This window comes from Streptomyces sp. NBC_00554 (assembly GCF_041431135.1).
Lineage (GTDB): Bacteria > Actinomycetota > Actinomycetes > Streptomycetales > Streptomycetaceae > Streptomyces.
Genome location: NZ_CP107799.1, coordinates 9935299 through 9992154, shown reverse-complemented (window position 1 = coordinate 9992154; position 56856 = coordinate 9935299). Strand labels below are relative to the sequence as shown.

Genomic DNA, 56856 nt, shown 5'->3' with positions numbered 1-56856 from the left:
GGAGAAGCCGCTCGCGCTGGACCTGCCGTCGGCGCAACGCCTCGTGGATGCCGTCGACGCGGCCGGCGTCGTCTCCCAGCTGGTCCTGACAAGCCGTTACAACCCGGCCACCCGGCGGTTCCTGGCAGCCGCCCAAGGCGTCGACGCCGTAGGAGCGCGGGCCTGCTGGCTGCACGGCGCTTTCCTGGGCGGCGACTTCGCGACCGCCTGGCGTCTCGAACACGGCGCGCTGCTGGACCTCGGGCCGCACGTTCTCGATCTGCTGGACGCGGCCCTGGGTCCCATCGTGCGGGTACGGGGCACCGGAGACCCCCGCCGTTGGATCGGGCTCACCTGCACCGCCCGAAGCCGCGCGAGCGGCGCTGTGACCAGGCGTCTCGCTGTCCAGTTCAGTCCAATGTCGAGCGCGGCATCACCCGGATCGAGCTGTTCGGCCCGCACGCCGAGCTCGTGTACGACGGCGCCGCACTCGACCACGAGGAGAGCTGGCCCGTGCTGCGCCGGGAGTTCGCCACCGCCGTCCGCTCCGGAAAGTCCGGCGAGCTCGATGTCCACCGCGGGCTGCGTCTGCAGACCCTGATGGCCCAGGCTCTGGAGGCGTAGGGCGCGGCCCGCGGGTTCGCCGGGCAGCGCCGTTCAGGCGAAAGGGCCGTCAAGGGTGAGTGGGTGCCCGCAGCCCTGTCGACTACACACCTGTGACACTGCCGCGGATCGCTCCCATGCTCGCCACCGCCGGCGCCCTGCCGCCCGCAGGGCAGGACGCGCACTGGGCGTACGAGACCAAGCACGACGGCCAGCGTGCCGTGATCTATCTGCCCGGGGACGGCGGCATCGTGCTGCGCGCCCGGTCGGGGGAGGACATCACGGCGGCCTACCCGGAATTGCGTGCGCTGGGCGGAGCGCTCGGCAGGACTCCCGCCGTTCTGGACGGTGAAGTCCTGGTCCTGGACGAGCAGGGGCGGGGTGACTTCCAGCTTCTACAGTCCCGTATGGGGCTGGCGGATTCTCCGGGCAAGGCGGCTCGTCGGGCAGTGGAGGCCCCCGCGCATCTCGTCCTGTTCGACGTCATGTACCTGCGGCGGCGTGACCTGACCGCTCTCTCCTATGTCCGGCGGCGACAGGAGCTGGAGGATCTGGCCCTCGCCGGGCCGTACTGGTCGACGCCGTCGGCGATCGTCGGGCACGGGGAGGCGGCCCTGCGGGCGACGCGGGAGAACGGTCTGGAGGGGCTGGTCTGCAAGCGCTTGGACTCCGTGTACGAGCCGGGGGTGCGCTCACGAGCCTGGGTCAAGATCCGCAACGTACAGACCCTCGACGTGATCGTCGGTGGCTGGGTTCCCGGCAAGGGGCGGCTGTCGGGGCTACCGGGTGCCCTTCTCCTGGGACAGCGCGAGGCGGGGCGGCTGCGCTACGTCGGAGGCGTGGGGACCGGCTGGAGCGAGGCCGAACGGGCGGTACTCGCCCGGCTCCTGCGGGCCGCCGAGACCGAGGACTGCCCCTTCGACACCGTCCCGCCGGTGGCCGGGGCCCACTGGGTAGTGCCGCGGCTGGTGGGCGAAGTCCGGTACAGCACCCGAACCAGAGCCGGGCTGCTGCGTCAGCCGTCGTGGCTCCGTCTCCGGCCCGACCTGGCTCCGGAGGACTCCGCGGCCGATCTCCCTTAGCGCCTGATCCGACGGACGGGCCCGACCCGCTGCCAAGCGGTCCGGGTCACGTCCTGCCCAGACCGCCGCCGCCGAAGGAGCCGCTGGATCCGGGTTCCCAGCGCCGCCGCTTCTGGTCCTCGCGCCGCTTGGTCCCGGCAGCGTGCATGTTGTACGGCATCAGCCGCTCACTCTCATCCGCCGCGTGCGGAACCTCGTCGGCGTCCCGCATCTCCCGGATTTCGTGGACCGCCCCGGATTCGGGGAGATGGGTCTGCTCGTCGAGGCTGGGTGGCCGCGGTTCTTCCCGCCGCACCTTGATGCCCATCCGGACGGCCCAGACCAGGGCACCGGCGATGATGAGGCCACCGATGAATGCGGCGACCGCGTTCATCGTGCTGCTCGCTGCAATTACTTCGTAGCTCGCCGTGTTCATTTTGCTCGAGCACCCCCAATACCAGGGGAAGAGTGCAAAGCGCTCCGTCGGCGACGGACAATCAAGTGTATTCCGACAAACGCCTTTATTCACTCAATGCGCCAGCCCTACGACGGGCGGTGCGCGACCGCTCCGAACATCGTCACGGACATGTGCAGCGCACCCTGCTCGGCGGCCTCCGTGATATCCGCGTACAGACGGTCGCGCTGCGCCTCGGTGATCAGTTCACGGCGTACCGCGGAATCGCCCAGCATGCGGATCAGCGGCCATGCCACCGAGGTGTGGTCCTGGAGGAGCGCCTGCGATCCGCGGTCGTCGATGACCAGCCCGGCCGCCGTCAGCCGGCCGACCAGCTTGCGACCCGAGTAGGGGTCGGCCGCCGCGGCCAGCGCGCCGGAGGTGATCGCCGCGACGGTCTCGGGGTCACCGGGGTGCAGGATCGTGGTCGCCCAGTCGGTGTCCAGCAGGGCTACGCGCCCACCGGGGCGCAGCACTCGCGCCATTTCCGCGACGGCCTTCTCGGGCTCCAGGAGGTGCTGGAGTACGCGCTCGCACCACACGACGTCGACCGAGGAGTCGGGCAGGTGCAGGGTGAGCGCGTCGCCGTCCACGAAGCGAGCCAAGGTGCTCCCGGCGGCGGCCGCGCGCTGCTCGGCCACCATACGGAGCCCCGGGTTCGGCTCGATGCCCAGTACCTCGCCGTGGGGAGCGACGGCGGCCGCCAGCGCCTGGGACTGCGATCCCGTACCGGAGCCGATGTCGATCACCCGCTCGCCGGGCCGCGGGCCGACCGCGGTGTGCGCCCACGTACGCAGCCGTCGTACGCCGTCATTGGTGTCCTGGGCGTCCAGAGCCGCCACCAGCCGGGCAACGCTCTCGACGCTGATGTTCTGCGCGTGGAATTCCGAGGTAGGTCGCGTTTCCCCCATGGCGGTAACTCTATGACCGACTCGGGCGGCCGCGCATTCAGATCGTGTAACGCCTCAGAGCCGGTGTCGCGGTGGCCAGGACCAGCGTGGCGGCCATCACCAGCAGGCCGCCGCCCACGACGGCGGTGCGTGCGCCGAAGGCCGCACCGGCCGTTCCGTGCAGGACGTCGGCGAGGCGGGGGCCGCCCGCGACGACGACGGTGAACACGCCCTGCATGCGGCCGCGCATGTCGTCCGTGGCGGCGGACAGCAGGATCGCGCCGCGGAAGACCATGGAGACCATGTCGGCGACTCCGGCCGCGGCGAGGAAGGCCACCGCCACCCACAGGCTGCTGCTCAGCCCGAACCCGGTGATGGCCGCTCCCCAGGCCGCCACCGCGACGATGACCATGAGGCCGTGCCGGCGCAGACGGGAGAAAGTGCCCGACGCCAGCCCGCCGAGCACCGCGCCGATGGGGATCGCCGCGAAGAGGAGACCGAGCGCGAGTCCTTCGCCGTAGGGCGCGTAGGTCTGCGCCGCGAGTTGTGGGAACAGGGCACGGGGCATGCCGAAGACCATGGCGATGATGTCGGCGAGGAAGGACAGGAGCAGCACCTTGTGCAGCGGATGTACCGGAAGCCGGCGGCGACCTCGCGCCAGCCCGCCCGCGCCCTGCGGACGCCGCTGCCGTCGAGGGGCGGCAGCGCGGGAAGCCGTTGCGAGCCGCCCGCACGGTGACGCACAGGGCCACGGCGTCGATCAGGTAGAGCTCGGCCAGGCCGATGACGGGGATGAGGGCGCCGGCGAGCAGCGGTCCGGCGACCAGGCCCGTCTGCATGACGGTCGAGCCGAGCGCGTTCGCGGCGGGCAGTTCGTCCTTGGGGACCAGCCGGGCGATGGAGGCTTGGCGGGCCGGTGAGTTCAGGCCGAAGAACGCCTGCTGGAGGGCGAGCAGCACCATCAGGACGAGCACCGAGCCGAGTCCGGTGGCGGCCTGTATCCAGAAGAGGACCGAGGTGACGGCCATGCCGGTGTTGGTGATGAGGAGCAGTTTGCGCCGGTCCATGCTGTCGGCGATCGCGCCGCCCCACAGGGCGAAGAGTACGAGGGGCAGCAGGCCGGCGAGGCTCGCGTAGCCGACCCATGCCGAGGAGCCGGTGATGTCGTAGATCTGCTTGGGCACGGCGACGGCGGTGAGCTGGCTGCCGACGGCGGTGACGATGGTCGAGGACCACAGCCGGCGGAACGCCGGGCGCCGCAATGGGCGGGTGTCCATCGCCCAGCGGCGCCATCCGCGCCTGTTCGCCCGTACCGGTTCCGGTGTGTCGTCGTCCGCCGTGGGATCGCTGTCCGTACCGCTCTTGCTCGTGTCCACGCTCGTCCTGGTTGCTCGCTACATCTTTCGCTTGCAGGGATCACTATGTCCGAGCGGGAGTTGTGTGTGACGGCGGGGTTCGGACTCATCGGCCCATGCCGGGCGTACGGCTGTCAGGCTCCCGCGATCAGCATGGCGCCCATCGCGGTCATCGTCGCGGCGACGAGACCGTCCAGCACGCGCCAGGACGACGGCCGGGCCAGGAAGCGGCTGAGCAGCCGGGCGCCGAAGCCCAGCGCCGCGAACCAGCACACGCTCGCCAGGACGGCCCCGAGCCCGAAGGTCCAGCGCAGCGGGCCGCGGTCGGCCGCGATGGAGCCGAGCAGGAACACGGTGTCGAGGTAGACGTGCGGGTTGAGCCAGGTCAGCGCCAGGCAGGTGAGCACGGCGCGGCGCGGCGAGTGCGCCGGCACGGCCGCCGCCTTGAGAGCCGAGGGTCGCAGCACCCGCCGCGCGGCGAGGAATCCGTAGACGAGCAGGAATGTGCCGCCGACCAGTCCGACCGCCGTGAGCGCCGCGGGCCAGGCCACGACGACCGTGCCGACACCGCCGACGCCCAGGGCTATGAGCGCCGCGTCGGAGAGTGCGCAGATGCCCACCACGGCGAGTACCGCCTCGCGGCGGATGCCCTGGCGCAGGACGAAGGCGTTCTGAGCGCCGATGGCGACGATGAGTGTGAGGCCGGTGCCGAATCCGGCGGCCGCGGCGGTCAGGGCGTCTGTCATGACATCGACGCTAGGAAGGCAGCCGTCAAGAGTACAGCTAAAGATTCTTACGTATCATTAGCACGTGTGATGACTGAACTGCCGTTCGACCAGGTCCGCACGCTCCTCGCCGTCGTCGACGAGGGCACCTTCGACGCGGCGGCCGGCGCGCTCCATGTGACGCCGTCGGCGGTCAGCCAGCGCGTCAAGGCACTGGAGCAGCGCACGGGCCGGGTCCTGCTGATGCGGACGAAGCCGGTGCGCCCGACCGAGTCCGGCGAGGTCGTGGTGCGTTTCGCGCGCCAGCTGGCCCAGTTGGAGCGCGACGCGCACGCCGAGCTGGGCATGACCGGCTCCGGGGAACCGTCGCGGCTGTCGATCGCGGTGAACTCCGACTCGCTGGCCACCTGGTTCCTCCCGGCGCTCACCCGTGTGCCTCAGGAGCTGCGGCTCTGCTTCGAGCTGCGCCGCGAGGACCAGGACCACACGGCGACGCTGCTGCGCGAGGGGCAGGTGCTGGCGGCGGTGACCTCGTCACCCGACCCGGTGACGGGCTGCTCCGTCCGTGCTCTCGGCCGGATGCGGTACCTGCCGGTGGCGAGTCCCGGCTTCCGCGACAGATGGCTCGGCGGCCTCTCGGACGTGCCGCTGCGCGAGGTGATCGGTGACGCGCCACTGATCGTCTTCGACCGCAACGACGGACTCCAGGACGGTTTCGTCCGCACTCTGACGGGTGGCCGCGGCGCGAGTCCGCTGCGGCACTTCATGCCCACCTCGGAGGGGTTCCTGGCCGCCGTGGTGGCCGGAATGGGCTGGGGCATGGTGCCCGAGGTACAGGCCGAACCGCTGCTGCGCGCAGGGCGGTTGGTGAATCTCGCGCCGGACCGGGCCATCGACGTCCCGCTGTTCTGGCAGCAGTGGAAACTCGACTCCCCCGCGCTCGCGGCGGTGGCCGAGGCCGTGGCGGCCACCGCCGCCGAGACACTCGCCCCCGGGCCCCGCGCCGGTGGCTGACGTGTCAGCGGTGGTGTGGGACGAGTTGGGCGAGGTACTCGAGCAAACCGGGTATCTTTCGCGCTGGACATGACTGAACATGGCTGAGCGCGGCCGGACACGGTTGGACTCGGCCATGCGCAGCCTCGGGCAGCCCCGGGCTGCTGCTGAGAGCGTCGAGGTGCGGTCAGGGGCCTGTCAGGCGCATTCTTGCTGTGATACCTCCCTGGCGGCGGCGGGCGGACGAGGGCAGACCGATGACTGGGAGCGCCGAGCGTGAGGTGCAGGCGCTGGAAAGCCTGCCCGCCCTGCTCAGCGGGGCCGTGGCGGACGCGGTCCGCGCGGCCCGCGGCTTCGCGGGAGGCATCTATCTGCGTTCGAGCACACCCGGACTACTCCGGATGGCGGTCCTCGCGGGCCTGCCCAATCAGCTGTTCCGCCCCTGGTGGCGCATGTATGTGGACCGGCCGTTCCCCGTCGCCGACGTCCATCGGCTCGGCGAGGAGGTGCTGCTCACCGATGCCACGGAGACGATGCGCCGGTACCCGCAGCTGGCGGCCGGGCTGCCGTTCCCGTTCGGTTCCCTGTACGTCCCCGTCGTGGGCGCCTCGACGTCCTTCGGCGTCCTGACGGTACTGCGCCCTTCGGCCTCGGACGCCACCGAGGTACTGCCGGACCGCGACCGGATGACAGCCGTGGCGGACGAGCTGGGTGCCGCTCTGGCGGCGCTCGACAAGAACGGACCCGGGACCGTCACGTGGGACGACGAGCCGATGAACGTGCCGGCTCCGGCCGACGGTCCCTCCGCGCAATGCGTCGGAGCGTTCACCTGGGATCCGTACGACGGCGCGGTCACCGCGGACGACGCGCTGGCGGCGCTGCTCGGCACCGCGCCGGGTGGCTTCGCCGGCACACCGGACGCGCTGGCCGACACGCTGTCCCGGGAGGATCCGAGCCTGCTCCTTGCCGCGCTGCGCGAGACGGCCGCCGGGCGCCCGCCCGCGCACGCACTGCCGGTGCGCAACGCGGACGGCGGGCTGCGTCTGCTGACGCTGTGGCCCTCGGACGCGACGCCCGGACCGCCGTACCGGGTGAGCGGTGTGGTCGTCGATCCGAGCACCGGCCCGGCCGCGGACCGGGCGGCGGATCTCCTCCGGAGGGTGTGTTCGCACTCGACCGGCTCGGGCTGATCACCTATGCCAACCCGCGCGCCACCGAGCTGCTCGGCCGGCCCCGGACGGAGCTGCTGGGGCGGCCGCTGTGGGAGGCCGTGCCCTGGCTGGCCCGGCCGTCGTACGAGGATCACCTGCGCGGCGTCCCTGCTGTCGCCGGATCCGGTGCACTTCCAGGTCAGACGCCCGCACGGGAACAGCCCCGGGCAGACACCGGGGCGTCACGGCGGTGAGTGGCTCACGATGTCCATCTACGCGGGACCGGGCAGCCTGACCTGCAAGCTCGTGCCGAGGGGGCGGGTCGCGGACTCCGCGGAGGCCGATCCGTTCGAGGCGCCGACGGCCGAGGGCGACGAGCCGGCGGAGGGCGTACCCACGACGGCACCGCTGTACCGGCCCATCGTTCTCGCCATCGCGCTGACCGAGGCCGTGACGGCGCGCCAGGTGTCCGAGGTGGTGATGCGGGAGCTGCTGCCTGCGTTCGGCGGACGCCGGCTCGCCATCTACCTGCTCCAGGACCGGCGGCTGTATCTGGCCTGGGAGACCGGCTTCCCGCAGGGCTTCCTCGCCCCCTACGACGGAGTGGCCCTCGATGTCCGGCTACCAGGAGTCGAAACGCTCACCAGTGGCCGGCCGCTCTTCTACGAGTCGATGCAACAGCTGACAACCGCCTATCCCGGCATCGCACTGGACGCCAAGGAGGGAGCCCGGGCCTTCCTGCCGCTGATCGCCTCCGGGCGCCCGGTCGGCTCCTGCATCCTGGGCTTCGACCGTTCCCGTACCTTCAGCACCGAGGAGCGTACGGTCCTGACCGCGCTGGCCGGACTGATCGCCCAGGCCCTGGAACGGGCCCGGCGCTACGACAACGAGGCCGCCCTCGCCCGCGGTCTCCAGGAGGCACTGCTTCCGCACCGCCTCTCCGCGCACCCGCTGGTGACCACCGCCGGGCGGTATCTGCCCGGCACCCTGGGCATGGACGTGGGCGGCGACTGGTACGACGTCGTCGAGGCGGGCGACGGACTCGCCCTGGTCATCGGCGACGTCCAGGGCCACGGCGTCCAGGCCGCGGCCACCATGGGCCAACTGCGCAGCGCGGTAAGGGCGTTCGCGCTCAGCGACCGGTCCCCGGACGAGGTGATGAGCGGCACCAACCGGCTGCTCATCGACCTCGACCCGGGCCAGTTCGCCAGCTGCTGCTACGTCCGCCTCGACCCGGTCACGGGCGTCGCGCGGGCCGCTCGGGCCGGACATCCGCAGCCCCTGCTGCGCCACCCCGACGGCCGTACCGAGGTCCTGGACCTGCCCGGCGGGGTGGTGCTCGGAGTGGACCCGCAGGCCCACTACCCGGTGACGGAGCTGCTGCTCGAACCCGGCGCCGTGCTGGCCCTCTACACGGACGGGATGGTCGAGCGGCCCGGCACCGACATAGACGAGGGCGTCGAAGCCCTGCGCGCGACCCTGTCCCGAGCGGCCATGCGGCGCGGCCGGACGGGCGGCCCGTCCGTGTCCGCCGCGGCCGACCTGCTCACCGCGGAGGCCCGGCAGGCCACCGAGCGCCCCGACGACATCGCCCTCCTGCTCACCACTCGCCGGGCCCCACGCGACGAGGACAAGTAGCCGGGACCCGCTGCCCATCAGCCGGCCGCGGATTCCGTCCGTCAGTGGGCCGCGTCCAGGCGGGCCCGCTGGTCCGCCGTCAGTTCCAGCTCCACCGCGCCCAGGTTCTCCTCCAGCTGTGCCACTGAGGACGCCCCCGCCAGCGGGATGACCGGCAGGGGTCCGCCGATCTGCCAGGCCAGCACCACTTGGTTCACACTCGCTCGGGTCTCCCGTGCGACGTCCCGGAGCGCGGCGAGCCGGACCGGCGTTCCCGGGTGGTCGTAGTCGGCGGGCAGCGGCTTGTCCTGCCGTACGTATGCGCCGGTCAGCAGGGGTGAGTACGCGACCAGCGTGAGGCCGGGCTCGGCCCGCAAGTAGCCGAGCAGTTCGGCGCCCGCTCCGCCGAGGCTGCCGTCCGGGAAGAGCCCGGAGGGTACGTCGGTACGCGGTCGCAGGTGGCTGTGGTGATACTGCAGAACCTCGTAACCGGGCAGGCCCGCCGCCACGGCGAGGGAACGGGCCCGTTCCACCCGCCAGATGGCGTGATTGCTGACCCCGAGCAGCCCGACGCTTCCCTCCGCGACGAGCTCGCCGAACCCCTCCACGGTCTCCCGCGGGTCGACGGTCCGGTCCTCGATGTGCGCGTACAGCAGGTCGATCTTGTCGACGCCGAGGCGTTCCCGGCTGCGCTCGGCCGCCTCGCGGATCACCTTCGCCGACAGGCCCTCCGGGTTGTCGATGTATCCGGTGCCGGGGGCCAGCGGCCGGGCGCCCAGCTTGGTCGCGATGACGATCTCGTCGCCGATGCCGCGGCTGCGGCGCCAGCGACCGAGCAGGGTCTCGCTCTGGCCGCCCTGGCTGTCGTCGGTCCAGAACGCGTAGTTGTCGGACGTGTCGATGAAGTTCCCACCGGCCTCGACATAGCGGTCCAGCACGGCGAAGGAGGTCTTCTCGTCCGTCAGTGAGCCGAACAGCATCGCGCCGAGCGCGAGCACGCTCACCTCACGGCGGGTCTTCGGGTCGGTGCCGATCGTGCGGTACTTCATGGTGTCGCCTCCCGTTCGGGCCCGGAACCCCGGGGCCTGAACGGGAGTCTGGAACTTGAAGAGCACTCCAAGTCAAGGGCGGGTTTCGCTGAACGGGCCCTCCAGAACCGCCCATTGCAACAGCATGATGGTCTTCGCGTCGGCGATCTCGCCGGTGCGGATCATCTCCAGGGCCCGCCGGAAGGGCAGTTCGACGATCTCGATGTCCTCACCCTCCTCGTCCAGCCCCCCGCCCTCGTGCGTACGGGTCGAGGGACCGTAGGAGGCGGCGTAGAAGCTGACCCGCTCGGTGACCGAGCCCGGGCTCATATAGACGTCGAAGACGTGGTGGACCTCGCCGACCGTGTGCCCGGTCTCCTCGATGACCTCGCGCCGTACGGCGACCTCGGGATGTTCGTCGTCCTCGTCGAGCAGTCCGCCCGGTGTCTCGACCAGCATCCCGTCGGGGTGTCCGTTGACGTACACGGGGTAGCGGAACTGCCTGGTCAGCAGCACGGTTCCGCGCTCGGTGTCGTAGAGCAGGAGGGTGGCGCCGTTGCCGCGGTCGTGCGTTTCGCGTTCCTGGGTGCTCCAGGTGCCGTCGGCGTGCTGGAAGTCGAAGGTCGTGGTGCGCTCCACGTACCAGTGGCTGGACAGGAGTGTCACGTCCCGGACCTTGATCCGCGGGTTGCCGGTCAGATCGCGGCCGACCCGGTCGAGTCCGGTGCGGCCCCGGCGGTCCGGAGTGTCGACGCCGCTGGTCATCGGGCGTGCTCCGGGCAGGAGCTGGAGAGATTGTTCACGCCCACTGTCTATCATCACGACCCGAACACCGAGGCCACAGTCGGGCATCACCCGTCTAGGCTCACGGCATGGAACAGACGGAGATCATCCTGCGAGCCATCGGCGTCCTCACCGAGACCAACGCCATGGTCCGCAGGATCGCCCAATCCGATGACGACGCTGCTGATGACGCCGAGGTCGAGTCGACCGAAACCCAGCTCGGCGCGCTCGTGACGGAGGTTTTCCCCAGGGTCGAAGTACCCTCCGACGCAGGACCCGCCGAGGCCGGCCAGGCCGTCGCGGACGCCTACCTGCCCGCCACCATCTCGCTCGTGGGCGCCTTCGCCTTCCTCTTCTCCGAACTCGCCGACCTCCACGACTCCGGACGCACCGACGTCAAGACGGCCGACCTGCTCCAGGATCTCGCCCTGCGCATGTCCAGGGCCGACAACGCGTAGGAGTCATTCACCCGTGGTCAGGCGGACCACGTTCGACAACTCTCCGTACGTGAAGGCCCGTACGCGGTAGGACGCTTGTTTCTCCTCGGGCAGGGTGATCAGTCCCGTGGAGTTGACATCGGGATCGAGGACCACGAGGGGCTCGTATTCCGAGCTTCCCCGTCTGCGGGCCTCCAGCAGGAATCCCGCTTCGTCGGACGCGCAGTCCGTCCAGGTGAAGAGGATGCCGTTCGCATGCTTGACCACGGCGTTGAAATCGGAGGGAGCGCCCGCACCGGATTTCCCGAGGGGCCGGCCCGGGACGACGCGTCCCGGGTCCTTGCGGGCGGGGAGCCAGTCATGGCTGGACTCCTCGTCCGCTTGTGTCAGTTCGCCCTCCGGCAGCGAGACGGTCAGCGGGGCCGAGACCGGGCCGTGGAAGGGTCGGAGTCGGTAGAAGAAGGTCGTGTTCGGGATCAGATCGGGGTGCCGGTAGGTCGTCGTGCTCGGCGGCAGGTATTGGAGAACGGTGTACGGGCCCGACCTCTCGGTCGCGAACTCCAGCGCCTGGCCGGATACTCCCGAGTCGTCCCCCTGCCAGTTCAGATCGATGTCCGTGGGTGAGGTGAGGCGGGCTCGCAGTTCGCCGCTCTCGTCCGCCGTCTGTGGCGCGGGGCAGGCCGACAGCGCCAGGAGAAGCACTGTCGGCGCTGCGACGCGTACGGGTATCCGCATACGGTGCCTGCTACTTGCGCCAGAACTGGACGTTGCTCCATACGACGGTCGCCGGTCCGGCGCCGCTGGCGGTGCGGTAGGCGCCGAACTTGTCGTAGAAGCTTCCGGACGGGCTCGCATAGGTGTGCTGGAGCGAGCCGTTGATGTAGGTGCGGTGCGAAGTCCCCACCTGGTGAACCGTGTTGACGCGGACCGTCGCCCCGACCGTGCCCGCGCTGGAGAGCGTGGTGCCGCCGTGGACCGCGTAGAGCCTGCCACCGCGCTCGACCGCGAGCATGAAGTACGGGCCCGCCGCCGACTCGTTGAACGTCTGCTTGAGGCTGATCCGGGTGCCGCTGAGGCTGGCCACCCTGAAGTAGCCCTCGAACTGCCGTGTGCCGCCGGTGTACGTGGCGTACCGCCGCTCGGCCCGCTGGTCTCCGCTTGCGGTGGAGCAGGTGAGCGTGAACGTCAGGCCGGAGACCGTGCCGCAACCCCGCTCCTGCACCGTGTACGTGGGCGAGACGGATGTCCAGCCGCCGGGTTCCACTTCGGCGAATGCGGTCGGCGCGGCCAGTAGCGATGAGGCGCACACCGCGCCGGCCACACCGAGTGTTCGAAGACGTGTGAGCATCCGGGCTCCTCGAGTGGGGGGTGCTGACGTTCAGGTGAGTGAACTTCAGCCCTGTCTTTGAACGGTTGACTGGAAGGTAGGACTGGACCAACCGTTCGTCAAGAGGCCCGGCGCGCACCCGTCTTCACCGCCTTGCGGCGGTCCGGGTCACCTCTTCTGCTCGACGCGCACCCAGTCGATCTCGGCCTGCACTCCCCCGGCCGCGACCTTGTCGACGCTCGACTGCGGCAGACCCCAGTACGGCGTGGTGACCTGGTTCCAGCCCGCCGGATAGGCGCCGCCGAGGGCGAGGTTGAGGATGACGTACTGGTTGTGGTTGAAGACCCACTGGCCGCGGGTCGACTCCAGCTTGTTGCGCGTCGTCTCCTGAACGAGCACGTCGTCGACGTAGAAGCGCATGCCCGTCGGGGTCCACTCCACCGCGTAGTTGTGCCACGCGTCCACGCGGCCTCCGGCGGGGAAGACCTGGCGGGCGCCGATGTTGCCGTCCGCCGAGTAGCCCGGGCCGTGCAGGGCGGTGCTGGTCCAGTCCGCGTAGCCGACGTTCTCCATGATGTCGGTCTCTCCGGACGCGGGCCACGACACGGACGGATCGTCGACGTTGCTGCCGAGCAGCCAGAAGGCGGGCCAGAAGCCGTCGCCGACCGGCAGCTTGATACGGGCGCTGACCTTCCCGTAGGTGAAGTCGAACTTGGTGTTGGTGTCGACGCGGCCGGAGGTGAAGTCGTAGGTTCCGGCCGGGGTCGGGGTGCAGTCGTTGCAGTACTTGGACTTCAGCAGGAGGCTGCCGTTCTGGGTGGCGATGTTGTTGGTGGAGTCGACGTAGGCCTGCGACTCCCCGTTGACCGGGCCCATCTCGTAGCCGGTTCGCACGACCCGCCATTTGGAGCGGTCCAGGCTCGCCCCTGTGAAGTCGTCGAAGAACGTCGTCTGGTAGGTCCCCGACTGCTCCCCGGGCAGGGCGGGGTACGCGGCGGCGGCGCTGCCGCCCGTGCCCCAGACCTGGAACTCGTAGAGCGAGTAGCCAAATTGGGCGGTCGCGGGCGCCGGGTTGTAGAAGGAGCGGCGCTCCTTGCCGAGCATCCGCACATACCGTCCGGTCGTGGGCGTCGGCAGCGTGACCGTGTCGTGGCGGCCCACCGCGTCCGCCGGGGACTTCACGTCGGCGCGGCGGGCGGCGACCTCCGAGGCGGAGGGCTGGTAGACGGTGCGCCAATTCACGTTGTCGTCGGAGACCTGGAGCTGGTAGTCGACCGCGTAGGCCGCCTCCCAGTACAGGTCGACGGTGTTGATGGTCGAGGTGGCGCCCAGGTCGACGGAGACCCAGCGGTTGGCGTTCCAGTCGCTGGACCAGCGGGTCTGGTCGGCCTTGAGGTCGGCGGGCCAGCCGCCGTCGGTGACGAAGGCGGGTGAATTGCCCGCGTGCTGGTAGAGGTTGGAGTAGGCGGGGTGGTTGAGGGCGAGGTTCGTACGGGTCGTGGAGGCCGGGGCGGGTTCGCCGCCGTAGACCTTGAAGGCGAACAGCGAGTACCCGTAGGGCGTGGCGCGCTCGACGCCGCGCAGCCGCACATAGCGGCCCGTGACTTCCTGCGGGTAGGTGTGCGCGGTGACCGATCCTCCGGTGCCGGCGGTCTCGGTGTAGAAGGGCGTCCAGTCGGTGCCGTTCTTGGACGCCTCAAGGACGTATCTCTTGCCGTAGGCGGCCTCCCAGTCGAGGACGACCCGGTCGATGCGGAGGGTGGAGCCGAGGTCGACGCGGATCCACGCGTCGTCCGCGAACTGGCTCGACCAGCGGCGGCGCCGTTGCCGTCGAAGGCGAGGCCCGGGGCGGTGCCGGCGTTCTCGCTTCCCGAGGCGGTGACCGCGGCGGGGTTCGCGGTGTAGGCGGCAGCGGCCTGGTCGGCGTCCCAGGCCGCGACGGCCGCGACGGAGGTTTCGGCCGCCGGGCCGGCGAAGGCCTGTCCTGCCGCCAGCAGCGACAGGGTGGACAGGGTGGCTAGAGCGGTCATGAGCGTGCGTGGGGTACGGGATGGCATGCGGCTCTCCTAAGGGAGTTGGGGGTGCCAGTGCTCCGTGCGGGTGTGCGTGGTTCGCCGAAGTCGGCTTCCTGCGGTGCCGGAAGCTCGGACGTCGACGTGCTCTGGTGCTGCCGGTGGTCTCCGCCCGGCAGTGCGTGGGGTGCTCGGCGGCGGGCTAGGCCGCCGGCGCCGACCGGCGCGTGATCATTTCCGTCGGCAGGACGACGGGAGCGGTCGAGATCTCCTCGCCCGCGAGGCGCGTGAGGAGCATGCGTGCGGCCGTCTCCCCCATCTCCCGCATGGGCTGACGGACCGTGCTCAGTGACGGCTCGGTGTGCGGGGCCATCGGGATGTCGTCGAAGCCGATCACGGCGACGTCCTCCGGCACGCGGATCCCGGCGTCCCGCAGGGCGCCCATCACGCCCACCGCAGCGAGGTCGTTGTGCGCGAAGACCGCATCGAACTCCCGTCCCTCGGCGAGCAGTCGGCGCACGGTCGCGCGGCCGTCGGTCTCGGTGAAGTCGCCCTCGACGACCAGGTCGAGCGCGATGCCGCGCTCGGCGAAGGTGGCGCGGAACCCGGCGAGCCGGTCGCGTACGCAGCCGAACCGTGCGGGCCCGGTGAGCACCATCGGCTTGCGCCGGCCATCGGCCAGGAGGTGGCGGGCCGCCGAGGCCCCGCCTTCGAAGTTGGTGGCTGTGACGGACGGGAACTCCGGGTGGTGTCCCCGGTCGTCGATGAGGACGACGGGCAGGCCCTCGCGATGCAGCGCCGTCAGCATGTCGAGAGTGTTCTCCGGTTCCACCACGAGCAGCCCGTCGAACGCGCGCGCCGACACCTGGCTGGTGAAGCGCGCCACGGACTCGGTGCCCCGGTTGCAGGTGAACAGCAGCAGGCCGAAGTCGGCCGCCTCCACGGTGTCGACGACGCCCTGCAGCACCTCGCCCATCCACGGCCAGGTCAGCGAGGGCACCAGCATGCCCACGGTCCGGCTGTTGCCCCGGGCAAGACCGACCGCGCCCGAGCTGGGCACGTAGCCCATGCGGTCGATGACCTCGCGGACCCGGGCTGCCGTCGACGCGTCGACCTCACCCCGGGTGTTCAGCACCCGGGACACGGTCGTCTTGCTCACGCCGGCCGCGTGAGCCACATCGGCGATGGTCACAGCCATGACTTGCCTCCCGGAACACGGGGATCGCGCCTTCGCGCCCAGGACCGGTACCGGTTCCGGAACCGGTTCCGGCGCTGGGCGGCGAGTCAACCGGACTGACATGTTGCCGTCAATAGTTCACGCCGAAACTGCCGTGGTTCGAGCCCAACACAGCCATTGCCTACGGGACTTGAACGCGGTCGGAGGCCGCCGGGCACCGGGCAGGACAGTCCGCCGGGGACCGAAACACCCCTGGTCGAAGCGCCCCTCGACGAGTTCCACCGCCCGGCGCCGATAATCGTGCGCATGACCGGACCACAGCGAAGAGCCGACTTCTTCACCGCGCCGCACCAGGAGCGCCGCCACCTCAACGCCCGTACCACCGGCGACGAACGCGGCATGCTGGTCTCCGTGCTGGCGGCCCAGCGCGCGACGCTGGAACTCAAGTGCGCGGGCCTGGGTGCGGAGTTGGCGCGGCGGTCCGTGGAGCCCTCGACGCTTTCACTCCTCGGACTCGTCCGGCACCTCGCCGATGTGGAACGCCGCTGGTTCCGGAAGGTGCTGGCCGGGCAGGACGCGTCGCCCCGGTTCTCCACCGAGGCCGAACCCGACGAGGACTTCGACGGCGCGATGCCCGATCCCGCGCTCGTCACCGCGGCCTGGGAGGCCTGGCGCACCGACGTGGCATTCGCCGAACGCTTCGTCACCGAAGCGCCCGGCCTGGACATCGAGGGCCACGACTCCTGGCTCGGGGCGGTGTCACTGCGCTGGGTGCTGATCCACATGATCGAGGAGTACGCCCGCCACAACGGCCACGCCGACCTGCTCCGCGAACGCATCGACGGAGCGGTCGGCCTGTGAGCCGCGGCCGGCACTCAGGTGTTACCGCCCTGAGGCCGCCTCCCGCAGTTGCTCAGGAGTGCGGGACAACCGCCACGGGGCACGGCGCGTGGTGCATCACCGCGTGGGCCACCGATCCGATCCGTGATCCCACGGCCGAGCGTTCGGCGCGGCGCTGGACGACCATCAGCTGGGCCCGCGCGGCCAGCGAGAGCAAGACCTGTCCTGCGCTGCCCATCTCGACGTACTCGGTGACGGGCACCTCGGGAAACTGCTCTCGCCAGGGCTGCACCGCCTCGGTGAGAGCCTTCTTCTCGAAGGGTTCCATTCCCCCGGCCTCGTCGAGCAGCTTCAACGAGCCGGGGCTGTAGGTGAACAGCGGCGGCAGGCTCCACGCACGTACGACGCGCACCGAGGCGCCGCGGGCCGCCGCCGTCTCGAAGGCGAACCGAAGGCCGGCGGCACTGTCGTCCGGACCGCCTTGCTGACCTACGACGATCTCGCGGCCCGCCGCCTCGGACGCGGCGTTGTCATCGGCACGCACCAGCACGACGGGGCGGGCGGCCTCGGCGATCACCTGCTGTCCGACGGAGCCGATCAGGAAACCGACGATCGCTCCGTGCCCGCGTGAACCGAGGACCAGTGTCTCGGCGTCCGAAGCCGCGGCGACCAGCGAGTCGACGGCGCCGCCTTCCAGGACCTCGGCCGAAACGGACAGGTCCGCGTGCCGTTCGGTGACGGTGCGGGCGGCGGCCTCCACCAACTCCTGTGCCCACCGCGCCTGTTCCTCGCGGTCCGGCCCGCCTGCCAGTAGGTGCGGTTGCCCGTGCCAGGCGTACACCACCCGCAGGGGCAGTCCTCGCCGGACGGCTTCCCTGCCCGCCCACGCCGCAGCGGCCCCGCCCTCGTCCGATCCGTCCACGCCCACGGTGATCGGGTGCGTCATTCGTCCGCCTCTCTGTCGCCGGCTCACATGTCCTGCCGGCATGGCTGTAGCCGTCGGCCTCCCGAGTGACATCCTCCAGCGTGGGAGCCTGCCTACTCTTCCCCGCACCTTAACGGCGTGGCGTTCCGGCGCCGTAGAGCGCTCTCGGGACAGGGCTTGCGGGGCGCCCTGGTGCGAGCGCGCCGGAGGGTCGCGGGGCGGACAGCGCTTACCTTTCGCGCACCTCTTGAACGCGGCAGACGCTCCGCAGCAGGGGTCGACAGGTCCCATACATGAATGAACTACCGCACAACGATGCCCAGTTGACTGTTCACTCCGCAACAACATCCGGGATCCCGGTCACAACTCTTGACGCCTGGTTCACGCGGATGAAGCATGCATCGGCAAGAGAGCGCTCCCCGCACCTTCCATCGTTCACTTCCTGAACCAGGAGAGTTGCCCCCATGCCCTCTGCCTTCACAGACCCCTCGGACTCCGGCCCCTCCACACCGGCTCGCCGGTCCGTTCTCGGAGCGATGGCCGCCGCGGCTGCCGCACCCGCCCTGATCGGCCTGTCCACGCCGGCATCCGCCGCACCCGTCAAGCCACTGGCCCTGCCCGGCGGCGGTGACCTCGGCCCGAACGTCATCGTCTTCGACCCCTCGACCCCGGGCATCCAGGCCAGACTGGACCAGGTGTTCGCGCAGCAGGAGTCGGCCCAGTTCGGCACGGGCCGCTACCAGTTCCTCTTCAAGCCGGGCACCTACAACGGGCTCAACGCCCAACTCGGCTTCTACACCTCGATCTCGGGCCTCGGCCTGTCCCCGGACGACACGTCGATCAACGGCGACATCACCGTCGACGCGGGCTGGTTCGGCGGCAACGCCACGCAGAACTTCTGGCGTTCGGCGGAGAACCTCGCGATCACTCCCGTCAACGGCACGAACCGGTGGGCCGTCGCACAGGCCGCCCCCTTCCGGCGGATGCACGTCAGGGGCGGCCTCAACCTCTCCCCCAACGGCTACGGCTGGGCCAGCGGCGGCTACATCGCCGACAGCCGCGTCGACGGCACGGTCGGTCCGTACTCGCAGCAGCAGTGGTACACCCGCGACAGCTTTGTGGGCGGCTGGCTCAACGCCGTCTGGAACATGGTGTTCTCGGGCGTCGAGGGCGCCCCCGCGCAGACCTTCCCGAACCCGCCGTACACCACGCTGAACACCACGCCGATCTCCCGCGAGAAGCCGTTCCTCTACCTCAACGGCACGGAGTACCGCGTCTTCCTGCCGGAGAAGCGGGTCAACTCGCGCGGCACCACCTGGGGCAGCGGCACGCCGCGAGGTACGTCACTGGCGTTGACGCAGTTCTACGTGGCCAAGCCCGGTGTCACCGCCGCCACCCTCAACGAGGCGCTCACCCAAGGCCTCCATCTGCTGCTGACGCCGGGGATCTACCACCTCGACCAGCCGATCCAGGTCAACCGTGCCAACACCGTGGTGCTCGGCCTCGGTTACGCCACCCTGATCCCGGACAACGGCGTCACCGCGGTCAAGGTGGCCGATGTCGACGGCGTCCGCCTCGCGGGCTTCCTCATCGACGCCGGTCCCGTCAACTCCGCCACCCTGCTGGAGGTCGGGCCCACCGGCGCTTCGGCGAACCACTCCGTCAACCCGACCACCGTGCAGGACGTCTTCATCCGCATCGGCGGCGCGGGCGCCGGCAAGGCCACCACCAGCATGGTGGTCAACAGCCGCAACACGATCATCGACCACACCTGGGTCTGGCGCGCCGACCACGGCGCGGGAGTCGGCTGGGAGACCAACCGGGCCGACTACGGCGTCCGCGTCAACGGCAACGACGTACTGGCCACCGGGTTGTTCGTCGAGCACTTCAACAAGTACGACGTCCAGTGGTACGGCCAGGGCGGGCGCACGATCTTCTTCCAGAACGAGAAGGCGTACGACGCGCCGAACCAGGCCGCCATCCAGAACGGCGCGATCAAGGGGTACGCGGCCTACAAGGTCGCCGACACCGTGACCACGCACGAGGCCTGGGGCATGGGCAGCTACTGCTACTACAACGTCGATCCGACGATCCTCCAGCACCACGGATTCGCGACACCGGTCAACGCAAACGTGAAGTTCCACAACATCATGGTCATCTCACTGGGCGGCCAGGGGCAGTACGAGCGCGTCATCAACGACACGGGATCGCCCACCTCGGGCAACACCACCGTTCCGTCGGTGGTGGTCAACTTCCCCTGACCGCACCGCTGTCCGGAGCCTGGCCTCAGCAGGAGGTCAGGCTCCCGATGTCGACCGCGTCGGCCATCGCTCCCATCCCCACATCATTGGGGTGCAGGTGATCGCCGTTGTCGAAGAACGGCGAGATCCTTTCGTGGTCGTAGGGGCTGCGCAGGATCTTGTCGAAGTCGGTGACAGCGTCCAACTCCCCGCTGTTCCGCACGAATTCATTGATCTCCAGGCGTACGGACTCGGCCGCCGTGTCCCATTCGTACCAGCCCTTGAACGGGGCGATGGTCGAGCCGACGACGCACTTGCCCGCCGCGTGGGCCTGATCGATGATCTTCCGGTAGCCGTCGATCATGTCCTGGGCCGTGACTCCCGAGTGCGCCTTGATGTCGTTGACGCCCTCGAAGAGGAAGACGGTGCGCACACCCGGATGGGAGAGCACATCGCGTTGCAGACGGTTCAGCGCGCTCTGCCCTGCGCCGTCCGCGAGCACCTTGTTCCCGGAGATCCCTTCGTTGGCGACGCCCTTGACGGGGGTGTCCGCCGCCTGGAGCCGACGGGAGAGGTAGTCGGGCCAGCGCCGGTTCAGGTCGGTGCTGGACTGCCAGCCGTCGGTGATGGAGTCGCCGAGGGTCACCACCGAGCCGATGGACGTGGAGGTCTCCACATTGACGGCGTCCAGCCAGTACCAGGACCCCATCGGATCGGTCCAGGCGCCCGCGCCCTCCTCGGCGGCGTGGTCGCCCGCGGTCGCGTAGCTGGTCTGCATGGCCATGCCGTGACCGGTCGTCGGTCCCTGGGCGCCCGTCACGTACAGGCTGACGACCAGGTTGCTCTGGGCGGCCAGCTTCCCGGGCAGCGGGTCGCTGAGCACGGTCTCGCCGGCCGGGACGATAACGGACGCGGCCCCGCCGAAGGACAGTTGCCGGTTGGAGCCGCGGACCAGCTCCGCACCCTGCTTCTGCAGCCCCGCGTAGGCGCTCGCGAAGGTCACCGGGTTCTCGCCGAAGGCGTTGGACAGCCGGATCTGCATGTTCGTGCCGCCGACACTGGTGCGCACGATCAACCGGTAACTGCGGTCGGCGGGACCGGCGCTCTGCCGGTCGGCGCTGGCGCCCCAGGTGACCACCGAGTGCCTGCCCTTCGCGGCGGCCGGAGCCGCCGCCGCGGACGCAGGGGCCTGCGACACCGGCTGCGACTTCTGTGCCACCGCCTCTGCCTGCACCTGGGCCTGTGCCACCGAGGAGACGGTCAGGGGCCCGCAGGCCGCCATGATCAGCGCAGCTACGACGCCCACCGTGCGGCGCCGGTACGAGGCGGCACTCATCCGAGGTTCCGCAGTGTGACGGACTCACCGGACTTGAGGCTGATCTTCCGCGAGGCGCCGCCCGCGACGAGGGTCGTGGTGCGGCCGCCGACGCTCTTCAGCGTCAACTGGGTGACCTTGCCGTTCTTCCAGCGGAGGTCCGCCACGAAGCCGCCGCGGACGCCCACGCCGGACACCGAGCCGGATGCCGCCCAGGCGGCGGGCAGCGCGGGCAGCAGCTCGACGTGTCCGGGCCGCGAGTACAGCAGCATCTCGATGATCGCCGCGGGGGTACCGCAGTTCGCTTCGATCTGGAAGATGCCGCGGCCCGTCTCGACCTCGTAGATGTCGAAGAGGTTCATCGCGCTGCCGTTGGTTCCGTTGACCGACGGCTTCAGGTTGTTGACGACGAGCCGGTACGCCTTCTCCGCGTCCTTCAGCCGCGCCCAGCACAGGGCGCGCCAGGCCTGGGCCCAGCCGAAGCTGGTCATGCCGCGCGCGGTGAGGAGCGCCGTCGCGCCGTCCAGGATCTCCTTCGGCGTCGATTCGTCCGGACGGATCCGGTCTCCGGGGAACAGGTTGATGAGCGGCGAGAGGTGCCGGTGCGTGGTCTCACCCAGGTTGTCGGGCGACATCCACTCCTCCAGCCAGCCGCTCGTGGGGCTGACCACGGGCAGGTAGAGGCGCTCGCGCAGACCGTCGATGGTCTTCCGGTACGCGCCGTCCTTGCCGAGCAGCTCGGAAGCGGTGTGGAAGTTTCCGAAGAGGCCCCACACCAGTTCCTGCGCGTAGGTCATGCCCTTGGCGTCCTGCGGGCCGTGCTCGGGCGACCAGTCCTTGTCGTCGATCAGGACCTCGCGCTTTTCGCCGGAGGCGTCGGTGACGGTCGTGGTGACGAGGCGGGCCTCCCAGAACTCCACGGCGCCCTTGATCAGGGGGTAGATCTTCTTGAGGTAGGCGCGGTCCTGGGTGTACTCGTAGTGCTCGAACAGGCTCTGGCAGAGCCAGGCGTTGCCCGCCGGGTGCCACCACCAGCCGCTTCCGCCGTAGGGGTTGGTGGAGAACGCCACGGCCCAGCCGGCGAGCTTGCCGCTGGAGTTGCGGAATCTGTTGGTGGGGTCGTTGAACTGCCGCTGGGTGACGTCCGTCCACGAGGGCAGCTGCGAGACGCAGTAGTCCGTGTAGGCGTCGAAGCAGTCGGACACGCCCACCCGGTCGGCCATCCAGTAGTTCATCTGGATGTTGACGTCGGTGTGGTAGTCGCCCATCCAGTCCGGGTCGTTGCCGTCAAGCCACGGGCCCTGGAGGCCCATGGGCAGGCTGCCCCGCGATCCGGAGATCATCAGATAGCGGCCGAACTGCAGGTAGGCGGCCTCGAGTTCCGGATCGGGAACGTCGTCCCGGTAGCGCGCCTGCAACCGCTCCCAGGTGTCCAGCTCGCGCTGCGCGGCGGACGACGTGCCGAGGTTGATGTCCAGCTGCTCGAACTCGGGACGGAAGTCGGCGACGTGGGTATGCAGCAGGGTGCTCGCCGAGTTGCCGGCCGCGTCGAGGACCTTGGTCCTGGCCAGGCGCTCAGGCACCACGGACGGATTGCGGAACCCCGCCTCGCCGTCGGGCGCGTAGTTGGTGCCACCGCTGACGACGACGGTGAGGGTCTTGCAGCCGCTGAAGCTGATCGACGTACCGTCGACCTTGACCCTGCCCGTGCTGCTGTAGGCGGTGACGGCGGCGCCGTACTTGAGGCCGTTGGCGAGGGTGGCTCCGAACGACGCATAGCGCCCGGAGCTGTTGGCCGTGGTGGACTCGCCGTGGGTGCCGGCGAGGGAGACGGTGCCGGTGTAGGTGCCGCCGCCCTGCTGGGAGAAGTACAGGACGATGACGTCGTCGGGGAGGCTGGCGAAGATCTGCCGCGAATAGCTCACACCGGAGATGTCGTACGAGGCGCCGACCAGGCCCTGGGCCATGTCTAGGGTGCGGCGGTAGTTGTTGACGTTGCCCAGGTCGTGGTCGGGGATGGCGACCGTGAGCTTGGCCAGCAGCGTCAGGGATCCGAAGTCCTCGCGGCCGTAGGGGAACTGGCCGTCACTGTCCAGCTTGTCGTTGAGATGGCCGGTCCACATGGTGGCGTCGGTGATCATCAGAAGTTCGCTGGAGGGGTCGTTGCTCGCGAGGACCCCGAGGCGCCCGTTCCCGACCGGCAGTCCCTGCTCGATCATCGAGTTGGGGAGCCGGGAGCCCCCCACCACAGCTGGTTCTTCGCGGCGTCGGCCGCGGCCAGCATGGGCGACTCGGTGGGGCGCAGCGGGGCCGCCGAAGCGGTGAAGGCGGGCAGAACGCCGAGTGCGGTGCCCGCGCCGGCAGCGGCGGCGAGGGTCAGGAAGCCTCTGCGGCTTGGGGGTTGTCGCGTGATTCGGTGCGCTTGATGTCCACGGGGCACTCCATATCCAGGGAACGGCTCGTGCGAGAACGGCTCAGGCAGGAACGGCTGGTGGGGGGGACGGCCGCTGCGGAAACGGCGAGTGGGGAATCACCGCAGGCGGCCGTCGGCGTGAGGCCGGTCCCCGTGGGGCCCGGGTTCAGGTCACCGGGCCCCACGGGAAGCAGGTCAGACGGTCTGCGGAACGACGATCTTGTCGATGTCGGGGGCGTATCCGCTGCCGCTGTCGAAGGTGATGGTGTTGGTGCCCGCCTTCAGTGCCAGCTGGACGCTGACGGTCTCGGCGGTGCTCCAGTCACCCGTGGAGGGGAACTTCTGGCTGGTGCCGTTGCCGCTGTTGGAGAAGACGTTCACCGAGCGGGCGTCGCCGCTGACATAGGCGACCTTGACGGTGTAGATCCCGTCCTTCTTCACCGTGACGTTGTTGAACTGCAGCTTGCCGCCGGTGTAGAGGTTGCCGACCTTCTTGCCGCCCGAGCAGGCGTCGCATCCGGCCACGGAGGCGTTGCCCGACAGGGTGTTGGCCGCGTCCTCGGCCTCGTAGCTCGTGGTCGCCAGCGTGCCGCCGGCCGGCTTGATGGTGAAGAGCCGCGAGCCGTGGGCGGGCAGCGCCGCGGTGATCTTGTTCTTGTAGGTGCCGAGGTTCGACTTGTTCCACAGGTCGCGCACGGAGGCGTTGCCGGTGAATCCGAAGGAAGCCCAGTTGGCGGTGACGGAGGCGGGCGAGTCGCCGAGGTTGAACAGGGCGACGGTGTAGCTGCCGTCGGCGTTCTTGGTGCCCCAGACCTGCTCGTTGTTGACCGTGGTGACGGGCCGCGCGATGGGCGAGGCGCTCTGGTCGACGGCGATGACTTCCTTGTTGGTGAGCAGGGAGACGCCGTAGCTGTCCAGCTTGGTGAGGTCGTCACCGGTGTAGAGGGGCGACTTGCTGATGGCCCACAGGGTCATGTAGCTCTGCCGCTCGGCCTTGGTGAGGCCGTCCATCTCACCGTTGCCGACGTCGAGGGCATCGAGGTCGTTCCAGCCGCCCGGGCCCCCCTTGTTGCTCCACGCGGGGGCGTCGTCCCACCGGTTGTCGACCGAGTTCTCCCAGGTGACAAGGGTGTTGCAGTAGCACTCGATGTCGGTGTCGATGCGCCAGCCGTTGGAGTACTTCTTCCAGTCGGCGGCGTAGTTGATGTCGAGCGACCAGGAGAGCTCGAGGTGGATCGGGCGCCCTGCGGTGGCGATGGCCTTCTGCCAGGCGGCGACGTCGGCGACGTTGTTGTAGTTGTCACCGGACTTGAACGAGCCCGGGCCCACGCCGTCGATCTTCAGGAAGTCGTAGCCCCAGTCGGCGAACAACTGCGCCTGGGAGTCGATGTACTTCTGCGCGCACGGCTTCGAGAAGTCGATCTTGTACGCGCTGTCCCAGCCGTTGGTGGTGCGCAGGTCGCCGTAGACGATGTCGGCCGTGGTGCAGTTCTCGGCGTTCCAGATCGGCGTCTTGCCGTCGTTGTAGGCGCCCTTCTCCAGACCGACGGGCAGGTAGATGCCGGCCTTGAGGCCCAGGGAGTGGATGTGGTCGGCGACCGACTTCATGCCGCTGGGGAACCGGACCGGGTCGGGCGTCTGTCGGCCGTACTGGTCGAACCCGGACTTCCAGTTCTTGTCCATCCACCAGCCGGCGTCGATGTTGACGTACTCGTAGCCGTAGTTCTTCAACTTGGAGGCGAGGGCGTCCGCCTGCTTCAGGACGTTCGCCTCGGTGAGGTAGCTGTAGTCGCCGTCCGGGTTGAGGCCCGGGTACTTCGAGGACTGCATGCTCCAGCTCGACCAGCCCATGTAGGGCTTGGCGGCCACCTCGGCGGCGGTGGCGGCGGGAGTCGCGGTGGGCGTGTCCGCCTGAGCCGCCGGGACGGCTGTGGCGACGCCCGCGGTGAGGGCGATGACGAGCAGCGATCTTATGGCGCGGCGGCCGGAGCGCGAGGTGGCTCCGGGCATGGTGAAGAACGACGATGACCGCATGGGTCCGACCTCCAGGACGACGTTGTCAACGGGACGGTTGGGGGCACGGGGCGGCTCAAGCCCCTGCGTTCCGGCGGCTCAGCCCTTTCCGGAGCCGATGGTGAGTCCGCTGATGAACTGGCGCTGAAGCGCGAAGTACACCAGCAGCGTGGGGATCGCGGTCATCAGCGCACCGGCCGCGATGAGGTTGGGATTGGTGAAGTACGCGCCCTGGAGGTTGGCCAGGGCCGAGGTGATGGGGCGCTTGTCGCCGGTCTCGATAAGGGCCAGCGGCCAGAAGAAGTCGTTGTAGATCCAGATCGATTCGAGCGTCGCGAGGGCCGCGAACGCCGGGCGGCACAGCGGCAGGATGATCTGGAAGAACTGCCGCCAGACCTGGGCGCCGTCCACCAGCGCCGCCTCGGAGATCTCCTTGGGGATCGTCTTCATGTAGTTGCTGAGGACGAAGGTGCAGAACCCGCACTGGTAGGCGATGTGGATGAAGATGATGCCCCAGATCGAGTTGTACATAAGCAGCGAGTCCGTCATCCAGTAGGGCAGCGGGATGAGGAGATACAGCTTGTACAGCGGGGTGATGAGGACCTGCGCCGGCAGCAGGTTGCCCGCGGTGAACAGCATCAGCAGGACGATGTTCCAGCGGAAGTCGAAGCGGGAGACGAAGAAGGCGACCGCCGCAGAGAACAGCAGGGTGCCCAGGACCGCGGGGACCGTGATGAGGACCGAGTTCCAGAAGAAGTGCGGCATCCCGGACTGTTCCCAGGCGTCCGTGAAGTTGCCGAGGCTCAGGCTGTGCGGCCAGGAGAGATAGCCGTTCTTCGCGGTGTCCGAGTACGGACGCAGCGAGGTGTAGATCGCCCACAGCAGCGGGATGAGCCAGAGCAGGGCGATGCCGCCCAGCAGCACATGGCGGCCGGCCTGGCTGCGGGGCTTCGAGGGGCCGTCCTGGGACTGGGATTCGCGCCGGGCCCGCAGTCGGGAGGCCGGACGCGGCACGGTCGTGGTCACTGGTCCTCCTTGCGGACGGTCTGGACGAGGAAGGTGCCGATGGCGGCAAGGGAGACCAGGAGCAGGATGACCGCGAGGGCGGACCCGTAACCGATGTGGCTGGACTCGCCGATGATGTTGTCGGTGATGAGGAGGGAGAGCAGTTCCATGCCGGGTTTGCTGCCGACGCCGCCACCGAGGACGTACACGATGTCGAAGGCCCGCAGGGACTCCATGACCGTGACGACCAGGATGATGATGTTGACCGGCTTCAGGGCCGGGAAGACCACCCGCAGGAAGGTCTGGCGGCCGTTGGCGCCGTCGAGCGCCGCTGCTTCCTTGAGCGCCGGGTCGAAGCCCTTCAGGCCGGCCAGATAAAGGATCATGATGTAGCCGGTGTGCCGCCAGGCCGAAGCGACGAGCACGGCCCACAGGTTGAGGTCGGGGTTGCCGAGCCAGTCGATGTGGTTGCCGTCTCCGGCGGCGTTCAGGATGCCGTTGAGGAGTCCCGTGTCCGGGTTGTAGATGATCTCCCAGATGAAGCCGACGACGGCCAGGGAGAGCACCATCGGCAGGAAGATCGCGGTCTGGTAGAACTTCGTGAAGCGGATTTTCCGGTCCAACTGGTAGGCGAGGAAGATGCCGAACGGCGTGGGCAGCAGTGCCGTGAACAGCAGCCAGATCACGTTGTGCTGCACCGCGGGCCAGAACGGCGGGTAGTTGGTGAAGATCTCCTTGTAGTTCTCCAGGCCGATCCACTGGATGTCGGCCAGTTCGATGCCGTCCCAGGTGGTGAAGGACAGCGCGAGCGAGGCCAGTGCGGGCAGCCAGACGAAGAAGAGCAGCGCGGCAAGGGGGATGCCGATGATGACGGTGAGGAAGATCCGGTCACCGCGGCCGAGACTGCGGGCGCGCTTGCGGATCGTACGGGGTGAGGGGAGGGAGGACACGGTGCGTGAGACCTTTCCGGTCCTGGTCAGGCCTTGAAGTAGCGCGAGCGCTGGGACTCGATCTTCTTCAGCGTTTCGGTGCCGTCGTCGGGGTGGCTCAGCCACTCGGTCAGGCCGGGGAGTACGACGGTGGAGATGAAGCCCGGGTCGCTGTCGCGGTCCGCGAACTGGCTGATGTTCTTGGCGGAGCCGATGAGTTCGGCGGACTTCTTCTGCAGTGCGTTGTACGCGCTGGTGGAGGTCTGGTCGTTGACGCCGAGGTTGCTCGGGTCGACACCCGCGTACAGCTCTTCGGCCTGCGCACCGCCGAGGAACTCCAGGAACTTCTTGGCGCCGTCCTCGTTCTTGGGGCTCTTGCTGAGCATGAAGCCGTCGGTGGGCGCCTCGACGGCGTCCTGCCCGTACGCGGAGTCGATCTCGGGGAAGGGGAAGAAGTCGAGGTCGCTGCGGACCGCCTCGTCGGTGATCTGCTGCCCGATGAACAGGCCGGTGACCGACATACCGGACTTCTTGTCGATCAGGGACTGTGCGGCGTCCTGCCAGGAGCGGCCGCCGCCGCTCGCCTGGTAGTAGGGGGTCAGTTCACGCCAGGTGTCGAGGATCGCGACGGCGCGCTTGTCGGTCCAGGACGTCTCGCCGCGCAGCAGGGACATGTGGAAGTCGTAGCCGTTGGCCCGCAGGTCGACGTAGTCGAAGGCGCCGAGGATGCTCCAGGTGTCGCCGCCGCCGTATCCGGAGGTGATCGGGGAGAGGCCGTCCGCCTTCATCTTCTTGGCGAGCGCGACGAACTCGCTCCACTTCTGCGGGACTTCGTAGCCGCGCTCCTCGAACACGCTCTTGAGGTAGAAGACGCCCCACGGGTAGTTGTACAGCGGCACGAAGTAGTACTTGCCGTCCTCGCCCTTGGAGAGCTGCTTGGCGGCGTCGCTGAAGCCGCCGCCTATCTTGTCCCACACGTCGTCGATCGGGGTGGCGAGGTTCTTCTTGGCGAAGTACTGCATGCGGTAGCCGGCGAACCAGGTGAAGACGTCGTCCGGGGTGCCCTGCAGATACGTGGTGATGCTCTTCTGGAAGGTGTCGTGGTCGACGGTGTTCGTCTTGACCGTCAGTCCGCTGTCCTTGGTGAAGGCGTCGGTGACGGTCTTGTAGGCCTTCTTCGGGGTGGCGTCGGCGCCGTTGGATCCGAAGGTGACCGTCTTCGGGTCGGCCGCCGGTCCCCCGCCGCACGCGGTCAGAACGGGCGCGGCCAGCGCGGCGGCCCCAAGTCCGAACAGTCCGCCGGTCACTCTGCGGCGGCTTGGCCCACGCGCAGCCAAGGGGTTGCGGCTCTGCTGCGTCATAGCTACTCCTCGTGCGTTTCAGTGCGTATCACTGCATTTGGGAACGGGTCTGGACGCGTCCGACGGTCAGTTCGTGTCGGCTCGGATGAAGGACTGGATCGCGGTGGCCGCGGCCCCGCGCGCCCACTCCTCGAAGGGCAGGGGGCGGGTCTGCAGGTCGCACCGCGCGGCCGATCCGAACGCGGCCGCGGCGAAGGCGTCGCGGATCTGCTCGGCGAACAGGTCGTACGCGGCAAGGCCTTCACCGGAGATGATCACGCGCTCGGGACCGAGCAGATTGGCCACGGTCGCGATGCCACGGCCGATCGCCTCTCCGGCCCGCGCGTACACCTCCCGCGCCCCGGGGTCACCGTCATGGGCGAGGTCCAGGGCCTCGGCGGCGTCGGCGACCTGGACGCCGGTCACCTCCCGGACCCTGCTGACGATCGCCGAGTCCGCGGCGATCGCCTCCACACAGCCCCGGTTGCCGCAGTGGCAGAGGGGGCCGGCCGGATCGATGGCGACGTGCCCGATCTCCCCGGCCACGCCGTACGCCCCGGACACGACCTGCCCGTGTACCACGAGGCCGCAGCCGATACCGGCGCCGACGGTCACCACGGCGAAGTCGGAGAGGCCCACTCCGGCGCCGAACCACTGCTCGGCGACGGTCAGCGCCCGGACGTCGTTGTCGACGGTGACCGGCAGCCCCGTCGTCATCCGGGCCAGTTCGGCGAGCGGCACGTCGCGCCACTCCAGGAAGGGTGAGTACCGCACCACTCCGGCGGCACGGTCCACATCGCCCGAGACCGCGATGCCCAGGCCCTGCACCTGGACCCCGAAGCCATCGGCCTCCGTCAGCAACTCCTGCACGAGGCCCGCGATCGAGGCCAGCACCGCCTTGGGATCATGCGTGGCGAGCGGCACATGCCGGGCGACCCTGATGCGGCAGCACAGGTCCGTGAGGACGGCGATGAGCTCGTCGCCCGTGATCTTCACTCCGATGAACAGCGCCCTGCCGCCGTCGACGAGGACCGGGTTGGCCGGCCGGCCGAGGGACGACTGCCGCGCCTCCTCGTCGACGTCCTCCTGGAGGTAACCGGCCTCGATCAGAGGCCGGACCGCCTTGGTGACCGCCGCCGCGGACAGCTGGGTTCGCCCCGCTATCTCCGACCGCGTGAGCGGGCCGTGGGAGAGCACGGTGGTGAAGATCTGGGAGACGGCCGGCGTGTGGGCCGGGAACGCCTCTGTTCGACTGGTCGAGCGCATGGCCGGAACCTAAGTCCCTTATTTTCTGCTGTCAATAAAATAAGCAGGATTAACTTGGGCACCTTCCCTGAAGGGCATGCCGCCTGCAAAAGGCAGATATGGGCGAGGTGTTGACACATGATCGAAGGTCGGGGTTGGCTTTCGACCATCTCGTGCACAACTGGAACGTGAGGACCCCTGTCGATGATCTCCTTCGCCCCGGACTCCGGGGTCTATCTGCTGGCCACACCGAACACGTCGTACGCGCTGAGAGTCGACGAGACCGGGACGCCCTGCCACCTCGCATGGGGCCCACGGCTTACGCTCGCGGAGGCAGAAGCGCTCGTCGTACCCGAGGCTCCGGCGGCCAGCAGCTTCGAGGGCATTTCCCCTTTCAGGGAGGAGCTTCCCGTCGACGGCGGGACGCGCTACGGGCCGCCGTCGCTCCAGGTCCGGTTCGCGGATGGATCACGCGCCTTCGAGTGGCAGCCCACCGGGCACCGCGTCACTGACGACAAGCTGGAACTGGGGTTCCGCGACCGCAACTACCCGCTGGATGTGACACTCCACTACCGTGTGCACGCCGACACGGACGTCATCGAGCGCTGGACCGTGGTCCGCAACGCCGGTGACGAGCCCGTCACCCTGCTGCGCACCGATTCCGCCGCGTGGGCGCTGCCGGCGCTGCGGGACTACCGCCTCAGCCACGTCACCGGCCAGTGGTGCGCCGAGAGTCAGCTGCGCCGGGAACAACTGCCGTACGGCGAGACCGTGTTGACCAGCCGTCGGGGTACCACCAGCCACCACGCCAACCCTTGGGTGATGCTCGACGCGGGCGAGGCCACGGAGGAGCACGGCCGGGTGTGGAGCGCCGCCCTTGCCTGGAGCGGGAGTTGGCGGATCACCACGCAGCGCACCCCCGACGGCCGGGCCGGATTCACCGGAGGCGTCGGCCACGACGGTACGAATGTGCCGCTCGCGCCGGGCGAGGAGTTCGCCACTCCCCCGTTCGCGGGTCTGTGCACCGACGGCGGCTTCGGCGCGGCCAGCCGAGCCTGGCACGCGTACACCATCGCGCATGTCCTGCCGCATCCGGACGAGGTCGCGCCGGTGCTGTACAACTCCTGGGAGGCGACGGGCTTCGACGTCGACGAGGTCAGCCAGAAGGCGCTCGCCGAACGGGCCGCGGAGCTCGGGGTCGAGCTGTACGTCGTCGACGACGGCTGGTTCGGAGCGCGCCGCAGCGACCGGGCGGGCCTCGGCGACTGGACGCCTTCACCGGACCGCTTCCCCAACGGGCTGACACCGCTGGTCGACTCGGTGCACCGGCTGGGGATGGGTTTCGGACTCTGGGTGGAACCCGAGATGGTCAACCCGGACAGTGATCTCTACCGCCAACACCCGGACTGGGTACTGCACTTCCCCGACCGCCCCCGCTCCGAGCTGCGCAACCAGCTGGTCCTCAACTTCGCCCGCCGCGATGTCGCGGACTGGGCGTACGACTGGCTGACCCGGCTCGTCGGCGACAACGGCATCGACTTCCTCAAGTGGGACATGAACCGGGCGTTCAGCGAGGCCGGCTGGCCCGGACAGCAGGACGGCGCCGACCGCCTCGGACCCCAGTACGTACGCAATCTGTACGGCGTCATCGACCGCCTCCGCGCCGACCATCCGGCGCTGCGGATCGAGTCGTGCAGCGGCGGTGGCGGCCGGGTCGACCTGGGCATCCTGTCCCGTACGGACCAGGCGTGGGCGTCGGACAACACCGACGCCGCCGACCGGATGGGGATCCAGCACGGCTACGGCCAGATCTATCCCGCGCGCACGATGGGCGCGTGGGTGACGGACGTGCCGAACCAGCTCACCGGCCGGACGGTTCCGCTGCGTTTCCGTTTCCATGTGGCGATGGCCGGCGCCCTGGGCATCGGGGGCGATCTCACCCACTGGTCCGAGGAGGAACTGCGCGAGGGCACCGCCCTGGTGGCCGAGTACAAGCAGGTGCGCCACCTCGTGCAGCACGGCAGGCTCGACCGTCTGTCGCCACCGGCCGAGGACGCCGTCTCGGTGGTTCAGTACACCGCCGCCGACGCCTCGGAAACCCTGCTCCTCGTCTATCGGCGCGTCTCGCGGCACGGCGCCCCGCAGATTCCGGTCAGGCTCCGCGGCCTGCACCCCGGGGGGCGCTATCGCGACGCGCGCACCGGTGCCGTGCACCACGCCGCCGTGCTCGGCGAGTACGGGCTGCACGTCGACCTGCCCTTGGGCGACTGGTCCAGCGCCGCGCTGCACCTGGTACGGGAGCCGGAGGCGTAGTTCACTCTCAACGGCCCTGGACGCGCTCGGCGTTGAGCGCGTCCACGGCGCCCTCCGTGTCCCCGATCGTGGTGTAGTCCACGGCGATGAAGTTCACCGGCCGGCCGCGCTCCCGCTCACAGGCGTGGACGCGCTCCAGCACGTCGTCACGCCGGTTGACCTGCCCCGCGTCCAGTCGGCTGCCGCCGTCGATGGTGATGAAGTGGTTGAGGAGGAAGAGCCGTTTGTCGGTGCCTCCCCGGTGGGGTCCGCAGGTCATCTCCTGCGGGGTCCGGAAGGCGAAGGGGGTTTCCATCCCGTACCGGTAGAAGTTCCGGTACCAGGGCGCCGGTCCGTCGGCCCGCTCGGCGAAGACGACGAGGCGGTGGTCGTCGTCGATCATCTCGCCGAGGGTGGGCCACGGACGGTTGGGATCCTCGTCCGGGGTGTACAACAGGTCGTTCAGACCGGCCTGTTGGACGGCATCCGCGGTGTCGGCACCACTGATGTCGTCCTGCACGATCAGGGTCAGGACCTCGGACGGGTGGGCGCGCAGCCAGTCCCCCAACTCCCGCAGGGTGGGCACCAGTTCAAGGGCGCCCGCCCGGCACACCGAGTGACACAGCCACAGACCCTCGCGGGGCGGGTTGAACCGGTTGACCGCGTCCTCGATCTGCGCGCGCAGCTCGGGCGGGAAGTCGGATTCGGCCAGCCGCCGGGTGATGTCCTCGGGGCGTTCCCAGTGGTAGGTGTCGATCTGCAACGCCCGTACCCCGTCGTTCAGTTGGCCGGTGATGTCGGGGTCCTGGAGGGGGCCGATGAATCGGTCGGCCGTCGTCGACATGGCGTTGTGCGAGGTGACCTGGGCGAGTTCGTCGTAGGGCAGGTCGCACAGCCGGGTGCTGCCCTGGCAGACGCGGACGCCCTGGCCGGCGAAGGCGAGCGGGACCAGCGCGACGCCGGCCAGGGCGACGGCCGTGACTCCGAGCGCCGGGGCGAGGTGTGCGCGGCGCGTGGCGAAGGGTTCCGGGCGCCGCTCGGCCGCCCAGGCGAGGGCGACGAGGAGGGCGCCTGCGGTGATGGGCACCAGGGCTGTCGTCGCGGCCACGGTCAGCAGGCGGTCGAACGCGGCGCTCTGCACATCTTCGACCAGGCGCGACACCGCTTCGGGCCAGGAGGCGGAGGTACCCACCACCTGACGGCCGGTCACGAGGCCGAGGATCAGCGCGGCCAGGGCGGCGATCAGGCCACCGGCCGCGAGCGCCCAGCCCAGTTGCCGCAGCCCCCGCGGCACGCTCCTCGGCCCCGTGAACCAGAGCACGGCGAGGGAGGCGGCCGCGAGCAGCAGGGCCAGCGGTTCCACGACGTCCAGGGCGAGACGGGTCACGGCGCGAACGTGCTGGAGTGTCCCGTCGGTCTCGTCGATGTCGGCGGAGATGTTCCAGGTGTTGCCGTCGGCGACGCCTCGAAGATGGTCCGCGGCTTCGCGGGTGCGGTCGGAGAAGACCACGGGCCCGACGGCGGCGAGCGCCCCGGCGACGTTCCCGTTCTCCAGCGCCACCTCGATGTCGGGGCGTAGCGCGGACCGCTCCGCCGGAGGTACGAGCCCCAGGAGTGTCTCGGTGGCGGCCGCCGCCTGCTCCTCGGAGAGGGAGAGCACGGGCAGCCACGCGGGTGCCTCGCCCTTGGCCAGGCGGTCCATGGACTGGCCGAGGTTGGTCCGGAACTGTGCGAAGTCGGCCACCTGCCGCTCCTGGAGCGAGGCGACCAGATCGCCGAAGTAGATCTGGGCGAGGTCCCCGATGTTCGCGGTCAGCGGCCTCAGGTCGACCGAGAGGCTCAGCGGATTCTCGTCGCCGCGCAGGTAGGCGATGAGGTGCCGGACCTGTGCGTCGACGAGCGCGCGAAGTGTCTCGGGCGGCAGGACGGTCTTCAGGTTGGAGGTGACCAGCGCTTCCGGGACGGGGAGCTGTCCGAGCAGGTCGCGGGTGACGGGCGCGACCGCGGGGTCGACCAGCACCTGATCGAAAACCCGGTCGTACGCGTGCTGGTCGTCGAGTGCGCTGCGGTAGAAGCCGGCGTTGAGAACGGTGAAGCGGGCGGTCGCCGTCGCCGTCACGACCACGACGCACACGACGGCCAGCACCCAGGCCACCAGGCGCACCGCGCGCACCCCTCTGCCGGCCCCGCCCACGCTCCGCTGCTCAGGGGTTGCGGCCATGCCCATGCCTCAATGCTCCGCCGACCGGGGCGGGGCGGCGAGCCGGGCGCCGGGTCAGTATCGCTGGGCCTTGGCCAGCCGAGCGGTCAGCTTGGGCTCGACGGGCGACCTGCTGATGGCGACGGGCTCGGCCCGCTTGCCGGGTTCGAGGTCCTGCGCTCCGACGAACCTGGTCTCCACGACCTTGCCGTCGGAGTCCTCGAAGTCGACCTGCACGGCGTACGAGGCCTTCTTGTCGGTCTTGTTGGTGATGGCGACGAGCACGGCGAGGAGCCCGCCGGTCTGCGCTCTGGGCAACCCGGTGATGGCGACTTCCGACGTCGCGTTGCCGGAGCCCTGCACGTTCTTCAGCTCCGCCTCCGCAGCCTTACTGGCCCGCGCCGTGTCGGCCGAGACCGAGGCCGCGAACTCGGATGCCGCGGCCGATACGGAGGAGGCCGCCGCCGACGCGGAGGCGCGGGCGGAATCGATGACCGAGGCGCCTGCCGAGGCGAGGGCGGACGGCGCCGTCCCCGTGAAGGAGGACTCGTTCGGCGCGGTGGGGCGCGGGCTGACGGAGGCACCGCTGTCGTTGCCGCTGTCCGTGCTGCACGAGACGAGCGCGGCGCCGCACGCGAGGGTGGCCAGGAGGGCGGCGGTCCTGCGTGATCGGCTCGATCGGCCGGTGCCGGAGGGGATGCGTCTGGTCATGGGGGCTCGTCCTCTTCCTGCCGTACGGGACTCCCCCATGCTCGGTGCCGGTGCCGGGCGGCGCGAACGGCGCGGGCCCATTGGAGTGCCGGGCGGCTTTCCGGACGACGGCAGTGCCGTTCTTCGGACGACGGCGGTGCCACTTCCTGGCGGACATGGGCCGTGAAGCGACCGCCCCAAAATTGGACCAGACCAATACTGCAGAAAGCGTTGACATGTACGCAGCCCGGCGGAACTCTGAGAGCGCTCTCACAAAGACCGGAGGCCCCCACCCGAAGGAGGAAGAGCGTGTTCGGAAAACTCAGATGGCGGTCCATGGCGGTGGCCGCGGCCACCCTCGCCGCGGCTCTGTTCACGTTTGGGGCCCCGTCCGGGGCCGAGGCCGCCGTCCCGGCGACCATCCCGCTGAAGATCACCAACAACTCGGCCCGCGGCGACGCGGTCTACATCTACAACCTCGGAACACTGCTGACGACCGGTCAGCAGGGCTGGGCCGACGCGAACGGCACCTTCCACGCCTGGCCCGCCGGCGGCAATCCGCCGACGCCCGCGCCTGACTCGTCGATCGCAGGACCGGCGAACGGGCAGTCCAAGACGATCCGGATGCCCAAGTTCTCCGGCCGGGTCTACTTCTCCTACGGGCAGAAGCTGGACTTCCGGCTCACCACCGGCGGTCTGGTGCAGCCGGCCGTGCAGAATCCGAGCGACCCGAACCGCAACATCCTCTTCAACTGGTCCGAGTACACGCTCAATGACGCCGGTCTGTGGATCAACAGCACACAGGTGGACATGTTCTCGGCCCCGTACGCCGTCGGAGTGCAGCTGGCCGACGGTTCGACGAAGAACACCGGTCACCTCAAGGCGGGTGGGTACAACGGGTTCTTCAACGCGCTGCGAGGTCAGCCGGGCGGCTGGGCGAACCTGATTCAGACCAAGCCGGACGGCACCGTCCTGCGGGCCCTCGCTCCCGGTCATGGAGTCCAGGTGGGCGCGCTGCCCAGCACGGTCATGAACGACTACATCAACCGCGTCTGGCAGAAGTACACGTCGTCGACGCTGACGGTGACGCCGTTCACCGACCAGCCGAACACGAAGTACTTCGGCCGGGTCTCGGGGAACGTCATGAACTTCACCAACAGCGCCGGAGCGGTCGTCACCAGCTTCCAGAAACCCGACGCCGACAGCATCTTCGGCTGCTACAAGCTCCTCGACGCCCCCAACGACCTGGTGCGCGGCCCGATTTCACGCACGCTGTGCGCGGGCTTCAACCGCTCCACGCTCCTGGTCAACCCCAACCAGCCGGACACCAGCTCGGCGAACTTCTACCTGGACACGGTGACCAACCACTACGCCCGTAAGATCCACGCGCAGATGGCCGACGGCAAGGCCTACGCGTTCGCCTTCGACGACGTCGGCGCCCACGAGTCGCTCGTGCACGACGGCAATCCGCAACAGGCCTACATCACCCTGGACCCGTTCAGCTGACAGGGCCTGCGGACGGCCGGGGTGGTTGTGCGACTCCGGCCGTCCGTACGGGGGTTCAGTCAGGGGCCACGCAGAGCACGGGAACCCGCTGGACGAGGTTGACCGCGAAGCCTCCCCGGTTCCACGGCTGTTCCAGCGGCTGCGTGTGCCCCTCCGCGTCGGTGGCCCGCGCGCTGAGTACATGACTGCCGGGGCTTGCCGTCCAGGAGAATCGCCAAGTCCGCCAGGACCACCGGTGCTTGTCGGCCGGGTCCAACTCCGCCTCGTACCACCCGCGTCCGTCGTCCGTGCTCACCTCGACCCGGGCGACCGGCGCCCGCCCGGACCAGGCCCGTCCCTCCAGCGGCACGGCGCCGGGCCGCACCACCCGCGCCCTGGACATGAAATCCGGGAAGCCGGGCGGGACGAGCAGGGCTCGCGGGGCGATCCGGGTGACCGGTTCGCCCTCGTCCCCGGCGTCCTGCCGGAGCCGGTAGGCCACGGCCTGCTGGAAGCCGGTGAACGGTGTGTCGGTCACCGTGATGTCACGCAGCCACTTCACATGCGCCATGCCGTACCAGCCGGGCACCACCAGCCGCAGCGGACGCCCGTGCTGCGGCGGCAGCGGGGCGCCGTTCATCTCGTACGCCACCAGAACCTCGGGCTCACCGCCGGTGGCCACGTCCAGCGGAAGCGCGCGCCGGTAGTCCTGCTCGACGCCTCGCTCGACCCCGTGGTCGGCGCCGGTGAACACCACGTCCACCGCCCCGGCCCCAACTCCGGCCTCCGCGAGCAGCACCCGCAGCGGCACACCGGTCCACTCCGCCGTACCGACCGCCTCGACCAGCCACGGCTGGCTCACCGGCCGTGGCGTCAGCAGGGCCCGGCCATTGCCCGCGCACTCCATGGTCACCCGCTGGGTCACCGCGGGATACGACTTCAGCTCGTCCATTGCGAGTACCAGCGGCTGCCGCACCCGACCCCCCAGGTCCAGTCGCCACGAGGAGTCCTCGGTGTACGGGATGTCGTAGTGCGTCAGCACGTAGTGCAGCCCCGGAGGAGTCACGTCGTACCGCAGGGCCTCCAGTGGCAGCCCATGGTTCCGGGCGGCGAGGGCCAGCTCCTGCCTGCTGATGCCCTCACCTGCCCCGGCCACCTGGGCAGGCCCGCTCACGTCTTCAAGGCGATGCGCCATGCCCGTATTGTCCTCCCGAGCCGCGGGGTACCGCTATCAGACGGTGGCGGTGCTCCGGTTGACGAGGTCGTGCCAGCCGGACTCCAGGCGTTCGAGCGGCATGCCGCACTGGCGGGTCAGGTGGTTGATCAGGGCCGGCTCCAGATATCCCATGAGCGTCTGGGCGATGAGCTCGGTGTCCGCGGCCGGGACCGCCTGGCGGAGCAGCATCGCGACATGCATGAGGCGGACGCGATAGGGGGCCAGGCTGAAGCGGCGGGTGACGTCCGATTCGGCGCAGGCGAGGTACAGGTCGAGCTGGTCGGACATCTGACGCAGGGCGCCGATACCGAAGGCATGCAGACGCTCCACCGGTGAGGCGCCGGGGCCCATCGGGGGCGGGCCGCTGAGGAACGCGGCCTGGAACTGCTGCTCGGTGTGGTCCAGGAGCGCCATCAGCAGGCCGGTGCGGTCGCCGAACCGCCGGAAGACGGTTCCCTTGCCGACCGATGCCGCGCAGGCGACGGCCTCCATCGTCACGTTGGCCACCCCGCGCTCCTCGACCAGCCGGGCGGCGGCCTCCAGCAGACGGGCACGGTTGCGCGCGGCGTCGGCGCGCAGCTGCGGCGCGCCGCCCCGGGGCGCTAGTTCCATCAGAACCGGCTCGTCGGACGGTTCCTGTCGCTTCGGGAAGGGCGGCAGTGGGGTGGACATGAATGCAGCGTAACGGCACAGACGGACAACTGGACTGCGGTCCGCTTCAGTGATACAACTTTAAACGGACCTTGGTCCGCTTTGTTGCCGCAATGTTTCAGCTTCGGGAGTTATCCATGTCCGTACAGATCCTCGCTCTCGTCGGCAGCCTGCGCGCCGGCTCGCACAACCGCCAGCTCGCCGAGGCGGCCGTCAAGCTCGCCCCCGAGGGCGCCGAGGTCGAGCTCTTCGAGGGCCTGGCCGAGGTCCCCTTCTACAACGAGGACATCGACGTCGAGGGCAGCGTGCCCGCCGCCGCTGCCCGTCTGCGTGAGGCCGCGGGCCGCGCCGACGCCTTCCTCCTCTTCTCGCCGGAGTACAACGGCACGATTCCGGCCGTGCTCAAGAACGCCATCGACTGGCTGTCCCGCCCGTACGGCGCCGGCGCCTTCACCGGCAAGCCGGCCGCCGTGGTCGGCACCGCTTTCGGCCAGTTCGGCGGCGTGTGGGCGCAGGACGAGGCCCGCAAGGCCGTGGGCATCGCCGGCGGCACCGTCCTCGAGGACGTCAAGCTGTCCATCCCGGGCTCCGTGACCCGCTTCGCCGACACGCACCCGGTTGACGACACCGAGGTCGCCGCTCAGCTCACCGAGGTCATCCACGCCCTCTTCGGCCAGGCCGGTACGCCCGCCGCCGCCTGACAACTCCCGTGAAAGGCCGGTCCGGTTGACCCGGGCCGGCCTTTCATGTGTCTCCAGGTCGCCGAGATCCTGGCGGAACGCGACCCTCCGGGACAGGATGCCCGCATGAAGGGTGATCTCTTTTCCAGTGACCACATGGTGCAGTCCGCCGTAGCGCCGGGCATGACCATCCAGAACGCCAAGTCGATCAAGTACGCCGTCAACGGCGACATGCTCGCGCGCCAGGGGGCGATGATCGCCTACCGGGGGAATCTGCAGTTCGAGCGCAAGGGCCAGGGCGTCGGCGGCATGCTCAAACGGGCCGTCACCGGTGAGGGACTGCCGCTGATGACCGTCCGCGGGCAGGGCGAGGCCTGGTTCGCGCACGAGGCGCAGAACTGTTTCATCGTCGACATAGAGCCGGGCGACGTGTTCACCGTCAACGGGCGCAATGTGCTGTGCTTCGACGCCACGGTGTCCTACGAGATAAAGACCGTGAAGGGCGCGGGCATCTCGGGCGGCGGGCTCTTCAACAGCGTCTTCACCGGCCATGGCAAGCTCGGTCTTGTCTGCGAGGGCAACCCGCTGGTCATCCCCGTCTCACCGCAGCAGCCGGTGTTCGTCGACACGGACGCGATCGTCGGCTGGACCGCCAATCTGCACACCTCGCTGCACCGTTCGCAGTCGATCGGCTCGATGATCCGCGGCGGCTCCGGTGAGGCCGTGCAGCTCAAGCTGGAGGGCGAGGGGTACGTCGTCGTACGGCCCAGCGAGGCGACACCGCAGAAGGCTCAGCAGCACTAGAACGGGAACGGCGAAGGGTGCCCCCCTCTGTGGCGGGGCACCCTCATGTCTTCCGTTACCGCCCGTTGGCAGCGGTGACATTGACCGCGGCCCAGGCCTTGGCCACCGTCTTGTACTCCGTGCTGCTCGCTCCGTACATGTCGGCGGCGGCCTTGAGCGTGGCCTTCCGCGCGTCGTGGAAGTCGGTCGTGGAGACCATGTAGCGGGTGAGCGCGCGGTAGAAGATCGCCGTGGCCTTGGCACGTCCGATGCCGGTTACCCGCGAACCGTCGTACGTGGGCGAGTCGTACGTGACGCTGCCGATCGTCTTCCTGCCGCTGCCCTCGGCGAGCAGGTAGTACGCGTGCGAGGAGACGCCGGAGCCCGCGTGGACCTCGGTGTCGTAGGCCTCGGGCGACCAGTAGTCGACGGCGCCTTCCAGCTTGTCCAGGGACGGTTGGTCGAGGCGGCGCAGGAACTTCTGCGCCAGGCCGAGCTTCTCGCCCACCAGGTAATTGGGCGGGTTCTTGGGGTTGTTGGCGGAGAACTCGACCGCCGAGCCGAAGATGTCGGCGAGGGACTCGTTCAGCGAGCCCGGCTCGCCGTACTGGTTGCCGTCCTGGTCCACGCGGGTGGGTTCGAGGGCGGCGGTCGCGTCGACGACGCCGTGGGTCAGCTCGTGCCCTGTGACGTCGAGGACGACCAGCGGCTTCTTGAGCATGTCGCCGTCTCCGTCGCCGTACAGCATGCAGCCGCACGTCGAGTCCCAGAAGGCGTTGCCGACCTTGTTGCCGAAGTGGACCATCGCGCGGGCGCCGGCGCTGTTGTTCTTGATGCCCTTGCGGCCGAAGGTCGCCTTGTAGAAGTCCAGGGTCTTGGTGATGCCGTACTGGGCGTCGACCGCGGCGGTGACCCGGCTGGAGGTGGCCCCGTTGCCCCATTTGTTGTCGGCGTCGGTGAACTTCTTGCCGCGCGCGAAGGCTTCCAGTTCCTGGCCTCTGGCGTCCCGGGTCTCGGTGTTCCACCGGGTGGGGTCCTTGAGGAGGTAACTGGTGCGCGCGGTACGGGTGGTGGTCAGCGTCACCTTGCCGGCGAAGAGGGAGGCGCCGGTGCCGGTGGCCTTGACGGGGTACGTCGTGGCAGCTGTCGCGCCGAGTAGTCCGGTCGGCCGGGCCGACGTGCCCGTCTCGGGGTTCAGCTGCTCGCCACGCTCGCGCAGCGTCTCTCCCAGGGTCGGCGAGATGAACTCGTCGCTGTCGGGAGTGTTGCTGCGTATCCGGCCGGACCCGGCGTCCACCACTACCGTGCGGGAGCCGCCGGCCTCGGCCGTGTCGCTGTCCGTCACCCGCACCTGGTACGCGAGTGCGGCCGCGCCGTCACGGGCGTCGACGACGAGCTCGGCGGCGCCCGCGTCGCCCTTCGCGACCGTGGCGGCCTTCTGCTCGGCCTGCTGCGGCGTCAGTTTCGCCTCGGTGGTTTCCGGCTCGACGGCATGGTCGGCGGCCCGGGTCACGCCGAGGTAGTCGGACTGCTTGCCGAGGTGGACGACCAGGTCGCCGCCGAGGACCGGCATACCGAGGTGGGTGCGGACGAAGCGGACGTGCTGCTTGCCGTCCGGGTCCGTCATGACGTCCTTGGCCTGCAGGGTGTCGCCTTGGCCGACGCCGGTGGCCGACGCGTGGGCGAACGCGGCCGCCCGGGCGGCGTCCACCGGTGATGAGACCGAAGCCGCGGCGCGTACCGACGAGTCGGGCGCGGCCGCGAAGGCGGGGCCGGTCGGGAGCGTGACGGCCGTCGTCACCGCGACGGCGATCGCCACGCGGCGTATGTGGGGTCTACGCACTGTTTTCCTTCGAACAGGGGCGGCCGGGGTCGCCAACCGCCCTGACGCACGGCACCGTTGGGCGCCGTGGGGACTGTCGGGCCCCGGGGCGACAGATGTTCGAGGAGATGGGGAGGTTGCCTGGTGGGGTGCGTTGACACGTGCATGTGACCGAGGTCGCAGCGCGCCTCCGGCCCACGATGGAGTTCAGGCGGGCGGGACCGGAGGCGAAGTCGTGTCAGATCACACGGTGAGCGAGCGACGACAGCAAGGTGCGCAGGTCACGGGCGGGGCGCGGAGCGAGGGGCGCGCTCGCCAGGAGTGTGTGCGCGGCGCCGAGATGGCGCCGGGCTTCGCGCAGGGCGGCGGAACGGCCGCCCGCCTGCTCGACGAGCGTCGCGGCCCGGCGGACGGCGGTGTCGTCGAGGGCGGCCCGGGAGGCGAGGAGTTCGGCCAGTGCGCGGTGGTCGGGTCCGTGCAGGGCCGCGAGGACCGGGAGCGTCTTCTTTCCCTGCCGCAGATCGCTGTGGACCGGTTTGCCGGTGACCGCCGGGTCTCCCCAGATACCCAGCAGGTCGTCGGCGATCTGGAAGGCCACGCCCAGATGACGTCCGGCGCTGTCCAGAGCCTGCGCCGTCTCCCTTGGCGCTCCCGCCAGTTGAGCACCCAGGGCCAGTGCACAGCCGAGCAGGGCGCCGGTCTTGTGCTCGGCCATCCGCTCGTACTCCCCCACGTCCACCGCGTCGGGGCCGGTCCAGGGCCGGTGGGCGAACAGCAGGTCGTCCGCCTGGCCACGGACCAGATCGCCGAGGGCCGTGGTCAGATGGCGTACGGCGCTGGCACCGTGCTGAGTCGCGGGCGCCGCGGTGAGGGTCTGCACGGCCAGGGCGAACAGCGCGTCCCCCGCGAGAACGGCGGGGCCCGTGCCGTACGCCTTCCACACCGGGGCGGCCCCGGCGCAGTGCGTCGCCGTCCATGATGTCGTCGTGCAACAGCGAGAAGGTGTGCACCAGTTCCACGGCGACCGCGCCCGGCACACCCGCGTCGGCGGGGCGCCGGCCGCCTCCGCACCCAGGACGGCCAGCGCCTGCCGGACGCCCTTGCCCTGGTTGTGCGTCGCGGGGGCGCCGCCCACCTCGCAGCGGCCCAGCGCGTATCCGGCCATCTCCGCCACCCAGGGGTGCAGTCCGCCGATCGCCTCCACCAGTGCGGGGGCGACGAGTTCGCGGCAGCGGTGCAGGATCTGCGGGGCGGCGGGGGCGTCCGGCGGTGACTGCCGGGACGCGGACAGGAGCGTCATCGTGCGACCTCCGTGCCTGCGCCGTCGGCCGAGTGGGCCATGACGTCCACGTCATCCGCGCCCGTGCCCTGCACGGCGGAGGGCAGGAGACCGAGGCCGAGTTCCGTCCGTGCCCGCTCGACCATCCGCCCGGCGTGGCGCAGTCCGATGCTCTCCAGTACGCGGGCCAGTTCGGCCAGATCCGTGGCGGTCTCGGCGCGGTCGCGGCCGAGGCGGGCCAGGGACTTGACCAGGCCGAGTCGGGCAAGGGCCTGCCCGCGGGGCTCGCTCATCGCCTCGAACTCCGCCAGCGCCTGTGCGTAGACGTCGCGCGCCTGCTCGTAACGCCCGGCTCGGTAAAGGACGTTGCCGCGCATCTTGTGGTTGTAGGCGAGCGCACCGGACAGGTTCATCGCACGGCAGGACGTCTCCGCCTCGCTCAGCAGCTCCAGCGCGCGGTCGGGGTCCTGGTCGCGTACGGAGACGATGTCCGCGAGCCCGCGCAGGGCCCAGGCGTGACCGCGCCGGTCCTCGGCGCGCGCGGCGATCTGGGCCGCCTCCTCGAACATGGCGTACGCCGTGTCGTAGGCGCCGGTGTTGCGGTGTATCTGCGCGATGCCCTCCAGGGCCCATACGGTGTGGCGGGCCTCGCCGCGCTTGCGTGCCTCGGCCAGGAGTTGTTCGTGCAGTTCGGTCACGGCTGCGTAGTCGCCCTGGATGCGGCCGGTCTCCGCCAGCCCCGCCAGGGAGTAGCCGCGCACCACGACGTCCCCGGCGTGCTCGCCGAGTTCGGCGGCCAGCCGCAGCAGCCGCCATGCCAGCGGGAACGCGCCGCGCTGCCTGGCCAGCGTGCCGCCGCTCCACAGCGCCCACGCCATCGCCCCCTCGTCCCCCGCCTCGCGAGCGGTGCGGTAACTCGCCTTCCACGCCCGGTCGGCGTCCGCCACCTGTCCCAGACGCCGGTGCGCCTCGGCGACCGCGAGCCCCGAACGCGCCGCTTCGGCCCGGGCGCCCACGCGCTCGGCCTCGCGGAGTTGCTCGGTACCGGCCGCGAGTACGTCGGTCAGTGAGGAGTTCACGGACAGGGTGGTCAATGCGCCCTGGTACTCCGGGGCGAAGGCCTTGCCGTACATGGATGCCTTTCGGTCTGCCACCGGTCGACGCGTCGGAGCGCTGACCAGTGGTGCTGGCTTGTCGGGGCCGGCGCGCGAGACCAGTGCCTATACACCTCACGTATACGCATCATGTATACACGGAGCGTATAGTGCATCGGATTTCCATCCGGAAATCCGTCCGGGAATCCACTGCTCGGTACGGTCGGCGCGCCGCCCACTCGTTGTCGATCAAGACGACGCCGGTGGCCGCAGGGTTGCCTGGCGTTGTGAAGAAGCCCGAACCAGCCGCAGGATTGCGGTCGTTGACCTTCGACCCCGAGAGCAGGCGCTGATGTCCGCAGGCCCCATGCACGCCCACGAAGTGCCGATCGACGACTCGCTCGTACGGCGGTTGCTGGCAGCGCAGTTCCCCCGCTGGGCCGGCCTGCCGCTCAAACGCGTCACGTCGTCCGGGACCGTCAACGCCCTCTACCGGCTCGGCGACGACATGGCCGTACGCCTCCCCCGCGTCCCGGAGGGCGCCGGCGACGTGGAGAAGGAGGGACGGTGGCTGCCGCTCCTCGCTCCGCTGCTTCCGTTCGCCGTTCCCGAGATCCTCGCGACCGGAGTGCCCGGCGAGGGATACCCGTGGTCCTGGAGCGTGCTCCGCTGGCTCGAGGGCGAACTCCCCGCGCCGGACCGCCTCACCGACGCGGACGGGCTGGCCGCCGATCTCGGTCTCTTCGTCGCCGCGCTGTGGCGGGTGGACCTGCCGGGCGGGCCGCCCGCCTACCGGGGCGGACAGCTGACATCCGTGGACGACGAGACGCGCTCCTCGCTCGGCGAACTGGACGGCATGATCGACACATCCGCCGCCACGACGGCCTGGGAGGCGGCGCTGTCGGCTCCCCTCTGGACCGGGCAGGACGTGTGGCTCCATTCCGACCTGATGCCGATGAACCTCCTCACCCGCCAGGGCCGCCTCAGCGCCGTCCTCGACTTCGGCACCCTCGGCACCGGCGACCCGGCCTGTGACCTCATCCCCGCCTGGAACCTTCTCCCCGCCGGGGCGAGACCCGCCTTCCGGCACGCGACAGGCGCCGACGACGCCACCTGGGCACGCGGCCGCGGCTGGGCCCTGTCCATGGCCCTGAACCAGCTCCCGTACTACCGCACGACGAACCCCGTGATGGCCGCCAATGCCGAGCACGTGATCCGCGAGGTCCTCGCCGATCCCGAGTGAAGGTGAGCTCTAGCGATGTCCGAACTGCGTCCGATTCGGGGTCACCATGCGTCGATGACCGGCTCGTCGGGTTCACGCTGCCGCCAGGTCTCGTTGAGGCGCGCGAGCCGGTCCGCGGCGGCGATGCCGCGCAGGGACGCGACCTTGCCGTCGCTGACTTCGAACGCCACGATGCCCACGACCCGGTCGTCGACGACTGCTAGGACGGCCGGGGAGCCGTTGACCAGCGCGATGTGGATCGCGGGCGAGCCGCCGGCCAGCCGCCGCTTCGCCGGTGTGGGCTTGAAGCCGCCCCGCACGAAAGAGGCGACCCGCTCACGCGTCTCGTACCGCAACAGCCGCTGGCCCAGTCCGGCACCGTCCGAGACCGCCGTCACATCGTCGGTGAGCAGCGCCACCAGCCGTTCGGTGCGCCCCGACGTGGCGGCGACGAGGAACTCCGCGACGACCCGGCGCGCGGACGCGGGGTCGGCCTCACCCCCGCGGCGGCGTTTGGCGGCGACCCGGAACCGGGCCCGGTGGACATGCTGCTGGCTCGCGGACTCGGTGATGTCGAGGATCCCGGCGATCTCGGCATGGCTGTACGAGAAGGCCTCACGCAGGACGTAGACGGCCCGCTCGACCGGCGAGAGGCGCTCCAAAAGGGTCAGTACGGCCAAGGACACCGATTCGCGCTGTTCGAAGGTGTCGGCCGGGCCGAGCATCGGGTCGCCCTCGAGAAGTGGCTCGGGCAGCCAGGCACCGGCCGCTCGCTCGTGGCGCGCCCGCGCCGAGCGGAGCCGGTCGAGACAGAGATTGGTGACGACCCTGGTCAGCCACGCTTCCGGCACCTCCACCCGTTCGCGGTCCGCGGCCTGCCAGCGCAGGAATGTGTCCTGCACGGCGTCCTCGGCGTCGGCGGCCGAGCCGAGCAGACGGTACGCCAGAGAGGCCAGCCTGCCCCGGCTGGCCTCGAACCGATCGAGGGCTGCGCTGTCCATGCGGAACAACCTATGCGGCGACCCTCGCACCGGCCCGGTCGGGCGCGGTGGCCAGGCGGCGCCTGCGCTTCGGCATGCCGAAGGTGGGGTGGACGATGGCCCACCCGGCCCCCTTGAGCACGCCCGACTTGAGCCGCGCGGCCGTCCGGCCGCCCAGGTACCAGGACTTGGACCGGACGTCCCCGTCCACCATCTGGAAGATCGCGTCCCGCCGCCCGAGGCTGATGTGGTTGCCGTAGTACTTCAGCCCGGTGGTCGGGACCTCGCTGCCCGTCAGGCGCGCGATGATCGCGGCGGTCGCCTGCATGTTGGTGTAGCCGGCCGAGCCGCAGGACATCGGCAGCAGCCGGCCGTTGTCGCCGATCGCGTAGGCGCAGTCACCGGCGGCGTAGACGTCCGGGTGCGAGACCGAGCGCATGGTGCGGTCGACGACGATCTGGCCGGTGTCGGCGACCTCCAGGCCGCTTGCGGCAGCGATGGGGTGCACGGCGAACCCGGCCGCCCACACGGTCACATCGGCCGGGATGGACGTACCGTCCGCGGCGATCGCCCGTGTCGGCTCGACGGCTTCGATGCCGGTGTGCTCGTGGACGGTGATGCCGAGCCGGTCGAAGGCCTGGCGCAGGTGACGGCGGGCCTTCGGGGAGAGCCAGGCGCCCAGCTCGCCGCGCGCGGCGAGCGCGACCGAGAGGTCGGGCCGGGACTCGGCGAACTCGGTGGCGGTCTCGATGCCGGTCAGCCCCTCACCGACGACCAGCACGGTGCCGCCCCCGCCCAGGCCGGCCAGGCGCTCGCGCAGACGCAGCGCCGAGGACCGGCCGGTCACATCGAAGGCGTACTCGGCCACGCCGGGGACGCCATGGTGGGCCACGGAGCTGCCGAGCGCGTAGAGAAGCGTGTCGTACGCGAGCTCGCCGTCGCCGTCCTCGCCGGTCACGGCGACGGTCCTGCGCTCGGGGTCGACGCCGGTGACGCGCGCCAGGCGCAGCCGCACCCCGGTGCCCGCGAAGACGTCCGCGAGCGTGCGGAACGCGAGGTCCTGGCCGATCGCGAGCTGGTGGAGTCGCATCCGCTCAACAAAGTCGGGCACGGCGTTCACGACGGTGATCTCGATGTCGGCGGCCGAGAGCCGGCGTGCCAGGTTTCCGGCGGCGAAGGCCCCGGCATATCCGGCGCCGAGTACGACGATGCGGTGCTTCATGGCGTTTCTCCTGTCTCGTTCGCGTGCCCCTTGAACGAGACGGCGCCCCGATTGCTGACAAGAGCCGGATGTGACGCGGGTCACCGAACCAGGCGTCGCAGTGAGCCTCCTGCCCCCTAACCCGCATGGAACATACATTCGATTCCGGAGTACGCTGAATCCATGTCCACGCACCTCCAGGGCTCCCTCTTCGACCAGACCGACGAGCCGCACCTCACCCCGCTGAAGGGGATGCGCCGGACCACGCTGGGCCACGGCGCCTGGATCGACCTGCTGCCCGGGTGGCTCGGCGGGGCCGACGCCCTGTTCGACCGGCTCCTCTCCGACGTGCCGTGGCGGGCCGAGCGGCGGCAGATGTACGAGCAGGTGGTGGACGTACCGAGACTGCTCGCCTACTACGCCGACGGCGACGCGCTGCCGCATCCGGTTCTCGACGAGGCGCGGGACGCCCTGTCCGCGCACTACGCCGCCGAGCTCGGTGAACCGTTCACCACGGCCGGGCTCTGCTACTACCGCGACGGCCGCGACAGCGTGGCCTGGCACGGGGACCGGATCGGGCGTGGCGCGCGCGAGGACACCATGGTCGCCATCCTCTCCGTGGGCGCCCCGCGCGATCTGCTGCTGCGTCCGCGCAACGGAGGGGACACCGTGCGGCACCCTCTCGGGCACGGCGACCTGATCGTGATGGGCGGCTCCTGCCAGCGCACCTGGGAGCACGCCATCCCCAAGTCGGCGCGGGCGGCGGGACCTCGGATCAGCGTCCAGTTCCGCCCGCACGGGGTGAACTGAGCCGCCCGTTCCTCACACCGGGCGCGTGAGGTGGGCCTGCACCGTGGGGCCGTACCGGTCGACGATGTCCTCGATCGCGGTCGCACGCAGACTGGTGCCGCGGGCGATGCCGTACATGACGCCGAGGCCTAGCAGCGTGCTGACGGCGAGTTCGGCGCGCAGGCCCGCGTCGGGGCCGGTGAGGCGTTCGGCGAGCCGGTCGCTGACCTGGGTGCGGAAGTTGGCGCGCAGTATGTCGCCCTGCTCGCCCTGGAGCGGGGCGAAGACGATCCGCAGGATGGGATCGGCGCCGCGCTCGGTCTGGCCGACCAGCAGATGGCGGACCATGTGCCGGCCGAGGTCCTCCAGCGGCGCGTCCAGCAGCGCGGCCGTGTCGGAGTCGAAGGACATGACACGCGCGAACAGCGCGTCCTTGTTTCCGAAGTACTTGAGGATCAGCGGCGGGCTCACCCCGGCCCGGTCGGCGACCGCCTTGAGCGTGATGTCCGCGTGGGCGCGGCGGGCCAGTAGATGGCGGGCCGCGCGGAGGATGGCCGCCTTCGTCGCCTCGGCGTCGCGGCGCGGCGCGGCGGTGGCGGATGCCGTGAGACCGGGGGGCGGGGTGGTCACGGTACTCATGCTCCTTCGAGTGCCTCGTCGCGGGACACTTCGGTACGGTCGCGGGCACGTTCGGTGTCACGGGAGGCGGGGTCGGCGGGTATCGCAAGCGCGGCGGCGCAGGCCACCAGGGCGACCGTACCCGCCATGGCGAAGGCCAGCAGATAGCCGTGCAGCGTGGGCACCGGGGCGCCCCCGATGAGGCTGGTGTGGTGGACGAGCACGGCGGCGACGGCGGCGCTGCACACGGCCTGGCCGATGGTCCGCATCAGGACGTTGACGCCGTTCGCGGACGCGGTCTGCCCGGCGGGCACGGCGCGGATGATGAGGGTGGGCAGGGCCGAGTAGGCGAAGGTCGTTCCGATCGACACGACCGTGGCACCCAGGATGATCGCCCACAGGTCGCGGCTGTCCGCGATGCGCAGGACATAGCCGAGGGCGATGACCCCGGCGCCGATGGCCAGCGTCACACGCGGGCCGCGGTTGGTGGAGATGCGCGCCGAGACGGGCGAGAGCAGCAGCATGGTCACACCGCCGGGCAGCAGGCACAGGCCGGTCGCCACGATGGACAGCCCGAGCCCGTAGCCGGTGGCCTCGGGCGCCTGCACGAGTTGTGCGGTCACCAGGGTGTTCGAGTAGAAGGCGAAGCCGGTCAGAAGCGCCGCCAGGTGCGGCAGCGCGACGCGCGGGCGGGTGGCCAGCTTCAGGTCGACCAGGGGTCGTTCGGCGCGACGCTGCTGCACCCACCACAGGGTCAGGACGACCGCGCAGGCCACGAACAGGCCCAGGATCCGGGGGCTGCCCCAACCCCACTGGCCGCCCTGCGAGACACCCAGCAGCAGACAGACCAGGCCCGCGGCGAGACCCAGCGCGCCCAGCGTGTCGAAGCGGCCCGGCTCGCGGACGGGCGACTCGCGCACCGCCCACGAGGCGAGCGCGAGACCGAGGGCGCCGAGTGCGGCCGTCGCCCAGAACATGACGTGCCAGTTGGCGTACTGGACGATCAGCGCGGCGAGCGGCAGGCCGAGGGCGGCGCCGATGCCCAGGGTGGAGCTCATCATCGCCACCGCGCTGCCCGTGCGCTCCGGCGGCAGTTCGTCCCGCAGGATGCTGATCGACAGCGGCACGACGGCCGCCGCCGCGCCCTGCAGAGCACGTGCCGCGATCAATATGCCGATGTCGGACGTGACGGCGCACACGAGCGAGCCCAGCGTCATCAGCCCGAACGCGATCAGCAGTACGCGCCGCTTGCCGTACATGTCTCCCGCCCGGCCGAGGACGGGAGTGAGCACCGCTCCGGCCAGCAGCGTCGCCGTCACCATCCAGGAGACCTCGCCCGCCGAGGCGCCCGTCAGCCGGGGAAGGTCCGGCAACAGCGGCACCACCACCGTCTGTGTGACGGCCATGACGATCGCGCCGAACGCGAGCACCGGGACCGTCAATCGCTCACGCAGAGCCGCCATGGGTACTCCAGGAGTCCAAAAAATAGGTGAATAGCAATTCACCATAGCCAGTGAATCGCTATTCACCAAAGAAACCCGGTCGTGGACGGCTACCGCTGAGTGCGGGCCTGCACCGTTCGCGCGAGCCGCGGACCCAGCCAGCGCTTGAACCGGCGCAGTGCCTCCAGCTGTCCGGCCGCTCGGTCGATGCGGTAGTACAGCTGCGGCGGGATGTACGGCAGCAGCGGCGAATGGCGCTGGCCGAGCAGGGCGAACATCTGCGCCGGCGGCAGGTGGATGTAGCGCGGGAGGTTCTCGTACCACTGGGCGCTGTGGCGGGCCGCGCTCTGGATCGACAGGAGCGCGGCCCTGCGCTCCTGCTCGTAGTGGGCGAGGGCGGCGTCCAGCTCCGGGATCTCGCGCAGCGCTCCGGCCAGCGAGAGGGCGTCCTCCAGAGCGAGGGTGGTGCCCGCGCCGATCGAGTAGTGCGTGGTGTGGGCGGCGTCACCGATCAGGACGAGGTTGCCTCGGCGCCAGGTCCGGTTGGTCAGGGTGCGGAAGTTCAGCCACTGCGCGCTGCCGTCGCTCTGCGCCCGCCCGATCAGCCCGTGTCCGTCCAGGAGGTCGGCGAAGAGCTTCTCGAGGAGGGCGAGGCCGTCACCCTCGCTCGCCGTGTCGAGCCCCAGACCGGTCCAGGTCTCGGGAGAGCACTCGACGACGCAGGTGCTGTGCTCCCCGCTGAACGGGTAGGCGTAGCACCAGATCCAGCCATGATCGGTCTCCACGAAGGAGAAGGTGAAGGAGTCGAAGACCTTGGTGGTGCCGAGCCAGCTGTAGACGTTCCGGCCCAGTGCGATGTCACTGCCGAAGTGGTCGGCATGGCGCTCCCGCAGGGCGCTGTTGACTCCGTCGCCCGCGACGACGAGATCGGCGTCGGGCAGCCGGTCGGCGGTCACCTCGTGCTCGAACTCGACGCGCACGCCGAGGGATTCGGCCCGTTCGGCGAGCAGGTCGAGCAGTCGGCGGCGGCCGATTCCGAACCCCTCGTCGCCGGGGTGGACGGTCCTGCTCTCGCCCACCTGGGCGACCCCCTCGCTCCAGCGGACCGAGTTCTCGCTGACGGCGCGCGCGGACTCGGGGTCGCCTTCGCTGAGCTTGTCGAGCAGGCCCGCCCAGTACGTCACGCCCCAGCCGTAGGTCGACCCGGCCGGATTCCGTTCGTAGACGGTGATGTCGTGGGACGGGTCCTGGCGCTTCATCAGGATCGAGAAGTACAGGCCGGCGGGTCCGCCACCGACGCACGCGATCTTCACGCGCACTCCCTCTGTTGCACATTGCGGTCAATTGACTGCGAAGAGTAACAGGGGAGGGTTGTGGGTCATGGTGCGCACGACATTTGCTTAATTGTCCGGATCACAGCCAACCGACATTCGACGATTTCTCCCACCCTCTGACGAACCGATAGGCATACCGAGTCGTTCAACAGAGCCCGATACAGGAGGACTTCGTATGCCGGAACTCACCCGTCGCCATGCCCTGGGTGCGGCCGCCACGCTGGCCGCCGTGGCTGCTTCCCAGTCCCTCAGTGCACCGACGGCCACCGCCGCCGGACACGACCACAGCAGGCCCGAGGCCTTCGACGAGGTCTACCGGGGCCGCCGCATAACCGGCCGTCCCATCAGCGGAAGCGGACACCACCACGGCGCCGGCTACGCCGTGTTCATCGACGGCGTGGAGCTGCACGTGATGCGCAACGCCGACGGCAGCTGGATCAGCGTCGTCAGCCACTACGACCCGGTGGCCACCCCGCGCGCCGCCGCCCGCGCCGCGGTCGTGGAACTGCAAGGGGCCCCGCTCGTCCCGTTCGGCGCCAACTGACCCGCCCCGCAAGCAGACTGTGGAGTCCCGCACATGACCGTACGCAAGAACCAGGCGAGCCTGACCGCCGACGAGAAGCGGCGTTTCACCGATGCGCTGGTGCAGCTCAAGCGCAGTGGCCGCTACGACTCCTTCGTCACAACGCACAACGCATTCATCGTCGGCGACACGGACAACGGCGAGCGGACGGGTCACCGTTCACCGTCGTTCCTGCCCTGGCACCGCAGATTCCTCATCGAGTTCGAGCAGGCACTGCAGTCGGTCGACCCCGCCGTCGCCCTGCCGTACTGGGACTGGAGCACCGACCGCACGGCTCGCGCGTCCCTGTGGGCGCCCGACTTCCTCGGCGGCACCGGGCGCAGCCGGGACGGCCAGGTGATGGACGGCCCCTTCGCGGCCTCGGCCGGCAACTGGCCGATCAGCGTGCGCGTCGACAGCCGCACCTACCTCCGCAGGTCGCTCGGCGGGAGCGCCCGGGAGCTGCCCACCCGCGCGGAGGTGGAGTCCGTACTCGCGATGGAGACGTACGACATGGCGCCGTGGAACAGCGCCTCGGACGGTTTCCGCAACCACCTCGAAGGCTGGCGGGGCGTCAACCTGCACAACCGGGTCCATGTCTGGGTGGGCGGCCAGATGGCCACCGGCGTCTCCCCCAACGACCCGGTGTTCTGGCTCCATCACGCCTTCATAGACAAGCTGTGGGCCGACTGGCAGCGCCGCCACCCCGGCTCCAGCTACCTGCCGCTGGGCGGGACCCCGGACGTCGTCGACCTCGACGAGACCATGAAGCCGTGGAACGACGTGCGGCCGGCCGAACTGCTGGATCACACGGCGCACTACACGTTCGACACGGCCTGAAAGTCTGACGGCTACGCGTCGGCGGTCTCCGTCGTACGGCATTCGGGGTGTCCCCAGCCGGAGCCGTTCTTGGCGATGGGCTCACCCGCCGCGTAGGAGCGTCCGCACAGGCAGCGGCCGGGGAACTTCGCCTTGATCGTGCGGGCCGGGCCGCTCTGCTTCGCGGGGGCGCGGCGGCGCGCGGCGGCCGGGACGGTGTCGGGAGCGGGCGGCGGCTGGGGAGAACCGAGGTCGCTGCCCGCGGGCTCCTGGACGATCGCCGCCTGGCTCGCGGCCCGGTCGGCGAAGTCGTTGAGGCGGTCGCCGTCGACCTGGTGCGCGGGGACGTAGCGGAAATCGACGGTGCGCCCGGTGAGGAGTTCGTCGATGCGGGCGACCAGTTCCTGGTTGGCGACGGGCTTGCCGGAGGCCGTCTTCCAGCCCTTGCGCTTCCAGCCGGGCAGCCAGGTGGTGACGGCCTTCATCGCGTACTGGGAGTCCATCCGGATCTCCAGCGGGACGTCCGGGGCGATCGCCGTCAACAGGCGCTCCAGCGCGGTGAGTTCGGCGACGTTGTTCGTCGCGGTGCCCAGCGGGCCGGCCTCCCACCGGGTGGGGGTCTCGTCACCGTCGGCCACGACCCAGGCCCATCCGGCGGGTCCCGGGTTCCCCTTCGACGCCCCGTCACAGGCGGCCACAACACGTTCAGACATGGCCCCGATGATGTCACGGTCGGACGGCTGCTCCGGTACCGGGTCGCAGCCCGCCACTGCTGCCGAGCAGCCGCTCCCCCAGCGCGGTGGCCGTGTGCAGGACGTACTTGCCGTCGCGGCGGCTGGCCACCAGTCCCCCGTCGCGCAGGACGCCGATCTGGTAGCTGGCGCTGGGCAGCGCGATCCCCACGGCCGCGGCGACCTCGGAGGTGGTGCGGGCGTGGCGGCCCGCCACCTCGGCGAGTACGACGCTGCGGGTGCGGCCCAGCAGGCGTTCGAGCCCGTCGTCCGCGGCGCGTGCGACAGCGAGGGGTGCCTTCGCCACCGGATAGACGAGCACCGGGTCGAGGCCGGGGTCGGCGAGTGCGGTCGGCCGGCGCCAGCAGAAGAACGAGGGGACGAGGAGCAGACCGCGCCCTTCCAGATGCAGATCGCGTTCGATGGGGTAGTCCACCTCGAGCACGGGAGATTTCCAGCGCGCCAGCGGACGCAGTCCGTCGAGAAGGGCCTGGGTGCCGCCGTCGAGGAGGTCCCGGGAGCGCAGGTCGACGTCGTCGGCGACCGCCGTGCGGATGTGCGTCCAGTACGGCTCGAGGAGGGCGCGGAAGTAGACCCCGAGGGCGTTCGCCAGTGACTTGAGCGGGTCGCCGCCCGGTCTGCCGAGTGAGGTCGCCCAGCTCGGAACGGGGCGGGAGTCGGCCAGCCGTGTCAGGTCGCGCACCAGCCGGGTGCGCGGGGTGCGCCGCACCTGGTCGAGGCCGGCCGGCAGATCGCCGCCGGTGACCGATGGTGTGAGGAAGTCCGGGATGTAACCCGTCGAGGGAATCAGTGTCCGCAGCGGGTACAGCGCTCGGCCCGCGACCGGGTCTCTGGAGAGCCGGTCGCGGGCCGAGCGGCGCCAGTGACCGAAGTCGAGCGGTCCTTGGCCGGTCTCCAACCGGCAGACGCTGCACACCAGTTCCCACAGCGGATCCGGTTGCCGGGCCACGCGGATGTTCTGCAGATCGTGCGACGTGAAGTGAATGCGGAGCATGCGGCCTCTCGCGATTCTTGTGGGGGGTCGGTCACCCGAAGGTGCGGCGGCCACAAGAAGGGACGAAAAACCGCGTCCGTGTGGTTGCCCTCGCGGGCGAAAGGTTCAGGACACGTCGGTCAACTTGGGCATGTCGCCCTCGGTCGTGCTGAGGTCGATGACGGAGAACGACGCGCCCTGCGGGTCGCTCAGCGCCGCGAACCGTCCGAACGGGCTGCTCATGGGCCCGAAGCGCAGAATGCCGCCGCGTTCGGTCGCCTTCGCCACTGCCGCGTCGCAGTTCTCGACGGCGAAGTAGACGTTGACGTACGACGGGACCTCGGGAGGGAAGTCGTCCGTCATCTTCATCCGGCCCAGGACGGTGTCCTCGCCGACGTTGAAGATCCTGAAGTCCATCTCGGGTCCGTCATGGGGTCCGTCCATCTGCTTCGCGCTGAACGGGAAGACGGCGGGGAGGAACGCGTCGGTCTTCTCGGGCTCACGGGTGAAGACCTCGGCCCAGGCGTACGCGCCGGGCACGGAGATGGCCTCGAAGCCCTCGTGGGTGCCCGCCTGCCAGACGCCGAAGACGGCGCCGCTGGGCTCACTGGCCAGGGCCATCGTGCCGAAGTCGCCGACCTGCATCGGCTCCATCACGACGGTGCCGCCGTTGTCCCGGATCTTCTGTGCGGTCACGGCGGCGTCGGGCGAGGCGAAGTAGAGGCACCAGGCGGACTGGCCCTCCTGCCCGGGCATCGGCGGGACGACGGCGGCCACCGCTTTACCGTCCTTGTACGCCTGCGTGTAGTTCCCGTACTCGCTGGACGACTCGCCGAACGTCCAGCCGAGCACGTCACCGTAGAAACTCTTGGCCCCCTCCACGTCGCTGAACATCGCGTCCGCCCAACAGGGCGTTCCCTCGGGTTGTACGGCCATGACGTCGACCTTCTCCGGTTGGGTGACTGGTTCCACGTTTCACGCTAGCCAGGCCCGGCCCGGGCCGCGCGCCGAACGGGACGTTCCGCACCAAACTGGAGAGCGGACAGCAACGGTCCTCGACGGGACGGGGCACGGGATGATGCACGCGTGGGAAGCGGTCCGGCCCGGGCCGATCGAGCAGGAGCCGCTGCGCTTCGTCGAGAAACCGGTGCCGGTGCCGCGGGCCGGCGAACTCCTCGTACATGTCCGCGCCTGCGGTGTCTGCCGTACCGACCTGCACGTCGCCGAGGGCGACCTGCCCGTGCACCTGCCGGGTGTGACGCCCGGGCACGAGGTCGTCGGCGTGGTCGCGGCGCTGGGCGAGGACGTGCGCGCGTACGCCCTCGGCGACCGGGTGGGCGTCGCCTGGCTGCGCGGTACGGACGGTACGTGCCGGTACTGCGTGCGCGGGGCCGAGAATCTCTGTCCGGCATCCGAGTACACCGGCTGGGACGCCGACGGCGCCTACGCGGAGTACACGACCGTGCCGGCCGATTTCGCGTACCGGCTGCCCGGCGACCTGGACGACGTCGCCCTGGCCCCACTGCTGTGCGCGGGCATCATCGGCTACCGCGCGCTGCTGCGGGCCTCGCTGCCGCCGGGCGGGCGGCTCGGTCTGTACGGGTTCGGCGGCAGCGCCCACCTGTGCGCGCAGCTCGCGCTCGCGCAGGGCGCCACCGTGCACGTACTGACGCGGGACCCGGCGGCCCGGCGGCTGGCGCTCGCCCTGGGGGCGGCGTCCGCCCGCGGGGCGTACGAGGAGCCTCCCGAGCCGCTGGACAGCGCGATCCTGTTCGCGCCGGTCGGCGATCTGGTCCCGGTGGCCCTGCGGGCGCTCGACCGGGGCGGGGTGCTGTCCGTCGCCGGGATCCACCTGAGCGACACGCCGCCGCTCCGCTACGAGCGGGAGCTGTTCTACGAGAAGGAGCTGCGCAGCGTCACCTCGAACACACGGGAGGACGGGCGGGCTTTCCTGGCGCTCGCTGCGCGCCACGGCGTCCGCGCGACGACGCACACGTACCCGCTGTCACGCGCTCAGGAGGCCCTCCAGGACCTCAAGGCCGGCCGCTTCGACGGTGCGGCCGTGTTGGTGAACAACATGCCGCCCCGGCACTGACCGGGGTGCGGGCCCGTCTC

At 70.1% G+C, this 56856-nt stretch carries 44 protein-coding genes and 5 pseudogenes (1 of these 49 only partly in view); 16 read left to right on the top strand and 33 right to left on the bottom strand.

The window, feature by feature from the left end; genetic code table 11:
- Window positions 1-580, top strand: partial view of a Gfo/Idh/MocA family protein gene (locus tag OG266_RS44405; RefSeq protein WP_371552581.1) — the 3' portion only. The gene continues 302 nt to the left of window position 1, outside the view; only the last 580 of its 882 coding nucleotides appear in the window; its start codon lies beyond the left edge, outside the window; its stop codon occupies window positions 578-580.
- Window positions 581-719: 139 nt separating this feature from the next.
- Entirely contained in the window at window positions 720-1664 is a 945-nt protein-coding gene (gene ligD / locus OG266_RS44400; protein WP_371552579.1) for a non-homologous end-joining DNA ligase, read from the top strand.
- A 46-nt stretch (window positions 1665-1710) separates the two neighbouring features.
- On the opposite strand, the gene OG266_RS44395 is transcribed toward ligD, so the two are convergent.
- From OG266_RS44395 to OG266_RS44380, 4 genes and pseudogenes are all read right to left on the bottom strand, one after another.
- Window positions 1711-2079 (bottom strand): DUF6479 family protein, encoded by a 369-nt coding sequence (locus OG266_RS44395; protein WP_329549640.1) that lies wholly within the window; start codon window positions 2077-2079, stop codon window positions 1711-1713.
- 107 nt (window positions 2080-2186) lie between these two features.
- Complete coding sequence (locus OG266_RS44390; RefSeq protein WP_371552577.1) at window positions 2187-3008, bottom strand: methyltransferase domain-containing protein; 822 nt, start codon at window positions 3006-3008, stop codon at window positions 2187-2189.
- A 37-nt stretch (window positions 3009-3045) separates the two neighbouring features.
- Window positions 3046-4363, bottom strand: a pseudogene (locus tag OG266_RS44385) (MFS transporter).
- Window positions 4364-4476: 113 nt separating this feature from the next.
- Window positions 4477-5088, bottom strand: coding sequence for a LysE/ArgO family amino acid transporter (locus tag OG266_RS44380; protein ID WP_371552575.1), 612 nt, complete (start codon window positions 5086-5088; stop codon window positions 4477-4479).
- 66 nt (window positions 5089-5154) lie between these two features.
- Between OG266_RS44380 and OG266_RS44375 the strand changes: the two genes are divergently transcribed.
- Window positions 5155-6081 (top strand): LysR family transcriptional regulator ArgP, encoded by a 927-nt coding sequence (locus OG266_RS44375; RefSeq protein ID WP_371552573.1) that lies wholly within the window; start codon window positions 5155-5157, stop codon window positions 6079-6081.
- 236 nt (window positions 6082-6317) lie between these two features.
- Window positions 6318-8849 (top strand): annotated as a pseudogene (locus tag OG266_RS44370) (SpoIIE family protein phosphatase).
- 41 nt (window positions 8850-8890) lie between these two features.
- Here the strand turns inward: OG266_RS44370 and OG266_RS44365 are convergent.
- Together OG266_RS44365 and OG266_RS44360 are read right to left on the bottom strand one after the other, a co-directional pair.
- Window positions 8891-9877: an aldo/keto reductase gene (locus OG266_RS44365; protein WP_371552572.1), complete on the bottom strand. Its 987-nt coding sequence runs from the start codon at window positions 9875-9877 to the stop codon at window positions 8891-8893.
- Between the two features lie 72 nt (window positions 9878-9949).
- A complete protein-coding gene (locus OG266_RS44360; RefSeq protein ID WP_371552571.1) occupies window positions 9950-10621 on the bottom strand; it encodes an NUDIX domain-containing protein in 672 nt (223 codons plus the stop codon).
- Between the two features lie 107 nt (window positions 10622-10728).
- On the opposite strand from OG266_RS44360, the gene OG266_RS44355 reads away from it, so the two are divergent.
- Window positions 10729-11097, top strand: a complete 369-nt coding sequence (locus tag OG266_RS44355) for a hypothetical protein (protein WP_266470709.1) — start codon at window positions 10729-10731, stop codon at window positions 11095-11097.
- Window positions 11098-11100: 3 nt separating this feature from the next.
- On the opposite strand, the gene OG266_RS44350 is transcribed toward OG266_RS44355, so the two are convergent.
- The 4 genes and pseudogenes from OG266_RS44350 to OG266_RS44335 form a co-directional block, all read right to left on the bottom strand.
- Window positions 11101-11811, bottom strand: coding sequence for a fibronectin type III domain-containing protein (locus OG266_RS44350; RefSeq protein ID WP_371552569.1), 711 nt, complete (start codon window positions 11809-11811; stop codon window positions 11101-11103).
- A 10-nt stretch (window positions 11812-11821) separates the two neighbouring features.
- Complete coding sequence (locus OG266_RS44345) at window positions 11822-12424, bottom strand: hypothetical protein (protein ID WP_371552568.1); 603 nt, start codon at window positions 12422-12424, stop codon at window positions 11822-11824.
- Window positions 12425-12571: 147 nt separating this feature from the next.
- Window positions 12572-14460 (bottom strand): annotated as a pseudogene (locus tag OG266_RS44340) (discoidin domain-containing protein).
- A gap of 157 nt (window positions 14461-14617) precedes the next feature.
- Window positions 14618-15613: a LacI family DNA-binding transcriptional regulator gene (locus OG266_RS44335; RefSeq protein WP_266470699.1), complete on the bottom strand. Its 996-nt coding sequence runs from the start codon at window positions 15611-15613 to the stop codon at window positions 14618-14620.
- A 285-nt stretch (window positions 15614-15898) separates the two neighbouring features.
- Between OG266_RS44335 and OG266_RS44330 the strand changes: the two genes are divergently transcribed.
- A complete protein-coding gene (locus tag OG266_RS44330) occupies window positions 15899-16453 on the top strand; it encodes a DinB family protein (protein WP_371552566.1) in 555 nt (184 codons plus the stop codon).
- 52 nt (window positions 16454-16505) lie between these two features.
- On the opposite strand, the gene OG266_RS44325 is transcribed toward OG266_RS44330, so the two are convergent.
- Window positions 16506-17378, bottom strand: a complete 873-nt coding sequence (locus tag OG266_RS44325; RefSeq protein ID WP_329549630.1) for a universal stress protein — start codon at window positions 17376-17378, stop codon at window positions 16506-16508.
- A 443-nt stretch (window positions 17379-17821) separates the two neighbouring features.
- Here OG266_RS44325 and OG266_RS44320 point away from each other — a divergent pair, with 443 nt between their 5' ends.
- Window positions 17822-19618, top strand: coding sequence for a coagulation factor 5/8 type domain-containing protein (locus OG266_RS44320; protein WP_371552565.1), 1797 nt, complete (start codon window positions 17822-17824; stop codon window positions 19616-19618).
- 25 nt (window positions 19619-19643) lie between these two features.
- Here the strand turns inward: OG266_RS44320 and OG266_RS44315 are convergent, their stop codons facing one another.
- From OG266_RS44315 to OG266_RS44285, 7 genes and pseudogenes are all read right to left on the bottom strand, one after another.
- The gene (locus tag OG266_RS44315) at window positions 19644-20933 is read right to left on the bottom strand and encodes an SGNH/GDSL hydrolase family protein (protein ID WP_371552564.1); all 1290 of its coding nucleotides are present in this window, start codon (window positions 20931-20933) and stop codon (window positions 19644-19646) included.
- A pseudogene (locus OG266_RS44310) lies at window positions 20930-23325 on the bottom strand (glycoside hydrolase N-terminal domain-containing protein). The gene OG266_RS44315 and the pseudogene OG266_RS44310 overlap by 4 nt, the downstream one beginning before the upstream one ends.
- Before the next feature lie 195 nt (window positions 23326-23520).
- Complete coding sequence (locus OG266_RS44305) at window positions 23521-25359, bottom strand: carbohydrate-binding protein (RefSeq protein WP_371552563.1); 1839 nt, start codon at window positions 25357-25359, stop codon at window positions 23521-23523.
- Between the two features lie 78 nt (window positions 25360-25437).
- Window positions 25438-26364 (bottom strand): carbohydrate ABC transporter permease, encoded by a 927-nt coding sequence (locus OG266_RS44300; RefSeq protein WP_371552562.1) that lies wholly within the window; start codon window positions 26362-26364, stop codon window positions 25438-25440.
- Window positions 26361-27293, bottom strand: coding sequence for a carbohydrate ABC transporter permease (locus OG266_RS44295; RefSeq protein ID WP_266470676.1), 933 nt, complete (start codon window positions 27291-27293; stop codon window positions 26361-26363). Before OG266_RS44295 ends, OG266_RS44300 begins: the two co-directional genes overlap by 4 nt.
- Before the next feature lie 26 nt (window positions 27294-27319).
- Entirely contained in the window at window positions 27320-28633 is a 1314-nt protein-coding gene (locus tag OG266_RS44290; protein ID WP_266470673.1) for an ABC transporter substrate-binding protein, read from the bottom strand.
- Between the two features lie 66 nt (window positions 28634-28699).
- The gene (locus tag OG266_RS44285; RefSeq protein WP_371552560.1) at window positions 28700-29878 is read right to left on the bottom strand and encodes an ROK family protein; all 1179 of its coding nucleotides are present in this window, start codon (window positions 29876-29878) and stop codon (window positions 28700-28702) included.
- A gap of 183 nt (window positions 29879-30061) precedes the next feature.
- Between OG266_RS44285 and OG266_RS44280 the strand changes: the two genes are divergently transcribed.
- Window positions 30062-32170 (top strand): alpha-galactosidase, encoded by a 2109-nt coding sequence (locus tag OG266_RS44280; protein ID WP_371552558.1) that lies wholly within the window; start codon window positions 30062-30064, stop codon window positions 32168-32170.
- Between the two features lie 7 nt (window positions 32171-32177).
- On the opposite strand, the gene OG266_RS44275 is transcribed toward OG266_RS44280, so the two are convergent.
- Complete coding sequence (locus OG266_RS44275; RefSeq protein ID WP_371552557.1) at window positions 32178-34370, bottom strand: hypothetical protein; 2193 nt, start codon at window positions 34368-34370, stop codon at window positions 32178-32180.
- A 54-nt stretch (window positions 34371-34424) separates the two neighbouring features.
- Window positions 34425-35060, bottom strand: a complete 636-nt coding sequence (locus tag OG266_RS44270; RefSeq protein WP_371552556.1) for a hypothetical protein — start codon at window positions 35058-35060, stop codon at window positions 34425-34427.
- Between the two features lie 315 nt (window positions 35061-35375).
- Between OG266_RS44270 and OG266_RS44265 the strand changes: the two genes are divergently transcribed.
- A complete protein-coding gene (locus OG266_RS44265; RefSeq protein ID WP_371553179.1) occupies window positions 35376-36545 on the top strand; it encodes a glycoside hydrolase family 64 protein in 1170 nt (389 codons plus the stop codon).
- Window positions 36546-36600: 55 nt separating this feature from the next.
- Here OG266_RS44265 and OG266_RS44260 read toward each other — a convergent pair whose 3' ends face one another.
- Together OG266_RS44260 and OG266_RS44255 are read right to left on the bottom strand one after the other, a co-directional pair.
- Window positions 36601-37719: a sulfite oxidase gene (locus tag OG266_RS44260; RefSeq protein WP_371552555.1), complete on the bottom strand. Its 1119-nt coding sequence runs from the start codon at window positions 37717-37719 to the stop codon at window positions 36601-36603.
- Between the two features lie 36 nt (window positions 37720-37755).
- Window positions 37756-38412, bottom strand: a complete 657-nt coding sequence (locus tag OG266_RS44255; RefSeq protein ID WP_371552553.1) for a TetR/AcrR family transcriptional regulator — start codon at window positions 38410-38412, stop codon at window positions 37756-37758.
- 116 nt (window positions 38413-38528) lie between these two features.
- Between OG266_RS44255 and OG266_RS44250 the strand changes: the two genes are divergently transcribed.
- Together OG266_RS44250 and OG266_RS44245 are read left to right on the top strand one after the other, a co-directional pair.
- Window positions 38529-39092 (top strand): NAD(P)H-dependent oxidoreductase, encoded by a 564-nt coding sequence (locus tag OG266_RS44250; RefSeq protein ID WP_266470658.1) that lies wholly within the window; start codon window positions 38529-38531, stop codon window positions 39090-39092.
- A 105-nt stretch (window positions 39093-39197) separates the two neighbouring features.
- Entirely contained in the window at window positions 39198-39875 is a 678-nt protein-coding gene (locus OG266_RS44245) for an AIM24 family protein (protein WP_266470656.1), read from the top strand.
- A 55-nt stretch (window positions 39876-39930) separates the two neighbouring features.
- Here OG266_RS44245 and OG266_RS44240 read toward each other — a convergent pair whose 3' ends face one another.
- The 3 genes and pseudogenes from OG266_RS44240 to OG266_RS44230 all read right to left on the bottom strand — a co-directional run bounded on the left by OG266_RS44240 (window position 39931) and on the right by OG266_RS44230 (window position 44088).
- A complete protein-coding gene (locus tag OG266_RS44240) occupies window positions 39931-41697 on the bottom strand; it encodes a M4 family metallopeptidase (RefSeq protein ID WP_371552551.1) in 1767 nt (588 codons plus the stop codon).
- 217 nt (window positions 41698-41914) lie between these two features.
- Window positions 41915-42976 (bottom strand): annotated as a pseudogene (locus OG266_RS44235) (polyprenyl synthetase family protein).
- The gene (locus OG266_RS44230; protein ID WP_371553177.1) at window positions 42973-44088 is read right to left on the bottom strand and encodes a tetratricopeptide repeat protein; all 1116 of its coding nucleotides are present in this window, start codon (window positions 44086-44088) and stop codon (window positions 42973-42975) included. Before OG266_RS44230 ends, OG266_RS44235 begins: the two are co-directional and overlap by 4 nt.
- A 313-nt stretch (window positions 44089-44401) precedes the next feature.
- On the opposite strand from OG266_RS44230, the gene OG266_RS44225 reads away from it, so the two are divergent.
- The gene (locus OG266_RS44225) at window positions 44402-45292 is read left to right on the top strand and encodes an aminoglycoside phosphotransferase family protein (protein ID WP_371552549.1); all 891 of its coding nucleotides are present in this window, start codon (window positions 44402-44404) and stop codon (window positions 45290-45292) included.
- Between the two features lie 41 nt (window positions 45293-45333).
- On the opposite strand, the gene OG266_RS44220 is transcribed toward OG266_RS44225, so the two are convergent.
- Both OG266_RS44220 and OG266_RS44215 read right to left on the bottom strand, forming a co-directional pair.
- Complete coding sequence (locus OG266_RS44220) at window positions 45334-46272, bottom strand: sigma-70 family RNA polymerase sigma factor (RefSeq protein WP_371552547.1); 939 nt, start codon at window positions 46270-46272, stop codon at window positions 45334-45336.
- Between the two features lie 10 nt (window positions 46273-46282).
- Complete coding sequence (locus OG266_RS44215; RefSeq protein WP_371552545.1) at window positions 46283-47473, bottom strand: NAD(P)/FAD-dependent oxidoreductase; 1191 nt, start codon at window positions 47471-47473, stop codon at window positions 46283-46285.
- A 162-nt stretch (window positions 47474-47635) separates the two neighbouring features.
- Here OG266_RS44215 and OG266_RS44210 point away from each other — a divergent pair, with 162 nt between their 5' ends.
- A complete protein-coding gene (locus tag OG266_RS44210; RefSeq protein WP_371552543.1) occupies window positions 47636-48262 on the top strand; it encodes an alpha-ketoglutarate-dependent dioxygenase AlkB in 627 nt (208 codons plus the stop codon).
- A 12-nt stretch (window positions 48263-48274) separates the two neighbouring features.
- On the opposite strand, the gene OG266_RS44205 is transcribed toward OG266_RS44210, so the two are convergent.
- The 3 genes from OG266_RS44205 to OG266_RS44195 all read right to left on the bottom strand — a co-directional run bounded on the left by OG266_RS44205 (window position 48275) and on the right by OG266_RS44195 (window position 51614).
- Complete coding sequence (locus OG266_RS44205) at window positions 48275-48880, bottom strand: TetR family transcriptional regulator (protein ID WP_329549612.1); 606 nt, start codon at window positions 48878-48880, stop codon at window positions 48275-48277.
- The gene (locus OG266_RS44200) at window positions 48877-50322 is read right to left on the bottom strand and encodes an MFS transporter (RefSeq protein ID WP_371552541.1); all 1446 of its coding nucleotides are present in this window, start codon (window positions 50320-50322) and stop codon (window positions 48877-48879) included. Before OG266_RS44200 ends, OG266_RS44205 begins: the two co-directional genes overlap by 4 nt.
- Window positions 50323-50411: 89 nt before the next feature.
- A complete protein-coding gene (locus OG266_RS44195) occupies window positions 50412-51614 on the bottom strand; it encodes an FAD-dependent monooxygenase (RefSeq protein WP_371552539.1) in 1203 nt (400 codons plus the stop codon).
- 196 nt (window positions 51615-51810) lie between these two features.
- On the opposite strand from OG266_RS44195, the gene OG266_RS44190 reads away from it, so the two are divergent.
- Together OG266_RS44190 and OG266_RS44185 are read left to right on the top strand one after the other, a co-directional pair.
- Window positions 51811-52179 carry a tyrosinase cofactor gene (locus OG266_RS44190; protein WP_371552537.1) on the top strand — a complete coding sequence of 123 codons (369 nt, stop codon included), beginning with the start codon at window positions 51811-51813 and terminating at the stop codon, window positions 52177-52179.
- Between the two features lie 33 nt (window positions 52180-52212).
- Window positions 52213-53037 carry a tyrosinase family protein gene (locus OG266_RS44185; protein WP_371552535.1) on the top strand — a complete coding sequence of 275 codons (825 nt, stop codon included), beginning with the start codon at window positions 52213-52215 and terminating at the stop codon, window positions 53035-53037.
- An 11-nt stretch (window positions 53038-53048) separates the two neighbouring features.
- Here the strand turns inward: OG266_RS44185 and OG266_RS44180 are convergent, their stop codons facing one another.
- The 3 genes from OG266_RS44180 to OG266_RS44170 form a co-directional block, all read right to left on the bottom strand.
- Window positions 53049-53741 carry a ribonuclease H gene (locus OG266_RS44180; protein WP_371553175.1) on the bottom strand — a complete coding sequence of 231 codons (693 nt, stop codon included), beginning with the start codon at window positions 53739-53741 and terminating at the stop codon, window positions 53049-53051.
- A gap of 1 nt (window position 53742) precedes the next feature.
- Window positions 53743-54762: an ArsR/SmtB family transcription factor gene (locus OG266_RS44175; RefSeq protein WP_371552533.1), complete on the bottom strand. Its 1020-nt coding sequence runs from the start codon at window positions 54760-54762 to the stop codon at window positions 53743-53745.
- A 105-nt stretch (window positions 54763-54867) separates the two neighbouring features.
- A complete protein-coding gene (locus OG266_RS44170; RefSeq protein ID WP_371552532.1) occupies window positions 54868-55677 on the bottom strand; it encodes a VOC family protein in 810 nt (269 codons plus the stop codon).
- 142 nt (window positions 55678-55819) lie between these two features.
- On the opposite strand from OG266_RS44170, the gene OG266_RS44165 reads away from it, so the two are divergent.
- Window positions 55820-56836 (top strand): zinc-binding alcohol dehydrogenase family protein, encoded by a 1017-nt coding sequence (locus OG266_RS44165; RefSeq protein WP_371553173.1) that lies wholly within the window; start codon window positions 55820-55822, stop codon window positions 56834-56836.
- Window positions 56837-56856 lie beyond the last annotated feature (20 nt).

Bases quoted from the DNA above. Each gene is read 5' to 3' on its own strand.
- ligD (WP_371552579.1), top strand. From the start codon at position 720: ATGCTCGCCACCGCCGGCGCCCTGCCGCCCGCAGGGCAGGACGCGCAC.
- OG266_RS44395 (WP_329549640.1), bottom strand. From the start codon at position 2,079: ATGAACACGGCGAGCTACGAAGTAATTGCAGCGAGCAGCACGATGAAC.
- OG266_RS44390 (WP_371552577.1), bottom strand. From the start codon at position 3,008: ATGGGGGAAACGCGACCTACCTCGGAATTCCACGCGCAGAACATCAGC.
- OG266_RS44380 (WP_371552575.1), bottom strand. From the start codon at position 5,088: ATGACAGACGCCCTGACCGCCGCGGCCGCCGGATTCGGCACCGGCCTC.
- OG266_RS44365 (WP_371552572.1), bottom strand. From the start codon at position 9,877: ATGAAGTACCGCACGATCGGCACCGACCCGAAGACCCGCCGTGAGGTG.
- OG266_RS44360 (WP_371552571.1), bottom strand. From the start codon at position 10,621: ATGACCAGCGGCGTCGACACTCCGGACCGCCGGGGCCGCACCGGACTC.
- OG266_RS44355 (WP_266470709.1), top strand. From the start codon at position 10,729: ATGGAACAGACGGAGATCATCCTGCGAGCCATCGGCGTCCTCACCGAG.
- OG266_RS44350 (WP_371552569.1), bottom strand. From the start codon at position 11,811: ATGCGGATACCCGTACGCGTCGCAGCGCCGACAGTGCTTCTCCTGGCG.
- OG266_RS44345 (WP_371552568.1), bottom strand. From the start codon at position 12,424: ATGCTCACACGTCTTCGAACACTCGGTGTGGCCGGCGCGGTGTGCGCC.
- OG266_RS44335 (WP_266470699.1), bottom strand. From the start codon at position 15,613: ATGGCTGTGACCATCGCCGATGTGGCTCACGCGGCCGGCGTGAGCAAG.
- OG266_RS44330 (WP_371552566.1), top strand. From the start codon at position 15,899: ATGACCGGACCACAGCGAAGAGCCGACTTCTTCACCGCGCCGCACCAG.
- OG266_RS44325 (WP_329549630.1), bottom strand. From the start codon at position 17,378: ATGACGCACCCGATCACCGTGGGCGTGGACGGATCGGACGAGGGCGGG.
- OG266_RS44320 (WP_371552565.1), top strand. From the start codon at position 17,822: ATGCCCTCTGCCTTCACAGACCCCTCGGACTCCGGCCCCTCCACACCG.
- OG266_RS44315 (WP_371552564.1), bottom strand. From the start codon at position 20,933: ATGAGTGCCGCCTCGTACCGGCGCCGCACGGTGGGCGTCGTAGCTGCG.
- OG266_RS44305 (WP_371552563.1), bottom strand. From the start codon at position 25,359: ATGCGGTCATCGTCGTTCTTCACCATGCCCGGAGCCACCTCGCGCTCC.
- OG266_RS44290 (WP_266470673.1), bottom strand. From the start codon at position 28,633: ATGACGCAGCAGAGCCGCAACCCCTTGGCTGCGCGTGGGCCAAGCCGC.
- OG266_RS44285 (WP_371552560.1), bottom strand. From the start codon at position 29,878: ATGCGCTCGACCAGTCGAACAGAGGCGTTCCCGGCCCACACGCCGGCC.
- OG266_RS44280 (WP_371552558.1), top strand. From the start codon at position 30,062: ATGATCTCCTTCGCCCCGGACTCCGGGGTCTATCTGCTGGCCACACCG.
- OG266_RS44275 (WP_371552557.1), bottom strand. From the start codon at position 34,370: ATGGCCGCAACCCCTGAGCAGCGGAGCGTGGGCGGGGCCGGCAGAGGG.
- OG266_RS44270 (WP_371552556.1), bottom strand. From the start codon at position 35,060: ATGACCAGACGCATCCCCTCCGGCACCGGCCGATCGAGCCGATCACGC.
- OG266_RS44265 (WP_371553179.1), top strand. From the start codon at position 35,376: ATGGCGGTGGCCGCGGCCACCCTCGCCGCGGCTCTGTTCACGTTTGGG.
- OG266_RS44260 (WP_371552555.1), bottom strand. From the start codon at position 37,719: ATGGCGCATCGCCTTGAAGACGTGAGCGGGCCTGCCCAGGTGGCCGGG.
- OG266_RS44255 (WP_371552553.1), bottom strand. From the start codon at position 38,412: ATGTCCACCCCACTGCCGCCCTTCCCGAAGCGACAGGAACCGTCCGAC.
- OG266_RS44250 (WP_266470658.1), top strand. From the start codon at position 38,529: ATGTCCGTACAGATCCTCGCTCTCGTCGGCAGCCTGCGCGCCGGCTCG.
- OG266_RS44245 (WP_266470656.1), top strand. From the start codon at position 39,198: ATGAAGGGTGATCTCTTTTCCAGTGACCACATGGTGCAGTCCGCCGTA.
- OG266_RS44230 (WP_371553177.1), bottom strand. From the start codon at position 44,088: ATGTACGGCAAGGCCTTCGCCCCGGAGTACCAGGGCGCATTGACCACC.
- OG266_RS44225 (WP_371552549.1), top strand. From the start codon at position 44,402: ATGTCCGCAGGCCCCATGCACGCCCACGAAGTGCCGATCGACGACTCG.
- OG266_RS44220 (WP_371552547.1), bottom strand. From the start codon at position 46,272: ATGGACAGCGCAGCCCTCGATCGGTTCGAGGCCAGCCGGGGCAGGCTG.
- OG266_RS44215 (WP_371552545.1), bottom strand. From the start codon at position 47,473: ATGAAGCACCGCATCGTCGTACTCGGCGCCGGATATGCCGGGGCCTTC.
- OG266_RS44210 (WP_371552543.1), top strand. From the start codon at position 47,636: ATGTCCACGCACCTCCAGGGCTCCCTCTTCGACCAGACCGACGAGCCG.
- OG266_RS44205 (WP_329549612.1), bottom strand. From the start codon at position 48,880: ATGAGTACCGTGACCACCCCGCCCCCCGGTCTCACGGCATCCGCCACC.
- OG266_RS44200 (WP_371552541.1), bottom strand. From the start codon at position 50,322: ATGGCGGCTCTGCGTGAGCGATTGACGGTCCCGGTGCTCGCGTTCGGC.
- OG266_RS44190 (WP_371552537.1), top strand. From the start codon at position 51,811: ATGCCGGAACTCACCCGTCGCCATGCCCTGGGTGCGGCCGCCACGCTG.
- OG266_RS44185 (WP_371552535.1), top strand. From the start codon at position 52,213: ATGACCGTACGCAAGAACCAGGCGAGCCTGACCGCCGACGAGAAGCGG.
- OG266_RS44175 (WP_371552533.1), bottom strand. From the start codon at position 54,762: ATGCTCCGCATTCACTTCACGTCGCACGATCTGCAGAACATCCGCGTG.
- OG266_RS44170 (WP_371552532.1), bottom strand. From the start codon at position 55,677: ATGGCCGTACAACCCGAGGGAACGCCCTGTTGGGCGGACGCGATGTTC.
- OG266_RS44165 (WP_371553173.1), top strand. From the start codon at position 55,820: ATGCACGCGTGGGAAGCGGTCCGGCCCGGGCCGATCGAGCAGGAGCCG.